The 57,193-nt window shown below is 60.7% G+C and carries 55 protein-coding genes (2 of these 55 only partly in view); 28 read left to right on the forward strand and 27 right to left on the reverse strand.

Annotated elements, in window-relative coordinates:
* Window positions 1-224, forward strand: partial view of a hypothetical protein gene (locus tag CAER_RS0104990; RefSeq protein ID WP_027234325.1) — the 3' portion only. It extends 547 nt beyond the left edge of the window; 224 of the gene's 771 nt are visible here — the last part of the coding sequence; its start codon lies beyond the left edge, outside the window; it ends in the stop codon at window positions 222-224.
* Window positions 225-368: 144 nt separating this feature from the next.
* Here the strand turns inward: CAER_RS0104990 and CAER_RS29595 are convergent, their stop codons facing one another.
* Window positions 369-1,085, reverse strand: a complete 717-nt coding sequence (locus tag CAER_RS29595; RefSeq protein WP_209320189.1) for a hypothetical protein — start codon at window positions 1,083-1,085, stop codon at window positions 369-371.
* An 86-nt stretch (window positions 1,086-1,171) separates the two neighbouring features.
* Between CAER_RS29595 and CAER_RS29600 the strand changes: the two genes are divergently transcribed.
* The gene (locus CAER_RS29600; RefSeq protein ID WP_154667675.1) at window positions 1,172-2,149 is read left to right on the forward strand and encodes a DUF1190 domain-containing protein; all 978 of its coding nucleotides are present in this window, start codon (window positions 1,172-1,174) and stop codon (window positions 2,147-2,149) included.
* A 125-nt stretch (window positions 2,150-2,274) separates the two neighbouring features.
* A complete protein-coding gene (locus CAER_RS0105010) occupies window positions 2,275-2,460 on the forward strand; it encodes a hypothetical protein (RefSeq protein ID WP_154667676.1) in 186 nt (61 codons plus the stop codon).
* A 116-nt stretch (window positions 2,461-2,576) separates the two neighbouring features.
* On the opposite strand, the gene CAER_RS0105015 is transcribed toward CAER_RS0105010, so the two are convergent.
* Both CAER_RS0105015 and CAER_RS0105020 read right to left on the reverse strand, forming a co-directional pair.
* Entirely contained in the window at window positions 2,577-3,656 is a 1,080-nt protein-coding gene (locus CAER_RS0105015) for a potassium channel family protein (protein WP_154667677.1), read from the reverse strand.
* A gap of 19 nt (window positions 3,657-3,675) precedes the next feature.
* Entirely contained in the window at window positions 3,676-3,951 is a 276-nt protein-coding gene (locus CAER_RS0105020; RefSeq protein WP_027234330.1) for a transposase, read from the reverse strand.
* A gap of 687 nt (window positions 3,952-4,638) precedes the next feature.
* On the opposite strand from CAER_RS0105020, the gene CAER_RS0105025 reads away from it, so the two are divergent.
* The 3 genes from CAER_RS0105025 to CAER_RS0105035 all read left to right on the forward strand — a co-directional run bounded on the left by CAER_RS0105025 (window position 4,639) and on the right by CAER_RS0105035 (window position 6,518).
* The gene (locus CAER_RS0105025) at window positions 4,639-5,112 is read left to right on the forward strand and encodes a hypothetical protein (RefSeq protein WP_154667678.1); all 474 of its coding nucleotides are present in this window, start codon (window positions 4,639-4,641) and stop codon (window positions 5,110-5,112) included.
* A gap of 58 nt (window positions 5,113-5,170) precedes the next feature.
* Entirely contained in the window at window positions 5,171-5,830 is a 660-nt protein-coding gene (locus CAER_RS0105030) for a hypothetical protein (RefSeq protein WP_154667679.1), read from the forward strand.
* A gap of 301 nt (window positions 5,831-6,131) precedes the next feature.
* On the forward strand, window positions 6,132-6,518 hold the full coding sequence (locus CAER_RS0105035; RefSeq protein WP_154667680.1) for a hypothetical protein: 387 nt from the start codon (window positions 6,132-6,134) through the stop codon (window positions 6,516-6,518).
* Between the two features lie 3 nt (window positions 6,519-6,521).
* Here the strand turns inward: CAER_RS0105035 and CAER_RS0105040 are convergent, their stop codons facing one another.
* The 3 genes from CAER_RS0105040 to CAER_RS0105045 all read right to left on the reverse strand — a co-directional run bounded on the left by CAER_RS0105040 (window position 6,522) and on the right by CAER_RS0105045 (window position 9,223).
* Window positions 6,522-7,604 (reverse strand): hypothetical protein, encoded by a 1,083-nt coding sequence (locus CAER_RS0105040; protein WP_027234334.1) that lies wholly within the window; start codon window positions 7,602-7,604, stop codon window positions 6,522-6,524.
* Window positions 7,597-7,761, reverse strand: coding sequence for a hypothetical protein (locus tag CAER_RS30320; protein WP_209320190.1), 165 nt, complete (start codon window positions 7,759-7,761; stop codon window positions 7,597-7,599). Before CAER_RS30320 ends, CAER_RS0105040 begins: the two co-directional genes overlap by 8 nt.
* A 187-nt stretch (window positions 7,762-7,948) precedes the next feature.
* Window positions 7,949-9,223 (reverse strand): ATP-dependent DNA helicase, encoded by a 1,275-nt coding sequence (locus CAER_RS0105045; RefSeq protein ID WP_027234335.1) that lies wholly within the window; start codon window positions 9,221-9,223, stop codon window positions 7,949-7,951.
* Between the two features lie 126 nt (window positions 9,224-9,349).
* On the opposite strand from CAER_RS0105045, the gene tmk reads away from it, so the two are divergent.
* From tmk to CAER_RS0105070, 5 genes are all read left to right on the forward strand, one after another.
* Window positions 9,350-10,006, forward strand: a complete 657-nt coding sequence (gene tmk, locus CAER_RS27530) for a dTMP kinase (protein WP_051357699.1) — start codon at window positions 9,350-9,352, stop codon at window positions 10,004-10,006.
* 13 nt (window positions 10,007-10,019) lie between these two features.
* Complete coding sequence (locus CAER_RS0105055) at window positions 10,020-10,709, forward strand: hypothetical protein (protein WP_027234336.1); 690 nt, start codon at window positions 10,020-10,022, stop codon at window positions 10,707-10,709.
* Between the two features lie 173 nt (window positions 10,710-10,882).
* Entirely contained in the window at window positions 10,883-11,941 is a 1,059-nt protein-coding gene (locus CAER_RS0105060; RefSeq protein WP_409359722.1) for a hypothetical protein, read from the forward strand.
* A complete protein-coding gene (locus CAER_RS28810; RefSeq protein ID WP_051357700.1) occupies window positions 11,941-13,032 on the forward strand; it encodes a hypothetical protein in 1,092 nt (363 codons plus the stop codon). Before CAER_RS0105060 ends, CAER_RS28810 begins: the two co-directional genes overlap by 1 nt.
* Window positions 13,033-13,075: 43 nt before the next feature.
* Window positions 13,076-15,013 (forward strand): AAA family ATPase, encoded by a 1,938-nt coding sequence (locus CAER_RS0105070; protein ID WP_027234338.1) that lies wholly within the window; start codon window positions 13,076-13,078, stop codon window positions 15,011-15,013.
* 82 nt (window positions 15,014-15,095) lie between these two features.
* On the opposite strand, the gene CAER_RS0105075 is transcribed toward CAER_RS0105070, so the two are convergent.
* Both CAER_RS0105075 and CAER_RS0105080 read right to left on the reverse strand, forming a co-directional pair.
* Entirely contained in the window at window positions 15,096-16,460 is a 1,365-nt protein-coding gene (locus CAER_RS0105075; protein WP_209320191.1) for a hypothetical protein, read from the reverse strand.
* A gap of 256 nt (window positions 16,461-16,716) precedes the next feature.
* Window positions 16,717-17,025, reverse strand: coding sequence for a hypothetical protein (locus tag CAER_RS0105080; protein WP_027234340.1), 309 nt, complete (start codon window positions 17,023-17,025; stop codon window positions 16,717-16,719).
* Window positions 17,026-17,157: 132 nt separating this feature from the next.
* On the opposite strand from CAER_RS0105080, the gene CAER_RS27540 reads away from it, so the two are divergent.
* From CAER_RS27540 to CAER_RS0105100, 4 genes are all read left to right on the forward strand, one after another.
* Window positions 17,158-18,453, forward strand: a complete 1,296-nt coding sequence (locus CAER_RS27540) for a DUF6638 family protein (RefSeq protein ID WP_051357701.1) — start codon at window positions 17,158-17,160, stop codon at window positions 18,451-18,453.
* 47 nt (window positions 18,454-18,500) lie between these two features.
* Window positions 18,501-18,698: a hypothetical protein gene (locus CAER_RS0105090; RefSeq protein ID WP_154667683.1), complete on the forward strand. Its 198-nt coding sequence runs from the start codon at window positions 18,501-18,503 to the stop codon at window positions 18,696-18,698.
* Window positions 18,699-18,766: 68 nt separating this feature from the next.
* Window positions 18,767-19,045, forward strand: a complete 279-nt coding sequence (locus CAER_RS27545) for a hypothetical protein (RefSeq protein WP_154667684.1) — start codon at window positions 18,767-18,769, stop codon at window positions 19,043-19,045.
* A gap of 11 nt (window positions 19,046-19,056) precedes the next feature.
* The gene (locus CAER_RS0105100) at window positions 19,057-19,743 is read left to right on the forward strand and encodes a DUF1523 family protein (RefSeq protein ID WP_036796893.1); all 687 of its coding nucleotides are present in this window, start codon (window positions 19,057-19,059) and stop codon (window positions 19,741-19,743) included.
* A gap of 48 nt (window positions 19,744-19,791) precedes the next feature.
* Here the strand turns inward: CAER_RS0105100 and CAER_RS0105105 are convergent, their stop codons facing one another.
* The 15 genes from CAER_RS0105105 to CAER_RS0105175 form a co-directional block, all read right to left on the reverse strand.
* On the reverse strand, window positions 19,792-20,373 hold the full coding sequence (locus tag CAER_RS0105105) for a hypothetical protein (RefSeq protein ID WP_027234343.1): 582 nt from the start codon (window positions 20,371-20,373) through the stop codon (window positions 19,792-19,794).
* Between the two features lie 144 nt (window positions 20,374-20,517).
* On the reverse strand, window positions 20,518-22,959 hold the full coding sequence (locus CAER_RS0105110; RefSeq protein WP_154667685.1) for an AAA family ATPase: 2,442 nt from the start codon (window positions 22,957-22,959) through the stop codon (window positions 20,518-20,520).
* A gap of 258 nt (window positions 22,960-23,217) precedes the next feature.
* Window positions 23,218-23,691 (reverse strand): hypothetical protein, encoded by a 474-nt coding sequence (locus CAER_RS0105115; protein ID WP_154667686.1) that lies wholly within the window; start codon window positions 23,689-23,691, stop codon window positions 23,218-23,220.
* On the reverse strand, window positions 23,679-24,611 hold the full coding sequence (locus CAER_RS0105120) for a nucleotidyl transferase AbiEii/AbiGii toxin family protein (protein ID WP_027234346.1): 933 nt from the start codon (window positions 24,609-24,611) through the stop codon (window positions 23,679-23,681). The genes CAER_RS0105115 and CAER_RS0105120 overlap by 13 nt, the downstream gene beginning before the upstream one ends.
* Window positions 24,612-24,708: 97 nt before the next feature.
* On the reverse strand, window positions 24,709-25,074 hold the full coding sequence (locus CAER_RS0105125; protein WP_027234347.1) for a hypothetical protein: 366 nt from the start codon (window positions 25,072-25,074) through the stop codon (window positions 24,709-24,711).
* Window positions 25,075-25,076: 2 nt separating this feature from the next.
* On the reverse strand, window positions 25,077-25,700 hold the full coding sequence (locus CAER_RS0105130) for a hypothetical protein (RefSeq protein ID WP_154667687.1): 624 nt from the start codon (window positions 25,698-25,700) through the stop codon (window positions 25,077-25,079).
* 191 nt (window positions 25,701-25,891) lie between these two features.
* On the reverse strand, window positions 25,892-26,653 hold the full coding sequence (locus CAER_RS0105135; RefSeq protein WP_154667688.1) for a hypothetical protein: 762 nt from the start codon (window positions 26,651-26,653) through the stop codon (window positions 25,892-25,894).
* 204 nt (window positions 26,654-26,857) lie between these two features.
* On the reverse strand, window positions 26,858-27,451 hold the full coding sequence (locus CAER_RS0105140; RefSeq protein WP_027234350.1) for a hypothetical protein: 594 nt from the start codon (window positions 27,449-27,451) through the stop codon (window positions 26,858-26,860).
* Between the two features lie 89 nt (window positions 27,452-27,540).
* A complete protein-coding gene (locus CAER_RS0105145) occupies window positions 27,541-29,703 on the reverse strand; it encodes a PcfJ domain-containing protein (RefSeq protein WP_027234351.1) in 2,163 nt (720 codons plus the stop codon).
* 3 nt (window positions 29,704-29,706) lie between these two features.
* Complete coding sequence (locus CAER_RS0105150; protein ID WP_027234352.1) at window positions 29,707-34,845, reverse strand: strawberry notch C-terminal domain-containing protein; 5,139 nt, start codon at window positions 34,843-34,845, stop codon at window positions 29,707-29,709.
* A gap of 226 nt (window positions 34,846-35,071) precedes the next feature.
* Window positions 35,072-36,463, reverse strand: coding sequence for a hypothetical protein (locus tag CAER_RS0105155; RefSeq protein ID WP_027234353.1), 1,392 nt, complete (start codon window positions 36,461-36,463; stop codon window positions 35,072-35,074).
* 169 nt (window positions 36,464-36,632) lie between these two features.
* Entirely contained in the window at window positions 36,633-39,047 is a 2,415-nt protein-coding gene (locus CAER_RS27550; RefSeq protein ID WP_051357702.1) for a DNA topoisomerase, read from the reverse strand.
* Window positions 39,048-39,077: 30 nt separating this feature from the next.
* Entirely contained in the window at window positions 39,078-40,340 is a 1,263-nt protein-coding gene (locus CAER_RS0105165) for a hypothetical protein (protein ID WP_027234354.1), read from the reverse strand.
* Window positions 40,341-40,351: 11 nt separating this feature from the next.
* Entirely contained in the window at window positions 40,352-40,807 is a 456-nt protein-coding gene (locus tag CAER_RS0105170) for a hypothetical protein (RefSeq protein WP_027234355.1), read from the reverse strand.
* Between the two features lie 8 nt (window positions 40,808-40,815).
* Complete coding sequence (locus CAER_RS0105175; protein ID WP_154667689.1) at window positions 40,816-43,146, reverse strand: DEAD/DEAH box helicase; 2,331 nt, start codon at window positions 43,144-43,146, stop codon at window positions 40,816-40,818.
* Between the two features lie 481 nt (window positions 43,147-43,627).
* Between CAER_RS0105175 and CAER_RS0105180 the strand changes: the two genes are divergently transcribed.
* From CAER_RS0105180 to CAER_RS0105195, 4 genes are all read left to right on the forward strand, one after another.
* Complete coding sequence (locus CAER_RS0105180; protein ID WP_027234357.1) at window positions 43,628-45,463, forward strand: hypothetical protein; 1,836 nt, start codon at window positions 43,628-43,630, stop codon at window positions 45,461-45,463.
* Between the two features lie 168 nt (window positions 45,464-45,631).
* Window positions 45,632-46,687, forward strand: coding sequence for a hypothetical protein (locus CAER_RS29610; RefSeq protein WP_036796895.1), 1,056 nt, complete (start codon window positions 45,632-45,634; stop codon window positions 46,685-46,687).
* Window positions 46,688-46,781: 94 nt separating this feature from the next.
* Window positions 46,782-47,714 (forward strand): ATP-grasp domain-containing protein, encoded by a 933-nt coding sequence (locus CAER_RS0105190; RefSeq protein WP_027234358.1) that lies wholly within the window; start codon window positions 46,782-46,784, stop codon window positions 47,712-47,714.
* 278 nt (window positions 47,715-47,992) lie between these two features.
* Window positions 47,993-48,457, forward strand: coding sequence for a hypothetical protein (locus CAER_RS0105195; protein ID WP_154667690.1), 465 nt, complete (start codon window positions 47,993-47,995; stop codon window positions 48,455-48,457).
* Between the two features lie 73 nt (window positions 48,458-48,530).
* Here the strand turns inward: CAER_RS0105195 and CAER_RS0105200 are convergent, their stop codons facing one another.
* Window positions 48,531-49,274, reverse strand: coding sequence for a hypothetical protein (locus CAER_RS0105200; RefSeq protein WP_027234360.1), 744 nt, complete (start codon window positions 49,272-49,274; stop codon window positions 48,531-48,533).
* Window position 49,275: 1 nt separating this feature from the next.
* Window positions 49,276-49,782, reverse strand: a complete 507-nt coding sequence (locus CAER_RS0105205; RefSeq protein WP_027234361.1) for a hypothetical protein — start codon at window positions 49,780-49,782, stop codon at window positions 49,276-49,278.
* Between the two features lie 73 nt (window positions 49,783-49,855).
* On the opposite strand from CAER_RS0105205, the gene CAER_RS0105210 reads away from it, so the two are divergent.
* Both CAER_RS0105210 and CAER_RS0105215 read left to right on the forward strand, forming a co-directional pair.
* Window positions 49,856-50,212: a hypothetical protein gene (locus CAER_RS0105210; RefSeq protein ID WP_027234362.1), complete on the forward strand. Its 357-nt coding sequence runs from the start codon at window positions 49,856-49,858 to the stop codon at window positions 50,210-50,212.
* Between the two features lie 79 nt (window positions 50,213-50,291).
* Entirely contained in the window at window positions 50,292-50,984 is a 693-nt protein-coding gene (locus CAER_RS0105215) for a hypothetical protein (protein WP_027234363.1), read from the forward strand.
* A gap of 21 nt (window positions 50,985-51,005) precedes the next feature.
* Here the strand turns inward: CAER_RS0105215 and CAER_RS0105220 are convergent, their stop codons facing one another.
* On the reverse strand, window positions 51,006-51,851 hold the full coding sequence (locus tag CAER_RS0105220; protein ID WP_027234364.1) for a hypothetical protein: 846 nt from the start codon (window positions 51,849-51,851) through the stop codon (window positions 51,006-51,008).
* Between the two features lie 113 nt (window positions 51,852-51,964).
* On the opposite strand from CAER_RS0105220, the gene CAER_RS0105225 reads away from it, so the two are divergent.
* The 6 genes from CAER_RS0105225 to CAER_RS0105250 all read left to right on the forward strand — a co-directional run bounded on the left by CAER_RS0105225 (window position 51,965) and on the right by CAER_RS0105250 (window position 56,810).
* A complete protein-coding gene (locus tag CAER_RS0105225; RefSeq protein ID WP_027234365.1) occupies window positions 51,965-52,261 on the forward strand; it encodes a hypothetical protein in 297 nt (98 codons plus the stop codon).
* An 11-nt stretch (window positions 52,262-52,272) separates the two neighbouring features.
* On the forward strand, window positions 52,273-53,214 hold the full coding sequence (locus CAER_RS0105230) for a metallophosphoesterase (protein WP_027234366.1): 942 nt from the start codon (window positions 52,273-52,275) through the stop codon (window positions 53,212-53,214).
* Window positions 53,215-53,410: 196 nt separating this feature from the next.
* Window positions 53,411-53,887, forward strand: coding sequence for a hypothetical protein (locus tag CAER_RS0105235; RefSeq protein ID WP_027234367.1), 477 nt, complete (start codon window positions 53,411-53,413; stop codon window positions 53,885-53,887).
* A complete protein-coding gene (locus tag CAER_RS0105240; RefSeq protein WP_027234368.1) occupies window positions 53,884-54,732 on the forward strand; it encodes a hypothetical protein in 849 nt (282 codons plus the stop codon). The genes CAER_RS0105235 and CAER_RS0105240 overlap by 4 nt, the downstream gene beginning before the upstream one ends.
* Before the next feature lie 130 nt (window positions 54,733-54,862).
* Window positions 54,863-55,585: a hypothetical protein gene (locus tag CAER_RS0105245; RefSeq protein WP_027234369.1), complete on the forward strand. Its 723-nt coding sequence runs from the start codon at window positions 54,863-54,865 to the stop codon at window positions 55,583-55,585.
* A 70-nt stretch (window positions 55,586-55,655) separates the two neighbouring features.
* Complete coding sequence (locus tag CAER_RS0105250) at window positions 55,656-56,810, forward strand: hypothetical protein (protein WP_027234370.1); 1,155 nt, start codon at window positions 55,656-55,658, stop codon at window positions 56,808-56,810.
* A gap of 16 nt (window positions 56,811-56,826) precedes the next feature.
* Here CAER_RS0105250 and CAER_RS29615 read toward each other — a convergent pair whose 3' ends face one another.
* The gene (locus tag CAER_RS29615; RefSeq protein ID WP_154667692.1) at window positions 56,827-57,087 is read right to left on the reverse strand and encodes a hypothetical protein; all 261 of its coding nucleotides are present in this window, start codon (window positions 57,085-57,087) and stop codon (window positions 56,827-56,829) included.
* Window positions 57,088-57,090: 3 nt separating this feature from the next.
* Here CAER_RS29615 and CAER_RS0105255 point away from each other — a divergent pair, with 3 nt between their 5' ends.
* On the forward strand, window positions 57,091-57,193 hold the start of the coding sequence (locus tag CAER_RS0105255; RefSeq protein ID WP_154667693.1) for a hypothetical protein. 242 nt of this gene lie beyond the right edge of the window; 103 of the gene's 345 nt are visible here — the first part of the coding sequence; the start codon lies at window positions 57,091-57,093; its stop codon lies off the right edge, out of view.

Here is a 57,193-nt window from a genome sequence, read left to right on the forward strand (position 1 = left end):
ATAGGACAATGATTGCCGCTCATATCTCTGAAGAATTTGCCGGAATGGGCATCGCGGACAAGTTTTACCACGAGTTCAGCCCCGAGGAGACACTTGCGATCAAGGAACTGTGCGCCCTGCAGGATCTTAGCCCGAGCGCTGTCGTGCGTCAGGCCTTGCGCCTGTATCAGTCGCAAGTGAAGGGACCTCTGCCCAGACCTGTCACGGGTTGCATGGACGACTGACACGACCAGCCGGACGCCTCGCCATAGCGGGCGTCCGGCTTTAACTTCCTGACGCATCCGTCTATTCGGCTTCACAAAAGTCCGAATCGAGGGATGACCATGCCAGCCTGCGCGAACTGCGACGCCCCAGAAGCCGCCTCCTTCTCAGATGGCCGGCTCATTGATGGCGGGTACGGGCAATTCGATGAGATCAGTCTGGTCTGGCTCGATCGCAGCGCTGCCGTTGAGGGCGCGCTGTGTGATGCATGCCTCGAAAGCCTTCTGACCCAATCGACCATCGAAATTTACGATGAGCCGGGCATGTTCGAGGCGGGGCGCCGCCCCGGCCTGGCCGCATACCAGGCGCTTTTTGAGGCCGGCGCAGACCGCATTCGGCACAGCTTCCATGATCTCAACGGAACAAGGGTGTATGCCAGCCGCCCCCTCGGCGGCGATGGCTGGAAGGCCATAGTGGAGCTGCGCGCGCAGCTCTGCAATGACGACACCTTCAGCGAGGTTGCCCAGCGTGAACACAAACAGCCCGGCATCCTGGCGCTGCGCACTGGTGAGGCTCACGCGATCTCCGCCATTGCCCTGGGGTATGGGGAAGAGGATCCGGGCTTCAAACAGGCTGCGGCGCAATGGGCTGCAAGACGCGTCGAGATCGATGATCGAATAGAGCGCAACCGGCAGAGCTTGCTTGGCCCCATGATGTAGCAGCGCTTCCGCATCTACACAGAAACGTAACCCTTGGATTCCACAAGTGTAGAGATGCAGTAGTCCAGCATTGGCGCCATACCATTTGTAGATTGCGATAATGTCTAAACCGGCACCGGCTGCCGCGAAGCGCCGCCCCAACCTGCGGATGTTCATTTTTCGCATTTCCCCTTTTGCAGTTTGCGAAAATATATTAGATTTCCTTTGAAATGTCTTAGAGCAACAGAATTCATCAAATAGGATATCCCGGCATGAGCAAGAAACTCGGAACCGTACTGATCGCTGGCGGCATCGTGCTGATTGGGGCCATTGGCGCCGCGGCCCTGCTCTCCCCTTCAACGCCCGTTGACGACAAGCCCTATGCGCGGGTCCAGGCCCCAGAGCCGGTCGCTCCCCGTGCGAAGGACTACACCGCGCAGGTGATCGACCAATGCCTGTCGTCGACCGACCTGTCGTACCAGGAGTGCGCCGAGATCGCACCGGAGGTGACTGAGGACCTGGTAAGCATCCGGCCCCACCCTTCTCAAAACGTTTGCGAAAACGAATACGGAGTCGGTGCATGCCATCAAGACGGCGCCGGAATGTTCCTGCCGATCGCCGCCATGCTGATCGCGACCGAACTCGTCGATGAGGTCGGCGACTACTACGAGAAGAAGACCCGGGCAGGCCGCACGGGCGTGCAGCCCATTCGCACCGGTAAGCCTGCAGCTTCGGATGGATCCGCGAAGAGCTGGTCCGCCGCCTCAGCGCCGAAGCCAGCGGTTCTTTCCAAGCCCGAACCGAAGACGATGCCCGCAACAGGCGGCTCAACCGAGAACTGGGCGGCGACATCGCGCAGCGTGCCCGCAACCGCCCCGGCCACAAAGCCGGTAAGCCTCTCAAAGCCCGCTCCGGCCGCAGCACCGAAACCCGCGCCCTCCCCTGCCGCCGCAGGCGGCTCTACCGAGAACTGGGCGGCCACCTCGCGCAGCGTGCCCGCAACGGCTTCGGCCGCAAAGCCGGTGAGCCTCTCGAAGCCCGCCCCGGCCGCAGCGGCGAAGCCCGCACCCAAGACTGTGCCTGCCGCATCGTCTTCCGCAGCGCCGGTTCAGAAGAGCGCTCCGAAACCGCAGAGGCCTGCGGTCAAAAGCCCACCCGTTCAACGCCAGCGGGCCACTCCGAAACGGCACAGCTCTTCGAAGAGCTCCACAAGAAGGTCTTCCGGCAACAGCCGCCGCAGGCGGCGCTGAATGCGCGCCACAGCCTGAACCAGGAGGCCAGCCACCAGGCTGGCCTTTTATTTTGAGCAGGCGGCCAGGCGGCGCAGATGCACCAAGAGAACATTCAATCAGGCAAGCGGCACCAGGAGGCTATGATGCGTATCGGGAATGTGGAGAAAGAACTGCTGGAAAAGGCCCTGTTGGACGGAAGGCTTACGGGGATGGCCCGCGCAAGGCGGGCCGAGCGCGACGCGCTGGAGCGGCTTCGATCCAAAGGGCTGATGCATGAGGCGGGTGGTATCTGGTTTCCTACCAGCGCCGCGGAAGAGCTGATGTCCTGAACGAGCGCGCAGGGCGCTAGCGGGCCTGGCAGAGTGGCAGACCGCTCTTCAAGCCTTGAAAATAAGAACGGGCGGCCAGATCTCTCCGGCCGCCCGTTTCACCTCTTCGATGCTCCTTAGGCTGCCGCGGGCAGCCTGCCCAGAGACCGCTGGAACGCCTGCAGGCCAATCCGCTCTGTCGCAATGTAGTGCAGCTGCATTCCGGTCAGGTCATGGTCGTCAGGCAAATGGAACACATGGGCCTTCTGTTCCCGGCAGCGTGTGCCCACAAAGACGGCGCCAATCCGGTCGAAGGCGGCCTTGGCCTCCCCGGCCGTGATCTTGAGGCCGCCCGCATCCAGCGCAAAAATCGTGCTATTGACCTGAGCGGATGACAGATCAGTCAGGGCCTCTGCGGAGCCAGGATCCTGAACCTCCCGCACCAGAATGCCCACCGATTGGCTGACTTCACACACCGCCCCGGTATGGGCGCGCAGCAGTTCCGCCTTCTCCTCATCATCAAAATGCGCGACCAGATGCACATCTTCATTCAGGGCCGCAACGGCCATACCCGCGGCCAGGGTCATGTCATCGTTATCCGCATAAACGAGCACGTTTCTGGCACTCTGAACACCGGCCCGGAGTAGATCTTCCTTGCTGGACAGAGATTCAGCGCGCACGAAGGAGATCTGGCTGTGATCGATGTTCACATCCTGCCGCGCAACGAGGATGAGGGGGCCGCAGCGCTTATTGCCCGCCTTGATCTCATCGATCATCTTGCGGGTCCGCACCGGGTGATATCCAATCAGGACGGTCGCGCCCTGAACGTCGCTGAAATCGCCGTTACCGTTCATTCGTTTTCTCCAGATATGCGCAAATGCAATGCCGACTTTCGCAAGCATCAGCGGGGTAATCGTCAAGCTGCCAGGCACCAGCCACAGTGCGACCACCATTTTCCCCCAGCTTGTCAGGGGGGAAAGGTCACCGTAACCAAAGGTCGAGATTGAGACCATATAGTAGTAGATGAACTCCACCGCCGGGGTGAGATGGCCCTCTCCCGCGAGCCAGAGACCGGCCCAAGTGACAGCGGCGTGAATAGAAAACATGGCCAGCAGAACCTGCCAGCGCATCTCTGCGGCCATTACATAGAGCCGCAGCACCAAGTGATTGATCATTCTCTCACCCAATTTGCGAAAATTATTTCCGCAATATTTCAATCAGCGCCAGGCGTGTCAATCATATTGTTTTTCGCATCTTCTTGTTCGCGGCGGGCTTACCGGGAACCCAGCGGAAGTTCCGCAAGGTGCTGAGGGCATAGATGCCCCCGCAGCCAATCAAAACGCTCCACAAAACGGATTCCTGAAGGATGCCGACCGCGGCTGCGAAGAAAAATGGCCCGCTCAGGAGGCCGCGCAGGTCGCGTTTGAGCTTTGCACCGCATTTGGGGCAATCGAGTTGCCCTGGCTTCAGCTCCCCGCCACAAATCCCGCATCCGATCATGCTCGTCTCCATTAAAAGGCTTTCCCGGACGTGGCCGGATTGTTCCGTGCGTCAAATCTACCACCGTCCAGCCTGGAGCAGGAACGCCGGGTCGCGTGGAAATTGTGGATAACTGGATAGTTTTCTTCTTCTTTTCGCAGGCCCGTGCTGAACTGAAGGAGCAACAGCAAGGAGGTACGCCATGCGCAACACCCTGTCCTCCACCCTCAGCACGCGGGGCATGTCTTTTGACCGCCTCCGCTCCGGGCCCAGGGAGGGCTCTGAGCTGAACGGCCTCTGTTGCGGCTGGGAGATCCCCCGCCTTGACCCGGGATAGTCTCCGATCCAGGCCCGCCGGGCCATGACCCCTGCGATGTCTGATCGCATAAAAAAGGCCGCGTCATCTGGCGCGGTCACCGCTATCCGAAACCTTACGCAAGGAATGCGAATAATTTATTTGCATGCCAGTGAAAAATCGTGCAACTGTCCCGCGCATGGGACGGGCAGCATTGTTCGCGATGCCTGGCCAAGCACATTGATTGAATAGAGACTGATATGCCTGACTACTGCCAGCGCACGGATTCCCTGCGCCCTGTCGCTTCTGCTTTTCCAGCCGACTCCATCCCCGCCCCGTCGAATGGCGAACCGCGCAAAAGTGCGAAAAATCCCGGCGCAGGTGATGGCCTGCATCAAACTGCCAGCATCATAAAAAACTACTGCGTGCCGCTGATCGAGCACCTGAACCGCGGCATGACAAAGGGGCAGATCCCCCTGCCAGCCCTGGATGCCGCCTTTCTTGCTTTGGAGGCCCTCAAGGATGCAGACCTGCCTGGCGCCGGTTGGCGTGTGGTCGCAGGACGCATCACCATGATTGAAGGATCCGGTTCGCTGTATCAGAAGGGTTTCTGGCTGCAAGCCGACGATGGCCGCATTCTGGATCTTAACCGTCCGGACCTGGACGCCGGTGTCCGCGTTACCAGGGCGGAAGACAGCCTGATCGCGGAGTACCGCTTTGAGAAGGCGCTTACCGACCGCAAAACCAGCCCGCTCTACCGGATCTGGAAGGGCGAAATCGAAGGCTACACCGACTTTGCCAGCCGGGCCGCCATGCGCAGCGCCTATGAGGGAATGAAACAGAAGGTGGCTCAGGCGCTGGCTGCCTCCCTGTCTGCCGGAAACGCCGGCCGCCATTAGCCCTTCTGGTTTTCACGCTTTGCCGCGATCATCACTTCAATCATTGAGGAGATCCTGCGTGAGCCCCCAGAGAAATCTCATCCCCGGCCCCTGGCCGGTCCCCGCACAAGCTGCTGAGCGCCCGGTGCGCCTGGAGCGTTCCGATGGAACCGTTCTTGATGCATTTGCGGATTTCGAAACAGCAATCCGCTACCGTGAAGAGCAGGAACTGGGCGCCGAATGGGAGATCCGGGATGCCCGCGGAGAACCCACCGACATGGATCGGATGCTCCTCCTCGGGATGGTGCTGCGGGACCATCTGCGGTCGATCTGGCGCCACAAGCAATTCGATCTGCTCCTGCATGGAGAAGTGCGAAAATTGCCGAACGTTTCTTGCGATGGCTTGCAGGACCTCTCCGCTCTGAGCGCCGCAGCGGCCCTGAATGACGCGGGCCATGACAACTGGCGCGCCGTCACCGGCCTTGTTCATTCCGGCAGGCTCAGCACGAAACACGCCTGGCTGGAGCGCGAGGACGGGCTGATCCTTGATTTCATGGCCGACAGGTTCGGCCGCGGCCCTCTGGCGCTCATTGAACCGAACGGCCGGCAAGACGCGTGCTACGAAGCTGAAGGAAGCCCTTCAGGCCATGATGAATGGTCACCCTGGACAGAAAGGCTTCCCTCGAAAATATCCGCCATCCTCCCGGAGCCGGAACGGGATCTCGCACCTGCAATGTGACAATGCGAAAAACCTTCGCCGCCCAGATCTCAGGCCAGCTCACAGGGCGCGTTATACGCAGATTGCCATCAGCCCACACGGGAGGCGTCTGTAATTTTGCCTAACATTTTAGGCACCAGATTTGCGAAATACGGATTGCCAAATTTGGGGGGATTGGATAGGGTCACCGCACACGCTGACAGCTTCCCATCTGCGGGTATCTGCCAGCAGTTTTTTCTTGTACCCGTAGTAAATTTTACCTGCCCCAAAACCGTGGGCCATCCGAGCCTGAATGGCGAAAAACTGAAAAGGACGTTGGAATATGCTTACGACTGCCATGCATTGCGACGGAGACCAGGAGCGTATGGGATACGCAGACTTCCCAATGATCTCCCTGTTCGAAAGCAACGCATCGCGCCTTTCCGATAATCAACGGCGCTACCTGACCCTGCCCATTATCGCGGATGCTATCGACATGAACCTCTCCGACCCCGAGCTTCTCGGCGCGGTCGAGGCCCTGGTCAATGCGGGCAAAATCGAGCGGCGGGCTCATTTTGTCGATGCGCAGGACAACGTTCATGACTTCGATGCGGCAACCTATGAAGAGGCAATCCGCCAGGGGAAGTTCAGCCACCCGGACACCGGCGAGGTGATCGAGGGCGTTGACTTTCTGGCCCCTTACTGGGCAGTTCCGTCAGCCGCCTCCTGATCCTCACAAGTCTCGACCCGGGGGTGCCAGATTGTCCTCATTGCCCTCGGGAGACCCGCTCAAACAGCTCTTCAGCTCAAGCACCTGCTCCTCCAGGTGCCGCACCCTGGCAAGGGCGCGGGAGAGAACGTCAACGCTCTCAGGGTTTCCGGACCCGCGGCGGTAGTTCGCATAGATGTCAAAGAAGGTTTTCTCGAACTCACTGCCCCTGAGCAAGTCGATATAATTGGCATCCCGCAATGCCTGGTCATCCGCTCGCCGGATCGCCAAGCTCCGGGCGTCGGAGAGCGCCTCCTCAAGGATCCTGCAGCGCGCCATGAGAGCGGCATCGCCCGCCCCGGCCCCAATCTTGGCCGCCAGAACCTCCAGCAAACCCTCGTGCAGAATCTGGTCCTGCGCCCCCTCGGAGACTTCGGCCCCATATTGTGAGATGGCAGCCGCGCGCACGTCTTCGAACGCCTCCTGAAGGGACGGAAAGGCACGGATCGGCAGTCCGGCGTCGCCAACAGAGGACACCGGAATTCCACGCGCCATCGCCGCACCTGCCAGCATCAGCTCATGCGGTGTCGGGCTCCTGCGCACGATAAGCCCGCGAAATCTCTTGAGATCCGCCATATCATCAATGGGCTGCACTGTGATGCGGTTGCGGACCTGCAGGTCCCGCGCAAAGCCGCCCTGCCCGCACCATGCATGATCCGGGTGGTCGGGTGCGGGCTGGGTGATGCCATAGGTGTGGGCGGGAAATGGCATGTGCCAAACGCCTTGCAGGATCGACTTCAGGCTTCGGGCTGCGGCCGCAAGCTCAGCTGGGTCCAGCCGCCCCTCCTCTGCAGACGCAATCAGCGGGTCAAAGATGGCCGCGGCCAGATCATCCGGCTCCTCTCGCTCATTGATCACCCCGGACCGGGCCGTTTCCATCTGGCGGATCAGCCCGTAAAAGAACTGCCGCGCCTTCCTGCTGCCGGTCTCAAATTCAGGCTGGCCATCGCCCCCCAGGAGGCGGGAGCAGAGTTCCTCTGCCGCTTGCCGGAAGCCGTCGCCTCGCAGCTGCGCAAGAATATAAGAGAATTCCCGGGCTTCACGCATGTTGTGTTTTCCTAGCCTCTTTCCAGGCCGCCGCCAGATCGAAGGTTTCACCTCCGACTTCAAGAACGGGGCGTGTTTCAAATTCGTGCCGGCACCGCGAGCACCGCAGCAGAAAGTAGCTTGGGCCGCCGCCGCTCGGCGGCTCGATCTCGCTCATGCGCACCCGCGCACCGCATCGTGCGCAGGCGCAGGGCGCAAAGGGCGCGCAATCCCATCGCGAGATCCCCGCGATCTCCGCCGCGGGCGTGCCGCTGCGGCGGCTCTTGCGGGGCTTTGCTCGTTGCGAAGCGCTCATCGCTGCTCTCCTGGCATGCCGCCAGCGGATGGCTGGTGCCCCGTCCGCATCACGTCATCATCGGCACAGCATTGCGCCTCTCCATGAAACTGCGGACACGCTCATCAAACAGAATGTGCCGCTCCTCCACGGGTGCCGCCAGGGTCAGCCCGCTCAGCCGCGTGGCCCGGCTGAGAGCAACATAGGCCTGCCCGGGGGCAAAACTGCCTCGGGTGTCGACATGCAGACTGTCGAGCGACATGCCCTGAGAGCGGTGGATCGTAATCGCCCAGCCCGGCAGCAGCGGAAGCTGCCGGTAGGTCCCGACCACGCGGCGCTCCATAGTTCCGTCGACCGATGCCTCATAGCGGACATTCTCCCACTTGTGCTGGGTAACAGTGACCTCTTCACCGCTGTCGAGCTTAACGACCGCCACGGGGCGGGTCTTGCTGTCCCGCTCGCAGCGCACAAGCGTGCCCGCAGATCCGTTCGTGTAACCGGCCTTCATATCATTTGCGCAGATCACCACCCTGGTGCCTGGCTTCAGCATCATCTTTGGCGGCACGCGCATCATGCGGGGATCGAATGTGTCCTTCACCTCGCCTTCGATGCGGTATCTGCCACCCGGGAGACGGTTCATTGCCTCGATGTTGATGCGCGTCGCCGCATCATTGGTTGCCACGAGGCGGGTTGCCCCTGCTTCCGGCGGCCCTACACGGCTATTGATCAGGGAGAGGTCAGGCACCTGCCCCTTGCGCATCTCATTCAGCCATGCGGCAAACTCGAGATCGTCAGCCTGGCGGTGAATGCTGGTGAGTTCGACCTCCTTGAGCCCGCTCCAGTACCTGGATTGGAACGCAAAATGATTTCCGGCCCCGTAGAGTGCATCCAAAGCCTGCAGTTCATGCCTCGGGATGACCGGCGGCAGCTGGGCAAAATCCCCCACCACGATAAGCTGGTATCCCGCGAAATCCCCGAACCCGCGCGCAGCGCCGAAGAGGCGGTCCCGGATACCCTGAAAGTGGTCAATGCGCGCCATGGAGATCTCATCCAGGATGAAGCATTTTGCCATCCGGATCCGCTTTTTCACGCGGTCATCCACACGCAGATCATGGGGCGTGTGGATCTTGCCGCCCAGCCCGAAAAAGCTGTGCAGCGTCTGCCCGCCGATCATTTGCGCCGCATTGCCTGTGGTTCCCAGATGGACCGTCACACGGTTCGGATTGCGCCGGGCAAACTCCCGGATGACTTCAGACTTGCCGGAACCAGCCCCTCCGGTCAGAAAGACAGATTCCCCATGCCCCATCAAATCGAGAGCCTTTTCCTGATCTGAGGAAAACTTCATTGCAGTATCCAATTTTCGCATATTGGCAACACGCTACAGAGGTGGTAAAAAATATTCAACTTGCTTTTTCGCATTCCGGCAGCAAGCGGAGCCAGATTGCACAGCTTTTCGGACAGGAGACCCCAATTGTTCATCACATTCGAGGGCGGCGACGGGTCAGGTAAAACAACCCAGGTCCGCAAGCTGGCCGAATACCTTGAGATGCAGGGCATTGAAGTCGTGACCACGCGGGAACCTGGCGGCTCAATCGGGGCCGAAGAGATCCGCGCCCTGCTGCTGTCGGGCGACGTGGACCGGTGGTCGGCGGAGAGCGAGCTACTTCTGTTCACGGCCGCGCGGCGTGACCATCTCGAAAAGACCGTATGGCCAGCGCTGAAGCGCGGCGCCGTGGTCATTTCAGACCGGTACGTCGATAGCACGCGGGTCTACCAGGGTCTGAGATCAGCCGAACTGCGCGACAAGGTGGACCGGCTGCACGATCTGATGATCGGATATGATCCGGCCCGGACCTTCATCCTGGATATCGACCCCAAGGCCGCACTCACGCGCGGCATGGCCCGGCTTGCGCAGTCGGGCGTTGATGAGGATCGGTTTGAAAATATGGGCCTCGAGTTTCAGATGCGTCTGCGCACGGGTTTCAAGGAAATTGCCGCGTCCGGTCCGGGCCGGTACCGGCTGATCGACGCTGCGGGCGGCGCCGATGAAGTCTTCTCCCGGATTTGCGAAAATCTTCCGCAAGGCTTGCGGGATCGCTTCACCTCGCCCGGCTGTGAGCCGGCATGACAAAGGACAGATTATGAGCCCCAACAACCCCACCCCTGCGCCGGAAATCATCAATTCCGCACCCGGGCCGGAAATCATCAAACCCGCCCCCGCGCCGGAGATCATTCACCCGATCCCGCAGCGCCGGCAGAAGCTCGCTGACGACTTCGGCCACATCATGTTTGGCCTGCCCGGTCCCGCCATCAAGAAGGCGGAAGATGCAGCGATGCCCCTCGCCCAGGAGCTTTTGCCGGATGTCAGCCCGGAGTTGCAGCGGGCTCTGATCCGGATCGCGGGCCTTTACACGAAGGATGCCCGGGGGGTCACGGACTTCATGGCGACGCGCTATTTCGACCTTCTCGAAACCTATGCCTACGGTATTGAGCGGGACAATGCCCGGGCCGAAGGCGCATCCGCGTACTGGCTGTTCCTCGCCACCAACAATCAGCTGCGGATCCTGGATCAGGTCCACATCCCGGTCCTGTCCGAGCACCTGCTCGCCAACACCCACCAGGTTCTGGCCGCGCGCAGCTTGCTGCGCATTGGCGCCCTGGTAATGGACATCGGCAAAATCGGCAGCTTTGAGAAGATCCATGAGATCATCAAAAGGTCGAAAGCGGTTGGCAAGGTCGGCTACAACCTGCCCGACCCGGAAGCCTTCACACCGCACACCCCACCGGCGGCTGTGACCCAGGCATCGGAACCGCCCAGTCTGCCCGCATAAATCCTCGCCCTATCGAGGCAAACACCTCCCCTTGTTCGGGGAGGTGTTCCAGCGGGCGCTTCGCCTGCACATCAACCCACCACAAACATGATAATGTTTTTCGCATTTCTCTTGCCGGGCCACCCGTGCTCCTGTAAACATGTTTGCGAAAAACTTTAACACCGGAGATGCGAATGTCGTTTGAAACGAAAATCCAAGAAACCGAGGCTATGGTTCGGGAATCCCAGACCCTCGTCACCCGTGTCAGCGGCCAAATCGCTGAGGCCGGCAGCACCGCCGAGCTGGACATTGAAAACGCCACGCTGGAAGACGTGCATGGGCACACCGATGTGATGAACGCGAATATCGCTGATCTGATCATGGGCCTCGATGATGTGACCCAGAAATTCCAGGGCGACTTCGATGCCATGCGCTCCAAGACCATGGGGGAGAAGCTGGTCGGCTTTTTCGCCCGCGGCAAATCCGAGTCCATGCGTGCCGAACGCATCCGGGAAGCCTCGATCGACGACAAGCTGGAAGACCTCATCAGCAAGTCCAACACCATCGTTGGCCTGCTGGACAATCAGCTGAACGTGCTTCAGGACCAGAAAGGCAAGGTGGAAGTCCAGCTGACGTCGACCCTGCAGCAGCGTGAAGCCGCGGTCTCAGAACTGGAAGGCACGCGCCAGCAGATCGCGGCGATGGACCCGGCCATCATCGAGCTGGAGAACAAGATCTCCGTCGAGACCGATGCGGCGGCGCGGACCCAGCTGGAAACCGAGCTGGCAAGCCAGAACAAGGCCTACAATGAGCTGGTCCAGCTGGAACAGGTGAAGCTCGCGGAGAGCCAGACCCTGGAACGCTACATCGAGAAGGGCAAGACCTGGGTCGACTCTCTGCAGAACCAGATCGCGACCCAGATGGTCCTTATCAACAAGCTGAAGACAGACACCCAGCAGCGTGTGGTTCTCTATGATGCGCTGACCAAATCGCTCAAGACCGCCCAGCAGCAGGATGTGGCCCACCGCATCAACGAGATCGGCGTGAAAACCGACCAGGAGGCCCAGGCGGCCATGGCGGGTATCGGCGCGGCCACAAACCGCCATATGGCCGACATGATGGAGGCTCACGAAGACCATATGGTGTTCGCCCGCAAGGTGCTGGAAGATAAGGCCAAGGCCGATGACCGCTTCTCCCGCCGGTTCGCGGATATCGTCGCCAAACACGACGCCAACGCCTACGGCGGCCAGTAATGGCTGAAATCGACCTCACACAAGGTTTTGCAGAGCTCGGCCAGGAGGCCGAGCTCAAGCCCTACCTGCAGCGGCTGGCAGATCTGGCCAACCGTCTGCCAGGGGCGGTCGATGAGCTCGTATCCTATGAGGATCTCAACCCCCATGAAGGCAAGGTGCTGCAAAACTTTGCCATCAGCTGGGCGCGCGGCGCGGAAGCGCTCGTGATGAAATACCTCATGTCCGGCCGTGTGGCCGGAAAGTCCGGCCACCTGACTGTCGACCGGCTCGGGTCCGGCTTGCCGATCTGGCAGGAAATGGTGACGCTTTCGCAGGACAAGGAGGCGGCGGCCGAAATCCTGACCTCGATGCGCAGCCGTGAGGAGCTTAAGGCGTCCATGCTCAAAGCCATGCTGCGCGATCAGCTGTCGCCAGCACCGCAGCAATATGCCATGAGCCAGCGCATCTATCAGGAGACGCTGGCCGAAGGGGATGTCGCCCTCCCCCGCAGCCCTCTCACATTTGACCGCCTTGAGCCTTCGGACTGCGGCCGCCAGCGCTACATGGTCGGCTGGTCCGTCATTGACGTGCAATCCAACTGTCCAGTGGTCTACACGATGCTGCTCGAAGACAGCTCCGGGGGCACTGCAGATGAAAATGATGCACGTCTTCATCGGCTTCGGGCCGCACTGCACGGGCAGTCCAACCTGGAAACCGGCCTGCTCGACATGGCCATTGGGGTTGATCACGCTGTCAGCAGCCTTCACCCCAAGAAGATCCGCCGTTTCACATTCGGCCCCTTCCTGTCGCCAGCATTCTCCGCCGCGTCCGGCCCCATGATGGACCTGTTGCGGGCCGCGGCCCCGGCTTCGGAAGAAGAGTGGGCATTGCGGATCCGGATGGAGACGGTCCGCTCGCATGGGGAATTCCAAAGCGGCGGCATTCTCAGCTCGACCCGGCGCCAGGAGTTCTCCCCCTCGCCGCAGCAACGGGACGGCTACCTGATGACCACGCTGGCCTTTCAGGCGGTTTGCGAAAATCATTCTGATGATTTCCGCGGCGTCCGGAAGTATGTGATCACCGGTAAAAACCAGATCACCGCCCACAGCTGATCCCCGCATCCCCGCAAGACATTCAAAACGAAAGCTGACTGACATGAATCAGAATGAGATGCCCCTGTCCGAGGCAGAAATCCAGTCCCACTACAGCGCCGCAACTGCGGTCCTGACATCCCTCACCCACGCGCCCCGCATTGCCAAGCCGGTTGCTGAAGCCGTGGCGCCGACGGCCGCCCGTTCGCCCGGGATCACCGCACCGCCGCGCCGTTTGCGGTCAACAACTCCCGGCCTGGCCACCCGCGCCCCGCGCGCGGCCACCGGCTCTGTCCGGCTGATCGACCGCATCTCAGGCCTGGGCGACGATGAGTTGCCTGGTCCGGTTCAGGCGGCGACGGTGCGCGCCCTGCGCCGTGCGGTTGCCATTGCCTATTCCGTCGGGGATGCATTTGCGCAGCGCTGCGCGCTGGCCGAGATGAAGCAGGCCAACAAGACCGGAACGCTGGCGGCAGCAAGCCGTGCGGAATTTTCCCAGCTTCTGACCGCGGAATCTTTGATCGTGCTGTCGGTCTTCGGAAATGCTGCATCCTACCTGCTGGCCTCCCATGCGGGAGAAGCGCAGGTCGAAATCGGCCCGGTTGAGGAGATCCTGACCGACAATGCGCCTCAGGCCATTCAGGGCGCCCTGTGGGAATTGGATCAGGACATCGCGGCCTTCGCGGGCGGCGATGAGGCCAAGCTCGTCCCGGTCGTCCTGGCCTACTGCGAGGCGCTCATGTCGCGTGTCCGCGATCGCGCGGCAACAACTCCGCACCTGGAAGCCTTCACCGACGCGGCATGGCGCGTTGAAGCGGATGATCTGCCGATTTCCGGCTTTGACCCGGCGCGCAAGGCAAAGGGCAGCCAGCTGGTCATGGCCTTCAAAAAGCCGGAAGAGGTGATCGGCAACGCCGTTGCCAAATCGCAGGCGCTGCGCCTGTCAAAGATGCTGATGGCCTACGATTTCCAGCGCAAGCTGAACCCCTTCGCCGAGCTGGGCGGGTTCATCTTCACCTTCATGGGGGATGGGAACCCGGGCACCGGTAAGACCACGCTCATTCAGATGATGGGCGGCCTGCTGAACGATTACTGCCAGAATGCCGGCTACCCGTTCCGCTATGAGAACTTCGGCATCGATCAGATCGACAGCTACCAGGGCAAGTCCGGCCAGAACGCCAAAGCCTTCATCAACAATGTGATGGATCCGGCCGTCATCGGCTTTGGCACGGTTGACGACATCGACCAGATCGCAGGCAAGCGCGGCGACAGCCAGTCCTCCGCTGGCCAGCAGGAGGTGACCGCGGTGCTGATGGAGGCATTCGCCGGCGCGAACACCATCGTGCGCGGCAACGCGACGTTTGGCATGTTCTCGAACTATCCCGAGAACGTTGATGATGCGCTGCGCCAGCGCGCTGGGGCCCGCTTCCTGATCGATGGCCCTCAGAGCCGCGAGGACTACATCGACATCCTGACCCTGCTCCTGGGCAAGAACCACGCGATCCCGGTTGGTGATCACGACCTCTTTGCCACCCAGGAGATCTCCCGGGCCGTGAAGGCTTCCTACGATCGCCATTCGCGTCCGCAGGAAGACGCCCTGGCACAGGTGTTCGATGCCGTGACAGGCCGCGTAGGCGAGCTGGACACTCTGGAGAAGATCGGCACCTATCTGAAGGCGATCCAGGAGGCCGACGGCCGCTTTACGGGCCGCGCCATCAAGAACATCACCGACGCCGTGAAAGTCCGCGCGATGGACTTTGAACTGCCGGATGAATGGATGGAGAATCCGGAGCTGTTCCTGTTCAAGGACTATGACGCCAAGAAGGCAATGATCGAGGAGCTGCGTGAACCGATCACCACCGCAATGGTGATCCAGGAGATCAACCGCTACGCCGACAGCGAATTCCGCTACGCGGGCAAGTCCGATGAGGCGGAAATCTCCAAGATGGTTCGCAATATGGGCCTGCAACAGGAAGCCATGCGGCGTTTCGCGCCCGCCTGATGCCTGGCGGCATGTCTCGATGTGCAAAGCGGCCCGCCAGATTGCTGGCGGGCCGCTCCGTTTGCGCAGGCCGTCCGCTGCGTCATCCAGCGATGCTGAACATCTCCGCGGCCTTGCGCCAGTGATTTGGGTTCAGATTCGCAGCCTTCCCGGCAATCAGCTCAAAGCTGCCCTCCGGCATGTCCTCCCTGGGAACGATCTGCGTGCGCTCTGAGTGGCGGAGCCAGGTTAAGAGGTTCTTGCGCAGCACATTGTCCGCATCTTCGCGGCTCAGTCTCCATTCTCGGAACGCCCCATTCCGAAAGGTCAGGATTTTCCAGTCAGCGCTGATATGGCGCTGATAATTTCGCCCGAAGTCCGTGTCGTGGACCACCGCCTGAATGAACAGAGGGTCGGTGCAATCCACCTGTTGAGCTCGTAGGGCCAGATCGAGAGCCTCGCCGAGAATGTACTCGAAGTCCCGCGCGCGGGTGGTTTCCAGGCGCGACATGGCTTCTGCCCACTCATGCCCGGGGCCGGGGCGGGCGTAGATCCCATGGTCCAGGACATCTTCTGGCAGGCCCGGCACTGCCGCTCCGGCCAGCGCCGGCTCCGGCGCCGCGGCATCAAGGTCAATCCGGAAGTCCCCTCCCACGCTCGCCCCCCAATCCAAGGCAAGATCGCCAAGCCCCCGGGAAATCAGGCGAGCCATTGCAGCGGTATCTCTCATTGCGTCCGCGCCGCTATCGGGGTCTGCAATCAAGCGGACCGCATCAGTATCCATCCGCCCCACGCTTTCGTTTGCGTTCATGCGGTCGAACAGGTCCAGCGGGATCAGGCCGATGCAGCGTGCAGGACCAAGCACAAGGAGGCCCTGACTTACCCCTTCCGCGGCAAGAAGAGCGCTCCAGTCAATCCTGCCGGCGCAGGTGATCACTTGCAGCAGTGCTGCGCCAGCTTGTGCTGTCAGAGCCTCCACCTCCAGGTCTTCGGTGAAGATCTCATTGTCTGCAGACAGCAGCACTGAGAAGTCGGTATCAAACTGCGCCCGGGCATGGGTGCCGATGACCCGGATGACCATCCCTGCGACGGCGGCCCTATCCGTCGTTGTACCTTCAACCAGGGCTTCGGAAATCCGGCCCCGAAGAAATGGCGGATCCGCGAGCAGCGGCCCTGCTTGGCTGAACCGGACAAGCCTTGCACCGATCGGGGCAGCGTCCGGCCGGGAAGGCTTCAGCCCATTCATGATCTTCGCGAGCCGGGCCGGGCCAGCTTCATCGGATGGCTTTGCAGATGCAGCGGCCAGCAGTCCGCCCCAATTTTTCCCCGGCATGATTTCCGCCGCAAAATCATTGAGAAGCATCGGCTTGGTGACGGGTTTGCCGCTGCGCCTAAGAAACCTGTCTGCGACGCGGCTCACCTGCTCGGCGGTTGCAACAAAGTTGGCTCGGGATTTGTCCCTGGGCATGCTCACTCCACACTCGAAGCGCCTGATACGGGCAACAGACAGTCATGGACCCTTTGACCGGTCCCGCTGGCGCTTCCTGGCATGAGGATGCGTTCAAGATCGGGTTCAGCTACCCCTCTGGATCCAATGGGTCCGGATCCTTCAGGCCGGGTTTGCTTTCGCTGCCGCGCCAGCCCGTGTGATACGGTGCAACGGCCCCGGGACGGCAGGGCCGTCACCTGCACGTTAGGCTGAAGGGGGAAGATTGGGCAAGCCTTTAAATTGCGTTGCTCCCGCGGCAACTGGCGGCAGCTGAACGGCCCTCCTCTGTCAGTTCGAGGAAGGCGGTGAAGGTGAACATCTCGCCGTCGCCCAGATCGATCGATTCTTCCTCTGGGATCAGAACGAGCCCCTTGCGCACCAGCCCCATCCAGACCCGGCGGCCCGGCACCGGCATGCCCCATAAGTCCAGGCCATTGCGTTCGGGAAGGTCGTCCTCACTGATGGGACGCGCGCGACCGGTGTCGGATAAGCGCAGCGCATTCAGCGCGGCCTGCTCCATCTCGCTCAGCTTCAAATCTTGCATGGCTCGTCCTGCCTCCCCCTCCGGAATACCTTATATTTTTTCGCATTTCAATTGCGGCGCACCACCCCGTCTGGTATCTTTTTCGCATATCGCGCCGCTCGCCGGCCAGAACACCTTTACTCGGAGCAATCGATGATCAGACTGATCGAACGCGGCCTCATGTTCGGCAACCTGGTCCGGGTTGAAAGCCCGGTGCAAGTTGCCCGTTACAACCGCGCCCTCAAACAGCTGACCGGCTTGCAGACCGCGCTCACGGATTTTCATATCGACATTTCAGGCTACAGCCCGGAAATCGGTGACGAACTCAACGACCGCCGGTACCTGAATCACAATGGCTGCAACCGCCAGTTCATCCTGTTGACCGTCGAGCAGAAGTCGGCGCCCTTGCTGAATGCGCATTTCTCGACCAACAGGGAAATCCTGAAGCGCTTCATCGAGGCAAACGAAGCAGCTCTGGCCAGCCTGACCGCCAGGGATGCCTTTGCCGGCGAAATGGAGAACTCGGTCTTCTCGATCGATACAACGGAACACCTCCTGAACCACCGGCAGGTGGTTGTGTGCGGTGATACGACCTCAAACCACATTGCGGCGGCCGATCAGCTCAAAGGAAAAATCGCCCGGTTTGAAACCGAGCGGGATGCCTGGCGCGATGATGTGCTGATCGCTGAGATCGTCGAGCTGGCCCGGCAGACAGGAGACATCACCCGGCATCCGCTATCCTTGAAGGAATGCGAGTTTGAGACGCCGGACTATTGGACATCCCACCTGGGCGGCGCATATGTGTTTGCGAGCCTGGCGGAGCCTGTGATCATCGCTTGCGACCCGGCCCGCCTGAACTGCGACCGCAGCGCGGAGGTGATCCCCTTGGAGCACCGCAACCGGCTGGCGTCTTTCCTGGAGCAGAACGGTCTCGTCGAGAACCTGTTCGCGGCGCCGCGCGAGAAAGCGATCCGGATCCTGCGCCAGAAGATGGATTTCATCCTGATCGGCATGGCGGCCGAGACCGGCCAATTCACCGGCGGCGTCTCCCGTCGCGAGATCAACGCGCTCCCGCGCATCCTGGGGGATGCCCTGCCCTGCTCGTACCGGGCGCTGCAGGACGTCATGCACTGGGCCGAACACGGCGGCAGCTGGCCTTTCATCGAGAGCACCCACCCCGCCTATTTCTACATGCTGCGCGCAGCTCCCGGCCCGAACCGGGATCTCGTCAACATGCTTCTCTCCGAACTCTGCCCGAGGGATGTCCAGAAGATGTACATCTTCCACAAGGAGATGTTCTACGGGGCGTACCGCGGATGGACTGATGCGAAAAAGGAGTTTGTCTCTGACTTTCTGGCGCGGTCCTACGCCATGAACAAGTCCGGGGTCCGAGAAGAGCTCTTCGGCCCCGGGAACCAAGAAGCCATCAGCAGCGAGGCCGCACAATGATTGCCCTGCTTATTGCCCTGGTAGTCGCCTACGGGGTTCGCACGCTCATGCACTATGATCTCGAGGAGCGGATCTATCTTGGCTGGCAGTTCCAGGAAGAACTGGGCTCTCCTGCCAAACTGAGCTTCGAGGAATTTACCGACCATCACACCAGGGCGGCGCGCCCGCAGATCTGGTTCATCTCTGGCCTTGCCGGCCTCTTTACGGCGGGCATCGTTCAATACCTGGCGGAACGGCTGATCTGATCCGCCGCGCTGTTTGAGAGGGAGATCCCTGTGAAATTAATGAAGCCGCCCCGCGCATGGAGGCCAGTATGATCATCAGCCTGATCCGCCTGATCATCTTTGCCACAATCGGGATGTCCATCGCTTATCTGATGGCGCGCTACTACATCAGCTCCGCTCTGCGTGAGGAGCTCGAGAGGGAGTGGCAAGAGCTGCCGATCGCTGTCCGCGGCCCATCCTGCGACCTGTGGGTCGGCATGCGCATGGCTCGCAGCGCGAACTCCATCCGGCTCCGCGCCTTCCTGATCGCTTTCGCGGTTCCGACACTGTCGGGGCTTGCCATCATTCTGACAATCAACTTCCTCTGAAAGGATATTCTGTGAAAAAGATTCTGAAATGGGGTGCGCGCCTTGTCTTTGCAGCCGCCGCCGGCGTCTTCCTCCACTACACGCTCCCGCAGCATGACATCGTTCAGGTTGTGGGGACTGAGAACCGCCGGATCGACTTCGGCGAAAACTCCATGTTCTGGGCTTCGCCGGACTCCGGCACGGAGAAGCGCTCCAACCGGGATGTGTTCTTCATCCAGACCAAGATGGCCAACGGGGCAACCATGGTCTACCGCAACGAAGACACCGGATGGGACTGGCCGCCCTACTTCAAATTCGACAGCCAGAACCTTCAGGCGGAAGCCGCGGGCGCGGTCTCGCCCAACAGCGACCCGCAATACTATGCGATCACCCATTACGGCTGGCGGATCAAATGGTTTTCCATCTTCCCCAACGCTGTAGCCCTGAAGCCCGTTGCCGGTCCGGATGCCTATGTCGTGCCATGGGTGAGCGCCGCGATCCTGACCATGCTGGCCGCCGCCTCCCTGGGCGTGCTGGCCGTCGCGCGCCGCTTCAAGCGCCGCTTTATTCAGCCCAAACTGGATGAGGCGCGCGAGCTTGCCGGGGACGGCATCGAGGGTTTGAGCGCCGCCGGCGATGCAGTGGCCGGACAGGCCCGCAAGAGCCTGTTCTCCTTCTCGCGCTGGCTCGACACCTTCAAAGGCAAGCCGCGCCACTGATCCGAAGGCACAGACCAATCGGAAAGCCGGGCCCTTGCGGCCCGGCTTTTACTTTGCGCAGGCGCGCACGACCGCATCCAGCTCGGCAGTTGCACCGCTGATCAGTTCGGTCGGATCACGGCCGTCCCATGATTGCTGATTTTCGGCGGCCAGCTTTTCAGACAGGGCTGCAAGCCGGCTGCCGGCCTCCTCCTGGCATGGGGCCTCTTCCGCGGACGCCTCTACAGCGTCGACAATCACTTCCACAATCGAGCCCACGGATTCCAATATGGTCTCGCTTACGTCTGAACAGGGAACTTCCCCGACAAAGTTACCGAAGACCACGCGGGCTGAAAAATCCCTGCCCTTCCGCGAGAACCGGATGAAGTCCGCCCCCGACATCAGCGTCAGGTCGCTATTCGCGATCGCCGCTGAGTATTCGGAATGCGGAGGCAGGGCCCAAACCTCACCCTCCTCGCTGAACTGGAAGCCGTAAACAATGATGCGCTCTTCAAACGCGCAGGCCATGTACGACCTCAGTTTCAATGAGTCGATATCCGGTTTCGGCGCCTCGGCGCCAGCAGGCATGCCAGCGAAAGATGCCGCAAGGGCAAGCCAGGACAAGGCTTTCAGGCGTTCATGAAATGGCATGCAGACCTCCTGAGGCGCCGGGAATACTGGGCTCCAGATGACCCGCGCCGCGCTGCCCTGTCAACTTACGGTGGCGCCAGGCCCAAAAAAGAACCGCCCCGCACATTCAGTGCGGGGCGGTTCTTCTGCATCTCGGGTCCATGCTCAGCGGATTGCAAACCCGTCACCGGCGGGATCCAGGCCGATGCGGATCCCATCCCCGGTGCGCTTTTTCCAGATTTCGGAGACGACCAGGTTCCGGATCCGCCCCTGGACCGCTGCACGGATCGCTTTGGCAGCCCCCTGAGCAGCCAGGACGTCCATGGCAGCCTTGTCCATGACCACAGCGAAGCCCATCTCCCGGAAGGTCGCGGCCAGCTGTGCGAACTCAGCGCTTGCCAGCGCGTGACCCAGCCCTTGCGAAGGCTGAGCAAGGCGGATGACGCGGCGCGCAGCTGCAAGCAGTCCGGCATCCAGCAGGCTCCGCAGATCCTCATTCTCCTCGCGTTCACGGGCAAACCCCAGAGCCTGACGGCTGCCGGCCGGATCACAGATACAGGACATGAAGATCCAGGCCCCGCGCAGCGAGACCAGCCGCCCGTCAGCCGCCCGGAACATGCCGGTCTTGAGGACTTCAGAGACCAGCTCCTGGACGGCCTGATCTGAGCGTTCGATATTTTCGAGCATCAGAACCAGATCCCGGTGCCCGTCCCCCGCCTCGACCAGCTGACCGGTGCGGTCAGCGCCGACGGCGCCAGGCAGACCGATCAGCTGATGCATGCTGCTGCGGTCCCGCATCTGACCCATATCGATGCGCACAAAAGGCAGCTCCATCGCGCTGGCGAAGGCCCGTGCGACCCGCGTCGGCGCGGCAGCCGCTGGCCCTGCCAGCAGCATGGAGGAGACCGGGCCGCTGACGTCCAGGTTCAGCACCGCGGCGCGGGCCTCTTCAGAGATCTCTGCGATCGCCGCTTTCTGATCCGAGAGACGATCATGGATCGAGGCTTCAAGGCGGGTGAGCCGGAAGATTTCATCCTCCGACGGCATCTTCGGCCGCCGCAGTCCGAGACGGTCCGCCGCTTCACGCACATGCTCGATGGTCAGCAGCGCTTCCTCGGAGGCATGCCTGCCTGCGGCTTCCTCAACGGCGACCACGCAGGCCGTATCGAGGAGGTCGAACGCTTTGTCAGGGAACCTGCGCTCCGGCTGATAGAGATCGGTGATCCGGCAGATTTCCTCCACAACCCCCTCGGTATCCTCGAGATCGTGGTGGCTCAGATATGACCATGCCGCGCCGCCAAGAATCTCGATGGCCTCTTCCCGGGTCGGCTCTTTGATCTGCATGGTGTCGAACCTGCGCATCAGCGCGGCGTCCTGGCGCAGTTCACGCATTTCGGCCGGTGTCGTGGCTCCGATCACGGTGATTTCGCCGCGGCCAAGCGCGGTCTTCAGCATGTTGGCGCCATCCATGCCGCGCCCATAGGTCGAGCCCGATCCGACCACCATGTGGAACTCATCCACGAACAGGATGGCCTTCTCATCGCGCAGGCGGGCGATCAGGATTTTCATGCGCTCCTCGAAATCGCCCCGGAACTTGGTGCCCGCAACAAGGTCCTGCAGCGCAAGCTCGTAAAAGGGGCGCCCTGCAAGCTTCTTGTCGGTAGCCGCCGAACGCAGCCGCAGCGCCAGTCCTTCCGCGATCGCGGTCTTGCCCACCCCGGCTTCGCCGGACAGGATGATGCTCGACTTCCGGCGGCGGCGCAGAACGGAGATGATCCGGTCGATCTCCTCGTCCCGGCCGACAACCGGATCGATGTCGCCGCGGGCCGCCTTTGCGCCCAGGTCCAGCAGACATGCATCGACATCCTTGCCGACGTCCGCCTCGCTCCGGCCGGCGCGGCGGCCGGCGGAGTTGTTGCTCTGAGGCTTTTCTGCCGCTTTCTCCGCCCGATGCTTGTTCACGAGATCCGCCAGCGGCGGATTGGCATCCTTCTCCTCGCCGAACAGCATGGCGTCGTCAAAGTCTTCGAGGCTCTTATCAAGGAGCGCCGTATCGCGCTGCTGCGCACTCTCAGCCGCCTCCGCATTCCGGGAAGCAATGTAGTCATAATCGGACTGATAAAAGTCCACATCCTCTGCATCCAGCAGCAGCGAACCGGCGCCGCAGTCCTGAAGGGCAGATTCAGCGATCATGGAGCCGAGTGCCGCACGCACCACCTTGAGGTAGAAGTCGGCCAGGGCCGTTTCCGGCTCATCCGCATCGGGGCCTTTGAAATCCTCTCCCATCAGAGCAACGAGCTTGTTCATTTCAGCCGACAGCTCGAGGCTGGGCGAAGCGGAGCTGAACTGATGGTGCTCCCGGAAAGAGCGGGCCAGAGACCCGCGGCACGCGTCGACGTCGCCGCCTGCGCTCTGGATCAAAGCCCCGAAGCCGGGCTCATCAAGAAGCTCATGCATCAGATGCTCAACGCCAAACAGCCTGAACTGAAACCGCCGCGCCAGGTCAGCCGCTGCCGAGAATATGCCCGCTTGCAAGGGGAAGCGGCGCAGATCAGGAAACCGGGGATCCGTTCCGTCAAAAGCAACGGCGCTGGAAACATCTTGCATGACAACCTCTTCCTTCAAAAACTTTTGCAATCTGGGTGCCGCCACGGAAGCAATGACGGTGTTCGCGGATATTTACCTGAGAGGCATGCGAGAATCTATAGCATAACCACCACTGGAAGAAAATTTATTTCGATTATTCGCACTTGTCAAATGTGTGAATTTGTACATCCGATCCACAAAAGCCATGCCGGCAGCCGAATCCGCACTCCGGCTTGGCAGAACGGCCATCCGGAGGGCTGCGCGCCTCACCGCAAAGGTTTAACGCATGCCATAGGCGCTTCGCCCGGAGAGAACATCAAGGTAAGGATCCAGAGCTTCTCCGATGCTCTGGGGATCGGCGTCAATATCGCGCAGCGCCCTCAAGAGCGCCTCACCCGCGCCGTCGCCCATCTCATCCGGGTCGAGGTCATCTGCATCAAAGATATGTGTTGCTCCGCCGCGGGAGCGATCAGCCAATGCGTCAGCAATAGCCATTTCCGGCAGCAGAACCGGCCAGCCGGTTTCAGAGTGCCCCATGGGGCAGCACCAGTTCAGCAGCATGTCGAAATGCTCCGGCCCCCGGCAGCGGATGCGCGCCCCTGTCAGCACCGCCGTTGTCCGCCCACGGACCAGGATCTCCGGCATTCGCTGGATTTGGGTCGTCCATCCGGCATCCGCAACAGCAGATGAGCCGCCGACGATGAAATCGCACCCAAGGTGATTGCGCATGGAGTGTCTGCTCAGAAGCTGCATCCCACGGACTCTCCTGCATCTCCTGGCGCTGCCTCAAGCGCCATTTCTGAAACCATGCCCTGACCGATCGCAAACTCAGCTTCGAAATCGCCGAACAATTGCCGCAGTCGGCCGGTCTTTTCCAGCTCAGCCATCTCGGCTTCACTGAACCACCGCGCCATATTCTCGCGGTACCCCTCGAAGTCAACACGCCCCTCCGTCACCAGGTCCCGCGCAAGCCCCTGGTGGATCTCTTGAGCCGTGCGGCCGTAGATCCCCATCGTCGCGCTGAGCGCATCTTCGCGGTCATCGTCCGGGCTGACCAGCGGATGGAGGAAGCCCAGATCGTGAATATCGCGATGCTTCAATGCCGGCCGCTGCGCCATTGCAACGATTTTGTCTGCCCAGATCGATCGCGGAGTTGCGGCAAGCAGCTCGCTGCGGGAAACGGTGCCGCCCATCTCCGGCCGCGTGACTTCTGCAGAATATGCAGCAATGCGTTCTGGCGGGCAGATGTAAAATTCGACTTTCACTTTCACTGCACCAAGGTAGCCCGGATGCTCCCAGCGGATCTGCAGACGATCGACATCCCCCATTTTCGGCTGCGGGTTCGTCATCTTGCTGGTCAGCGAGACGCTTGAGCCAGGCATGATCAGAGAAGAACGCAGCTGCAGGGCAGCCTCGATATTCGCAGACCTTGACATGAGTTTTCGCACAGTTTCCGGCGCCCCCATGAAGTCCAGGTCTTCCGACCACCTGGGAGATCCATGGATGATCGAAAGAGATGTTCCCCCATGGAAAACGAGATTGGCGCCCAGCTCGTCAGTCTTCATGTAGTGGCCGATTTCCTCCAGCGCCCGCAACTGCAACTCCTTGGAGATGCGGATTTTCATATCGCTGGTCAGAGGCTTCCGGTTCAGCCTGATCATCTTGTCGACCACTTTGCTCGTCCTTTTTCTGTTTTTCTTCGCCTCTCCGGGCGATACCTGCCTGCCGGCCAACCGGCGGCATCATAGAATGGCGCTGCGCCGCGCCGCATCACATGCCGGGGCCTTCAGCGCCCTCCTCAAGGTCAGCCATCCGGTCACTCAAAACGAAGATGTGGTCCGTCAGCGCGGCAAAATCCACGTCCTCCTCCTGAAGGTCCAGCATCGCAAGAACGCGCTCGCGCGTATTGATGACCGGATCATCCGTCCGGTCTTCATAGTTGCGCCCCGGCCGCAGATTGTCTCCGGTCACGCCCGCATCCCGCATGATCTCGGCGATTGCATCGTTGAGGTCCTCTGCGATCTCCAGCTCACCCGCCTGGCGAAGCTGTTCAGCTGAGGTTCCGAAGGCGGGAAGGATCTTGTGAACGATATCATCAACCCGCTCATCAAATTGTCTCTCCGCATGACTGCTCATTTTCAGGGCTCCATTTCCGAATTGCTGTTCAAACCTGCGGAGGGATGCACAAAGGCGATCGCCTCCTCCACCGCATCGCGGCTGTCTTCCTCCACCCAGTAGATCTCCCCGGGCTCACCGTCATTTACAGCCGAGAAGGCGTAATCCGTGTCCTCATCGTAGCCCCAGCTCTGGATCTGCAGATCCGGAAACCGCTTAGCCAGCGCTTCGATGAATGCATGCGGAGAGGCGTTGACCGTGTCGAAGCGGACGGTAAAGCCGCCCTCTTCGGTGATCAGAAAAAGGGCGTCGTCAGCGTGCGCCCGGGTCCCCCAATGCTTCTCATGCCAGGCGGCCGGGTTGGAGTATCCGGTGGCATCAACGCTTCTGGCGAGAGCCTCGCCCGCCTCAAGAATGCCCGGGTGGTCCTGTTCCGCTTTGCGGCGGGCCTCATCATATGGCAGTCCGCCATAACCGTGGCGCTCCAGCACGCTGATCCTTGTCCGGGAGAACTCCGGCGGCATCAGATGCTCGAACGGATCCTCATGAGAGGTCAGGGCAATGTAGTCGACATCGCTTGAAGAGAGCGCCAGGGCAAGATCGCTCCGCCCCAGGAGCCGCTGAGGGACAGCTGCCGTGATATCCAAAAGCGGGACAACCCCCGCAAAAGTCAAAGGGCACCAGGCTCCGTATCCCGGCTCCCCAGCCCGAACCATCTTCAGCGCCTCATCAGCGGAGCGCCCAGTCAGGATGCTGGCGAGCCGCCCGAGATCCTCTTCAGAAATGGCCCCGCTGGATGCCGAAAGAGAAATGCGATTTGTAACCAGATTCCCCATTTTCAGAACTCGGCCCCGGCAGGCCCGTAATCTTTCTGCCGAACCGTTGCAGGGAATTCCTCCCGAAGGCGGCGGGCCAGGCTGTCAATCTGGTCTGAGCAATCCAGAGAGCGCGCATGGCGCAGAATGGTCCGATGCAGATCTCCGGCGTCCTGCCCCTCATCGATCTCGATGTCTTCCGCAAGATCAGCCAGCTCCAGCCGAGGCAGGCCAACGGATGCGCCCGGAATGCTCTCCAGTTCGTGCTGCAGGGCACGTACCACATTGGGATTTCCCGCATCGCAAATCTTGCGGGCCAGGACGGATGCAAGATCGATCCGGTCAGCAGGAGGCAGCGCCAGAATGGCTTCAGCTTCGCCCAGCTCCATTTCCCAAGAGCCGCGAAGGGGAAGCTGGTATCCGGTCCGGGTCCGCTCATCCTGGATGTCAAAGGCTGAAAACGCCTCCAGGGGCGCCCCGGCCGACACCATCATCAAGAGCCCCTCACCATTGAGGGTGCGCCCGCTTTCCACCCGAAAGCCCTCCAACCCGCGGCTGGCCAGCGCAGCCTCTGCAGCACGCGCCTCACCGGGAAGGTCGAAGATCATGAAACTGGGCCGTCCAGCACCTTCGAGCTCACCGCGCAAATCAGCGATATTGCCCCCATGCACCAGCAGCTGCTCAGCGCCAGGTTCCAGCGAATACCCTGCCGGCAGGCCCTGGGCCTCGTTGCCCGGTTTGAGCCAAAGGGGGATCATGTCTGCGGTTCGGGTCAATGCGGTCACCTGCGCTCTCCTGCTTTCTGATAGCCTAATGTTTTTTCGCGAAAATTCACGACAATCATTGCAAGCCGCATGCGGCCTTAGAAGCAGGAACGGCTGCCAATTCCGCCCCAGTATCTCCGGATAGGATTTTCAGCGCAATACTTTTTCGCATAACGAAAAACGCCGCCCGAAAGGGCGGCGTCTGTTTGTCAGGTCCCGGAGGAATTACATGCCGCCCGGAGCCATGTCGGCTTCCGGCGCCTCGAAGGAAGCGAACTGCACCTTGGCACCCTTTTCGATGCCGGCGACGTCCGGGAAGCGCTCCTGCAGCGCAGCCGCGGCTTCGTCGGTTTCCAGTTCCCAGGCGCGGCCCAGCTTGGTGACGGTGACGTCGGCACCGCCGGCGGTCACGGTGCCGCCTTCGGCAACGGAGCCTTCGATGACCGGGACGCGGGTCTTGTCGCGCTCGATCGCAGCCGCGCGGGCTTCTTCGGCCTTCGCAGCTTTTTCTTCTTCGGTCAGCTCTTTTTTCGGAGCGCTGGCGCCCTTGGCCGCCTTCAGCTCATCTTCGCGGGCCTTGCGGCCTTCTTTGCCGAGCGCGATGTCGCGGCGCGCCGCTTCGCGGATCTTGGGCTCGACTTCTGCCATCTTGGAGGTCTCGATCTCCCACTGGGAGCCCTTCCAGATGCCGCCGGCTTCCTTGATCGCGGCCTGCGCATCACGGTAGTTGAACGGCGTGAAGATGTAGGTTTTCGAGGGGTCCTTGGAGCCCGCAGTGAAGCCGATGTTGTCTTCCAGTTTCTTTTTCTCGTCAGCCATAATGTCCTCCGTGGGTGGGCTGTTCAGGTTGATCGTCTGCCTACAAGGGTAGGAATCAGGCGTGAAAATTGAAATACCTTTTTCGCATTTCAGGGCCCGGCCGGTGCAGTTTCCTCCGCCTCAACAGCTTCCGGCGCGGGCTGCGGGCGCTTAGAGCGTTCGATAAGGATCGCTGCCGCTTTTGGGTTCATCGCAGCAACCAGGTCGCGGGCGCCTTTTTCCCGGAAAATAACCTCTGGAGAGGGAGATTTCCCGAATTGGCCGCCCATGATGTAGCGCCACTCTTCCCAGGCGGCTTGCCGCCTCTCAGGAGACTGCCACTCCATGCCGATGACACCTTTCCAGGTGACATTGAGCGCCGCGTCTGAGTTGAAACCGGATCCGCCGGCCAGCTTCCATTCCTGGATTTCATTGAAATTGATCCAGAGGTCACCGTCTTTGAGCTTTTTGAACCACTCGGCTTCCGCATCCTTGCACTCTTGCGGCGGGACGGCATTCGACATGGCCCGGTGCTGAGTGATGGAGAAGTTCCGGCAGGCCTGCCCCACGGTTTCTCCTTTGACCGGGCTGAGCTCGATCGTGGAATAGCTCTTGGAGGCATCCGCATTCTGAACAGAGAAGATGAAACAGCCCGCTTTCTGCGCCTTGCCGAGATACGCCCGGCCCACGCAGTGCTTGAGGCGGGAAGATTCCCTGCGCATCATCTCAAAGCTCGTCAGATTGCGGATGACCAGCCCATTGCTGGCCTGGAATGCATCCATCAGGCGGGGGAAGCTGTCTGCCCCATAGTGAGCAAATTGCCCCTCTGGCAGAATGTCGTCCTCCGTTTCATAGCCGGTTGCCTCGATGAGAGTTGGGATCCTGGAGGCATACCGGCGCGCCATCTCCAGCAGTGAGCCAGCGGTGTTCTTCGTCTGGCCGGTGCAGATGGCAGTTGCAACCTTGGTGGCCCAGGAGAAGAACTCGTTTGAGACCTCCGGCACCGCCTCGCCTGTTCCATCGATGGAATTCAGCGCGGTTGGCAGCACAGCCGTTCGGGAAAAATCCTCGATCGCCTCGATCGCATCAATGGTCGACAGAGCAATGGCCCGGCGGTCAAAATCGGCCGGATCGAAGTCTGCGGCCTTGGCCAGGGTTGCGTGGAAAGCTTTCCAATCCCCCTTACAGGCTGCGAGTGTCTTGGACACAGGAATGCCGAGGGCATTTTCCAGCGGGATTGCACATCCCGCGAGCACATCATGATAAATCAGCCAGGACGCATCATCCTGCGGCATCCGGTCAGGCGGCAGTTCAGAAAGATGCTTGAGGGCGACATCCAGGCTGACAGTGCCGGATACCGTGAAGCGCCGCAGCCGGTTCACGCCGAGCGCATCCTCGCCCCTGGTTTCCTCACCTGCCTCAAAGAGCCGCCCTACAGGCAGCCCTTTCGAGAGCTTGCCCAAACGCTTCAGTGCCGCTTTGCTGAGGTGTGTCCGCTTGATAAGCAATGGCTGCAGGGACTCGCGGTTGTCGACGGCCCGGGCGAGGAGAGGATTGTCCGCGATCATCCCGGCAAGCACCGGAAAGGAGGCCGCGGCCTGGGCCCGGTCACGCGCAGTTTCACCTGTTGCGGAAGCGTACCAGTGAACCGCACGCGAGCTCGGGCGCTCCACCGCTGAAAGCGCTTTGCGGGCGGCCTCGATATCACCAGCGCTGCCGGACGGAATGTGACCAAAGACCTGAGCGATCGCCTTGCGCACCGCGAGAACCTGAAAGCCGGAAATCGGGGCGCCGACCTGATGGGAGGAGGTCCGGATGGGCGTATAGATGCCGCCGGTATTCTTCATGAAGCGGTTGCTCACCAGCCAGTCGGCCTGCTCCGAAGTCAGGTCGACGCTTTCATCTTCGGACACCTCAGGCGCGGCTTCGCTTTCGGACTTGCCGGGTCCAGCCAGGAAACTCTCCCACTCGCTGAGCTGCTCCCGCATGGACATGGCCTGTTTCTGGCCAATCACGGTTCCGCGCAGGTTGGATGAGGCGATGAAAGTCCATAGCGCCATGCTGCCAACCGTTTCCGGCGTGATGGCAGCATGCTCCAGCGCCACCGGCCTTACTGTCGGCAAGCCGCCATGCGCCGGGCTCGCGGCGTATCCGGAGAGCCTTCCGGTTTCGCTCTGCCAGCGCAAAATCATCCACGATGGATCCTTGCCGGATCCAGCCATGTAGATGTCGGCCCCGTCATCACGGGGCCGGAATTCAGTTTGGAGCTGCATTTCTTATCTCCACTCGACAGTTTCAAAGCTCAATTCTTCAGCCTCTTCTTCAGGCTCGACGGCCGCCTCATCATGCCCTTGCGGGCATTCCTGATGAGCCGCCGCTTCTTCGCCGGCCTCAGGCGCGGCATCGAAGCTGTGTTCCGTTGCGCCAGGCTGATCGACTTCGTTGATCGCGCTGTTGATCAGGTTGCGGAACTTTCCGTCCGTCAGCAGCGGCACATCGAGCGCCTCAAGGATGGCCAGTGCGCGCTGGCGCTCCTCATCGCTTTCAAAGCGGATGTGAACGATGTGGTCCCCTTTGGTGCCCGGGCGGCGGTACGCCTTGGCTGGCGCTTCAGAACGTGCCGGAAGAGGCTTATTGTACATCAGCTCGTAGAGCCCCGGACGCTCGGCGTAGAAGTCATAGGTCGTCCGGCGCAGCGGCAGCATGTCCAATTTGAACGATCTTGCGGTGACCGTGAGGATCAGCTCCGCATCATTGCGGTCGCCCATGCCGCGGTTGCCGCTTACGGCGCCCCAAGCCTTTGCAAGCCCCTCTTTCTCCACCAGGCCATCTTCCGTGAGGAAGCGATGCACGAATTTCGAAGCGACGCGCCCGTTGGGAATGGTCACCGGCAGATTTTCCATGTTGACCTTGGATTTGTTCACGACAATCCCGCGATGCACATGGTCGTCCGTATCCCGGTAGAGGGAGACGGTTCCGAGATCGTGGCGGGCGGCCTCGTTGATGGCCTGCAGGATGTTGCCGGACAGGACCTGCACCGGCAGACGGCGGGTCATGAGGCTGTCACGGTCGAATTCCTCGAGGTAGCTTTCCTGGAAGCTTTCCGAGAGGCCCGGCCGGAAGAAGATGCGCTCCATGTCGATGCTGAGGATCCGCGACAGCGAAGTCGTTTCCGGCTTGGCCATGCCCGGCGAGATGGTCTTGATCTTATACGCCGACGGAATGTCGTAGAACATGGGATCGTTCGGCGGCACCAGGCCGACGATGGTCCGGTTGGTGGACGCTTCAACATCGAATTCGGTCGGGAACCGCAGTGAAACGCCCGGCTTCATGTTCTCCAGCAGCCATGCGAGATCCGTGAACCGGGAATGGCGGACGCGGAATTTCTGGCCGACCGCGCCCGGGTTCTCCAGCGCATCTTCCATCGCCACCCCTTCCGGCAGGAACGGCCGCATCAGGATGGGGAGGTTCTGGTAAATGCGGTCTGCCCATGGCTGGAAGCCGTCGGCACCATAAAGGCGGCGGCAGGCTTCTACCTCGGTCACGAGCTTGTCACCGCTCCAGGCCTCTTCATTGAAGTGGTGGATCCCGGTGTGGATGTAGAGCGGCGAGAGGAAGGCGGAGGTGTCCAGATCCCCCTCTTCGGTTTCCATGCCGGAATAGATTGTCGTGGCACGGACTTCGACCTGCCCATCGAGCTGTTTGGGGCGCAACGGGTTTGCATTGCGGCTCTCGAGCTCTTCGATCAGCGCATCGAACTCCATCCGGATCCGCTGGACCAGGTCATCCTGCTCCCGTGCGGTCAGCATGATGGAACGGGCGAGAACCTTGTTTGACAGAGAGTCGATGTCGGTCTTGGCAGTGCCGGACCCGGTATCGACCGCCTCGTTGCCGCGGTTCTGGTTCTGCGGGTCTTCGGCGAATTCCGGGAAGCCAAGGCGGCGGGACAGAGCCGGCATGGACATCAGAACGTTGCGGGTGGCCTCATCGCCAACCTTGTTCAGAAGATCCGGCACGTCATCCAGCAGAAGCGGATGCGAGCGGTTGCCATCAACCGATGCGCCGAGCGACCGCAGTTTGCGGTTACGCTGCTGCAGGATGCGCATTTCCGGTGTCAGGCCGGTCATAACGGATTTGACACGCGGGTTGTGAACCTGGCCATAGCGGTTGCCGCGGCCCTGGCTCTGCACGTATTTGATGACGTCAACAGGCGCTTCCAGCTCCAGCATCGTCCGCGGCCGCTGGTCGGCAAACTTCGGAGATGCGTGGTAGCTGCCACCGGTCGCGCCGGCAGAATTGTAGATCAGGACGTCCAGGCCGCCAGCGTTGAAGTTGTCGACAGTCTCACGGCGGTTGCGCCCCTGACGGCGCTGGATGCGGTTGTCCCGGTAGCACAGCGTGCGGCCGGAGATCTCCCCGACGGTGACACCATTCTGCTCCAGTTTTTCAACCAGCGCATCAATCGGCGAAACCGGAAGGCTGTCCGGAATTTGCTCGATCTGCGCATCGATCATCTCAAAGGTGCGCGCGATATCCGGGTAGACCTCACGCGCATCGCGGAACTCCCCTTCGATTTTCACGCGATACATGCTCGCATGAATACGGCGGATCTGGTCCTTCAGGGTCAGATCAGTCGCCGCGTTCATCGCTTCGACCGAAGTGCGGCCATCCGGCCCTTTCGACAACTCCTGCAGCAAGCTGGTGTTCGTCGAATGGAAGGTGATCAGCGGCTTGCGGCCTTCAGCGATTTCCTGCAGCGCGTCATCGACCACCTGATCGATCTTGATCGCATTCATGGTGATACGGGCCAAGTTCGCCAGAGGGGAGCCCAGTGCAATGGAATACTGGTTCATCTCATTAGTCATGGCCCGCGCCGCTTCACGGGACATCCCCTGCCGCAGCATACCCATGTAGGCAGCCGACTGACGCCGTCCGAGATGCTCCCCGATCTGGCCCGAGCACTCGATCATCAGCTCAACGACCGGCGAGAAGGTGTTCATGATTTCCTGGTAGCGCAGCATCTGCTCGTCGTCGGGCAGAGACACCTGGAAATCGATGTTCGAGAGATCATGGTCGCGCCGCAGAAGAACACCGTCTTCAGCCAGCATGGTGGCAAAAGCCTCCTGGGCGACTTCACCGCCCGACACCATGTTGTCCAGAAGCTCATCGAGGCCAGCATCCGAAGTCTGCGGCAGCAGAGGCTTGTAGAGGTTCATGCCCGAAGGGTCGCGCGACGGCGTTGCGGTGCCGTAGACCACGTTGGCCGGCCCGACCTGGTCCAGCATGTTGCGGACATTGCGCCCCTGCCGGGATTTCGGGTTCAGCGCATTATGCGCCTCATCCAGAATGATCAGGGTGCGCTCATCCACGGCGTTAGCAGCCCAGATCGAAGACGGGTCATCCTCCGCGCCACGGAAGGAAGAGTAGGTGCTGATGATCAGGTTGTTTTCCTCAGGCCATGCCTCAGAGGAAAAGATCTCCTTGCGGCGCGCGGCCGGCGGAGACGTCAGCTCCTGAACAATCTCCTCCCCGGTTTCGGGGTCGATAGTGACATCCCGCATCCGTGTGTTTGCGGTCATGAACAGCGTGCGGCATTCAGGCCAGGCGCCTACATCCTTCAGATCGCGGCCGACATCGGGCGCATTGATTTCGGCACTCTCAGTCAGGTAGAGAACCTTGTTGCGCGGATCTGCGCGCAGATGCTCACGGGCGATTGCGGCCAGAGAGCGCCCTTTGCCCACGCCGGTCTGGTCGGCAAGCAGGAAGCCGCGGCCGCGTTCGCGGGCGTTCATGCGCATGGCAACCGCATCCACCTGCTCCGCAGTCAGGATGTCGCCAAGGCTATCGATCGACTGGCCGAGTGCGGCGGCAACAACCCCGTCCACGCCCCCGCGGTCTTCAAAGTCGCGGCGAACCCGGTCAAGCGCCTTGGAGGTGGCTCCCTCCAGGGCAACCGGGATCATCGTGAAGGGTTCCTTCACGGAAGACAGCGGCTGATAGGGCTTCTGACGCAGGTTTTCTTCACGATCATCCTCAACATCCTTCGCGGAGGCTTCCACCCCGTTGTGGAAATCGCGGATCCTGGCCTGCGAGCGGGAGATCTCGCGCTCCAGGTTCATCAGATCGTCTGTGGTCAGCACGGAGAAGGTGCGCAGCGCAGCCTGCGGCAGAGCATCCAGTGGCTCCGGCCGGCGCTCACCGATCAGCATGATGGTTGATGGATCGCCGTCCTGCATCCCATCCGCAACGGCGGAATTGATTTCGGCCACCACCTCGAGCGCATAATTCCGGCCGACTTCGGCGCGCAACTTCTGCATGGCGTCACTCGAGGCGCTCAGAGGAACGCGGAAAATGGTCCGGCCCGCTGCCGGGCGGCGCGCGAGGACGTTGGAAGCGTAAGCACTGAGGCCGTCGGCAGGCATGCCGCCCAGGTCATGAACCTGGAGCGGCGCATCATCACGGCTGATGCGCGGCATGGCGATGCGCAGGTCATCCGAACCGCGGAAGTCGACCGCGGTTTGACCGCGCACAGCCCGGCGCATGAACGCGATCATCGCTGGCGAAGGCGACAGAACGGAGTCTGGTTCGGACTTCGCCGAAAGAACAAAGCCGGTTGCTGTTGCGATCCGCAGCGCAGCGATGAATTTGTCCCTGGAGGCGTCGTTCTCGATGGCAATGGCAGAGATTTCGCGCAGCATGTGGTAGCGCACCGCCGCATAGACCTCGTCCATTTCCATATCGAGCTGCCCGTGCGGACCCGGCTCGCAGGCGGCTTCAACGACACGGCGGTAATCTGCAGAGTGAAGGGTGCCCCGCGAGCCCATGACGACCAGGCTTGAGGCGATCACCTCAAGGTCTTCCTTCCGCCCCGCACGCAGGAACAGGGTTGCGTTCTCGCCCTCCCCCTCGTGAACAAAGCTGCTCCGGCCGTCTGCCTGGTTCACCCTGCGGAAAAAGCGGCCGGTGCCATCCCGCACAACTTCCTCGCCGCGGATGTTGAGGCCGATCGTTTCGATGTTCTTCGGATCCGGCTGATGGATTTTGGTTTTCGCAATTTGCGCAACAGCTGGCGCCCGTTCGGACAGGTTGATGGTCCATTTGTCGGACAACAGGACATCACGGTCAACCGCAAAGGTCTCACCGCCCAGGGCCGCCGCAAGGGCGTTTGCGCCGAAGGGGATTTTCCCATCCGGGAACAGCATCCGCAGGGTGCCCCGCGTTTTCAGCTCGGTGAAGCCGAAACTCAATGCTTTTTCGCGGATCGTTTCAGCAAGATCCCCTTCGGTGGTGCGCAGCAAGAGACCTTTGGCGCCACCCGGCACCAGCACGCGGCGCAAGATTGCGGCGTTATCGGCAAAACCCACCCAGGCTACAAGGTTCGCACGGTTATTCTCTGGCTGGTTCTGAGTTGCCATATCGATAATCCCTCAAGGTGCTTTGATCAGCGTCGTTTCAGATTTTCGCGTTTCGGGGTGAAAACAGCAAGCCGCTCGGAAGGGGAATAAATCAGGAAAATAGCAATGTTTGTGAAATTCTTTTTGGGGCAAGCGGCAGGCTGCTACAGATGCAGGGCGGCCTTGCGGACAGACATAAAAAAAACCGCCCGAAGGCGGTTTTTCTTTTTCGCATAAAGACCCTGTATCAGGACATTGGCTCGTTGCCGATTTCGTTCAGCATGTCGTCGATGCTTGCGGCTTCCTCGGCCTGGGCTTCCGCCTGTTCCGCCGTCTGCTCAGCCTCGTTTGCAGCAGGCTTCTCAGCTTCAGCCGACTTGGCGGCGGGCGCCTCCTCTTTGGCTTCAGCAGTTGCGACCGGCGCTTTGACCACGGCCAGAACCGCGTCGTGCAGTTCGGTGGCATAGGCCGCACGCAGCTCATCGCAGCACTTCAGCGCCGGATAGGGCGAGCCGTAGCGGTTGGCTTCGTGAGTCTTGGCCGCGAAGAAGTCGCTGCCGCCGTCGAACTTCTGCAGGTGGATGGACGCGTTGTTCCAGGTCATCGAGGGGTGCTTCACCAGCGACACGCCATTGGCCTCGAAGAAGTCCTTCAGGTCGGTGTCGGAAACACCGCGCCAGCCGTCTGCGTGGAACGACGCTTTGGCATCTTCCTTGGCGGAGGACAGGAACGCATCTTTCAGGCGCTCGGCGTATTCAGCCGCGATTTCCAGGTTGCCATCACGGTCCTTGCGGGCCAGCGCGCCGGACAGGCGGATACCCAGGGACGGAGCTTCATAGGCATAGGGGTTGACGGTCATGATCCGGGCTTTTTCGCCAGCAGCTTCGGCTTTCTCGATCGAGGCCTTGGTTTCCTCGGCCGACTTCGGGCCGACGGTGATGTTGCGGACGGGCACGATGGTCAGGCCCTGGGTCGACAGGATATTGCTGAAGATTTCCTTCGCTTCCGGGTCCAGATCCTCGATCAGGCTCGCGGCGAATTCGATCGGGTCCTTGTGGACATAGGTGTCGCCTTCACGCTTGCCCGGCAGATAGTAGGACATGGTCGCGAAACCTTCGGAGGTATCGACAACCATCGCCGAACGGCTCGAAGCGAAGGCGTCGGCCAGCGCGTCGCGCATTTCGTCCAGGCTGGTGACCTTCTGCTCGTTGTCGCGCTTCAGCACGCGCAGAGAGATGATCGGCTGATCGTTCGAGTTCGTGCGGCCGGTGTCGTAATAGGACACCTGCTGGTCTGCCAGCAGCTCGTGCTCATCGCCGGGGTTCTTGATCCAGGCGTTGGTCCATTTCGACTTGTAGGTGCCGTCGTTCTGCGCCGAAACGGAGTCAAAGCGCAGGATGCCGCCGACGGGGGTGTAGGAGGAGGTCTGTGCCTTCGATTCCTTCTCGAAGTCCTTGACCTTCTTGTTGCCGGGATCGATGTCGATCTCCTGGCCGGCGATCGGGCCGCTCAGGACCTCAACCTTGATGGTCTTCTCGCCGTACTCGAGTACCTTGCCCACCATATTGGCGCTGCCGCGCAGCGTGCGCGGGGTGTTCTTACGCATGGACTTGTTCAGGGCTTTCAGCAGGGTCGACATTTAGGTTTTCCTTTTTTCGCATCAGTAGTCGTCCTAACGCGGCACAAGGCCGTCGTTGACAAGGCGAGAATTAATCAGGTTCAAGAAAAGCGCAATGCGAAAAATATTCGTTGAGATGTTTTTTTCGCAAATTCGCCCCGGCCGCGCGGGCCGGGGCGATCACCGCAGATCACGCGGTCTGTTTGCGGCGGCTGCCGCTGGACTTCTTTGCGCCGCCCATCATCTTGTCGATGAATGCGGAACAGTCCTTCATGTTCTTCTTGACCGCTGCCGGCAGGTCCACATTGTTTTCTTCGGCAAGCTTGGTGGCAAAGGCGAGCTGTTTTTCGGATGGCGGCCGGGGCGGCGCCTTCTTCATCGCGGCATCAATCCAGGCCGACAGCGCCTTTGAGGATTCCTTGGCATCGTCCGGAACCTGCGTGCCCGCCTCGCCTGCAAGCTTGGCGGCCAGGGCAAGCTGCTTCTCCGAGGGCGGATAGGTTCCGCCTTGCCCCGCGGGGGCGTTCGGGTCACGCTTGGGAAGATGCTCTTCAAGGAATGCCCGGCACACGGAAGCATCCGTTGTGCATTTCGCAGGAAGCTTGATCTTCTTGCGCTCAGAGACTGCCTTTGCCGCAGCAACCATCTTGGGGCTTGGCTTCACCGTCTTGCCGATCGTGATGCTCACCGATCCGGACGCGTTGGTGATATTCTGGATCTCCTTCTTTGTCTCCTGGAAGATTTTCTCCAGGGCATCCTCTGCGGCCAGCCTCCCCTGCTCCACGAGATCGAAGATCGTCTCCCAGATCGCTGTGCGTGCCGGATCGACGACATTCGGGCAGGCTTGCATGAGCGCTTTGTAAAGCCGCATGCCGCCCTCTGTCGGGATGAAGCTCTTACCCTTCATCTTGACCTGCCCCTGCTCGATGAGCCCCTTCACAACATCACCGCGTGTCGCGGGTGTTCCGATGCCCTTGGCCGCCTTAAGCCGCTCGCGGTTCGGGCCGGGCGGCACCAGGCGCCAGGCCTCCTGCATCAGCTTGATCAGGCTGCCTTCGGTATACCGCGCAGGAGGCTTGGTCGTCACAGTGCGCAGCTTTGCGCTTTCGACGTTTCCTTTTTCGCCAGCATTGATGGCCGGAAGCTCCTGCTCGCCATCTTTCGCAGATGAGCCCGCGCCGCCAAGGATCTCTTTCCAGCCTGGAACCAGCGGGACCCGCCCGGATGTCCGGAAGTCCCAGTCATGCCCTTTCCAGGGGAACCGCATCTCGATGGTGGTTTGGCGGTACTCAAAATCAGGTGCCAGCGCCGCAAGGTACTGGCGGACGATGACATCAAACAGTTTCGCTTCATCCTGCGTCAGGCTTGGCACGGTCGCAGCGAAGCTTTCGGCCGTATTGACGTTGGGAATGATCGCATAGTGAGACAGCCCCTCGAGGGCCTTGTTGGAAAAATGCCCGCTTTTCCCTTTCCGCACTTGCGGAGACTGCAGGAGCGGCTGATGACGGCCGAATTCCGGCAGGCGCAGGAGTGCCGGCACCAGCTTGGGAATGTCCGCAATGTTGTTTTCGGGAAGGTATTTTGCTTCACCGCGCGGATAGGTGATCAAGGTTCGTTCTGAATAGAGCTTCTGAGCGATTTCCAGCGTCTTCTCACCGGTCCAGCCGAACTTGGAGGAAGCGGTCGACTGCAGGGCGGTGAGATCGAACAGCTTCGGAGGCCCTTGCCGCTTCTTCTCCGACTTAGAGCGCAGGTCGCCCTGAAAGCCCACAACCGCGGCACGCAGACCCTCCGCGATATCGCGCTTCATGATGCGGCCGGACGTGTTTTCCTGCTCCTGCAGAGCTGCCTGGTCTTCAGTCAGCTCCTCTTCATCCTCATCCTCCGCATCTTCGATCTGCTCTTTGAGAAGCGATTTCGGAAGCTTGGAGCAGGTCAGAGTGAAGGCGCCAGCGGCCACCGAGGTCTGAGCGTCGACTTCGAACATGTCCTGCGGCTGGAAGTTTTCAATCTCCAGCTCGCGTTTGCAAATAATCCCGAGAACCGGGCTCTTCACCCGTCCGATGCCAATAGCGCCGCGCGAGCCCGGATCCTTGAGACAGGCGGTCGCGGTACGGGTCAGGGAGAGGTTCGTGGTCTGGTCGGCCTGTTCCCGGGCCTGACCGGACATGTAAAGGCCCCTGAATTCTGAGTTCGGCCGAAGGTTTGCAAATGCCTGCTGCAGAGACTTCGGATCCTCGGCGTTGAAGATGCAGCGCAGCACCTCTCCGCGAAACCCGAGATACTCGACGATCTCATCCCCGATCAGCTGACCTTCCCGGTCGCAGTCAGTTGCGATGATGATGCGGCTGGCGGAACGTGCCGCGCTGCGGATTGCGTCGAGCTTGGCCTTCGTCTGAGGCACCGGCTTCTTCTCATAAAAGCGCCCAGGCCACAGAAGCCCAGGGCGCCATTTCCCCGCCCATTCCTCACGAACCTCATCAGGCTCTTTCAGAGTGAGGATGTGCCCTTGCGCGGGCAGCACCTGGCCGAATTTGGAACCGACAGCCCGCTTGATCGCCTGGGCTTGTGTCCCTTTTTCGCAAATTACAATCGAAGAACTCAATCGAACACTCCTTTTCGCCCGCGCGTCAGGTCAGAGGGCGGGCTCCATTTCATTATTCGCAAACCTATACGCAGAAAGGGGCCTTGTGCAATCATCCTCGAACAGGGGATCAAATGTTGTAACGATATGCATGGTCTGCTCATCGTCATGATCATGCCCGCGCAGCGCCATCGAGCAGCGCAGCTCGCGCGCTGCTTCCAGCAGGCTATCCGACATATGATCGCCCGACAGAAGATGCAGGAAGGCAGCCCGGCGGAACAGAAGGCCAGGCTCCATCGCGTGATCCGGGTGCGGACATCCCAGGATGATCTGCTCCTTGCCTTCCAGGGCGCCGCCGAACTCACCCAGCCAAAACTCCTCCAGGCTCCAGGCCTGGCGAAGCATTTGCATCAGCTCCCGCCCTGTCCGCAACGTGGCCCCGACGCTTGCAAGCCCTTCAGCCTGCTCCGGCCACACTTCACGCAGGGTGCGCGCAACGCTGTCGCGGAACGCGCGCAGGATCTCAAGATCAGAACTTGTTGTGTCACCGGCTTGAAGCGCCATGCCCGCCAGCCGGTCCTGAGAGGTTTTGCCGCCTTCAGGCGCCGAAGGCCGCTTGAGGGTTTCTGTCTTTCCATACCGGTCAAGCATGATCTTGGGGGAAGACAGGAATTCCGCCTCCATATCCGCGAGCCGTTCATGCCCGCGCTCGTCAAGCTCCATGCCAAAGGCAAATACCGACGGATCAGCCGGGATGCCGCTGAACCAGTCCCCGAGGGGCTTTTCCCCAGATGAGAGCGGCGGCGGCGGACCCAGCAGGCTCAGGTAATCCAAGGGGATCTCAGGGCTGGCAGCCCGCTCCTGCGGGAAAAGGGTCAGGTCGGGCGGTCCGCCTGCAAACCTGGCCGGACCGGATTGCTCCGCAGCAAGCTCGCGCCGGATATCGAGGGTCATGGTTTCCTGATCCGGTGCCTTGGATTCCGCCGCCGCCTGCTGTTCCGGCGCGGCCGTCACACCCTCACAGGACATGATCGCCTCGGTCAGAAGCCCCACAAGAAAGTTCCGCAGCTCGGCGCGGTCATCACGGCTGGCCCGGGCGTCCTCCATCAAGCGGCAGGAGACCAGCGTGGTTACGGTTCCTTTTTCAGAGTAGTCCTGACGATCTGGAACTTCATATTTCGCAGACAGGTGTCTGCAAATCTTCTGCCGGAGTCCCGGGTCAGGAATCCGCTTTACGATTTTCTCGCAATGCATTGCGTTGAACATCCGGTTGACGTCCTCGGCAATGCTTTCCCGTGTTTGCTCTTCTGACATTTGCAGCCCTCCTAGAGGCCATGATCCACACCGATACCGGCGCCGATGCGGGAGCGCCAGAACGTCACCGAAACCCCGCTCGGCATGTCCGGATCGCTTTCTATGATGGTCCGGCACAACACCTTGATATCGCGATCAACCAGGTGGGAGCCCTCAATGATAATCTGGGGACAGTGCTCCAGCAACGGCCTGGCAAAGTATTCAAGATCCGTTTCGGATGCCTCGAGCCCTTCGCTGTCGACCAGATATCCCATGACGCCCGGCCCTTCTGCACGCATCTCAAATCCCTCAAGGGTCGACCGCGCAGTGAACAGCGCGCCTTCCTCCCGGGGGATATGGAGATCGCAAGCAAGCATGCGGGTCATGACCTCACGGCCTTTCGCACCCTTGATGGGGCCCAGCTTGATGCTGCCATCCATCATGGGCACAAAAGACACAGGTTTTTCTGCTTCAGAGTCGAAGTTCATGCCTGACCTTATAACGGGAGCTCGGGCTGGGTTTCATCCACATTTGCGTTCTTCCCGGACCGGGTCCGGGTTTTGTTCACCCGTACTCCAGATGCGCCGGCGTCGCCAGTCACAATTTCCGATGAAGCGCGCCTCGTGGTCTTCATCCCCCGATAACTCATTGTATTCACTGCGCGCTCATCGGTTTCCATTTTTGCATGAAGTGCAAGTCCCATTTTCACATCCAGTGAATTCGGCACAAACAGATATCCGATGTCGCAAGCCTGCTCTTGCCCAATCCTCCAGATGCGGTCCTCGATCTGCGTCATGTTCGAGGGGGACCAGTCCGGCTCCACCACACGCATCCGGTGTGCCGCGGTCAGAGTGATCCCGGTTGCTCCCGAGAGCGACATGATGAACAAACGGGAATTCGGATTTTCCTGGAAGGCATCCACTTTGGCCTGCGCCTGCTGCGCATTGCCCTTGGAGCTGCCATCATAGACAAGCACCCCGCCTGGAAACTCGGCTTCCGCCATTTCGGCAATCTTGCGGATAACCTCTTTGTGGTGCGCAAAGACCACCGTCTTCCGGCGAAGATCGGCCGGAAGATCCTTATCGTCATGCAGCTCGTCAATGATGAAGCGGGCCGCATGGGGCGCCTTGAGAACGCCGAGGTTTTTTCGCACACGCGCGATTTCCGAGAAATGGGGGCTTCCCGGGTTCATGCCGCCGATTACGTCAATGACTTCACGGGCCTGCCGTGTCTGTCCGGCGGTCAGCTTCTTTCCGCGGATGCGATCGTGGATTTCATCCAGGTCCGCCTCAGCCTGCTTGAGAACCTCCAGATCCTCCTTGGAGAGGCGGAATGGCATCTCGATCGGGGTGCGCATCTTGGGCGGCAGATCCGTATCCCGCTTCAGGCGCCGGATGAAGGAACCCGACCCGCGCATGCGCATCTGCAGTTCCAGCTCGCGGATCGGCTTGCCGGGCATTGGAACGATAATCTTGCGCGGCTTGCCCCCTTTGAACTTTGACTGCACCTCCCGCTGGATCAGGATGGGAGGCTCATACCGGTTGAGAAAAGCCTGCCGCGCCTCAGGGCCCCTGCCCCAGATATCCGGCCGGCTTGAGGTGAGCAGCGGCCACAGCTCGGCGACCCGGTTCGGCTTGGGTGTACCGGTCAAATGGACCAGCTGCCCGTTCTTGTTCATCGGAATAGGTCCAAGGCCCTCAAAGCTGTCGAGATCGCCCAGAATGGCCTGGGTCCGCTGGGCCTCAGGGTTCTTCAGGTTATGGGCCTCGTCAGTGATCACCAGGTCCCAGTTGATCGTGCGGATCTTGTCGATGTTCTTTTGGGCGATATCGTAGTTGATCACTACGATATCCGTATCAGGGAAGGTTGAGCCTTCAGCGTAGCCCACGGTCAGATCACGGTTGATTTTCCACTTCTCAATTTCGCGAACCCATTTCAGCTTCATGTTCGCCTGGCAGAAAAAAATGGCCCGTTTCGCATCCGGGCGGCCATTGAGTACGCCGATACCCTGAATGGTTTTCCCGAGCCCCATGTCGTCAGCAATGATGGCCCCCTTGCCGCTGTCCACCACCATTTGGATGCCGCCCTTCTGGAAATCGAAGTAATCGATCCCCTCCGGGGCCGGCACAGCGAAATCATCGGGAGCCTTCTGGGTCTTGCTCAGCGCGATATTGCGGCTGGCTGCGCCAAGCGCCTTTTGCATTTTCTGCTTCACGGCCGCTGGCATGTACATTTCCAGGTTGCCTGCCAGGAATGGATCGCGAGTCCGGTAGGGCCTGGTGCCGAACCGCTCTGCAATGGCAGGCGTAGGCTGTTCGATCGGTGTCCAGCCCGCGCCCTCAAGGAAGTTGCGCCGCTCCCAATGATCCTCTGAGCAGTTCGCGATAAAGTCGACCGACCCGGCAGCAACAACGAGATCCACCCCTCCGCCGGTGCGCTTGTTCGGGCGGCCGATAAAATGATCAAGGTTGTCCCCATCGCCCCTGCCTTTTACGGCCTGTTCTATCAGGCGGGCGGTATCCGGCTTGAGCTTGCACCCGTACTTTTTTCGCAGAATATCTGCCAGATAGACGGGAGGCGCGCCAATGGAGGGCATCGATGACCAGATCGAATAATCGCCCTCTTCATTGATGCCGTTCATGCCATGCAGGAACATGAAGCGTTCCATGCCCGTATTGAACAGTTCAACCGGCCCGCTCGCAACTAGGTTCCACCGCGGCCGATCCCCATCGAATTTCGGGGCTTTCTTTTTGAGTTCCACATTAATGGGCATTGCGCGCTCCAGTCTGATTTTAACAGATCGTATTGAGACCTCCCGAAAGAACAAAGAACGGCCGGCGCGACACAACGGTTTTCATGTGGATATCTGCGAGAAAAGTTGTGATCAGGCATCGCAATTGACGGCTCAACTGTCCCGCGAGCGCTTCAAGGCAGCCACATCTTCAAAGAATAGCGCCGCAAAACCAGGGCGGCAATTTTTTGCGCAAGCCCCTTCATGCTATGGAGTTTTCTTGACAACTGGCAAAATCGCTGATGCGAAATACCAAAAAATCAAGTGGCCTCCCGCCAAATCTGGTGGGGAACTGGTTAAAATGCGGATTTCTCACCTCAGAGCGCGAAAAATATGTGGACAAAGCGCGAAAATCATGTTGAGAGTTGATCATTGAGCGGCGCATCGAATGCTTCTGACGCAACGGAAAACAGCGCCTTCGCAGCAAGGGAATGCACGCCCCGGATGGGGCCGTGAGGATCTGACAAATGATTTCCAGACGCTCCGCACAAGCGGGAATAACCGAAAGGAAAACCGGATGACAGCAGCAGACGACATCGTTGAATCTGAGGTTCAGAAAATACCCGAACCATCTGCTGAAGCAGCGAAACTGAGTTTCAAGGTTGAGGAAATTACGCCGGAACGCGCTTCCGAGATGCTGGAGACGGCTGTAAACCCTCATGAAGACCGCAAGGCTATCGCGACCTATTCGCAGGCCATGGCCAATGGCGCCTGGATCCTCAACGGCCAGCCGATCATCTTCGACGAAGACGGTCGCCTCATCGATGGCGTCCAGCGGCTGAATGCCTGTGTGTCCGCAGGTGTCCCCTTCAAGACCATCGTGGCCCGCAATGTTCGCGCCGATACACTCCATACGATCGACCAGCACCGGCGGCGTTCGTACCAGGGGGTTCTGGAAAGCCGCGGCGTCCGTCATGCGGGCAAAGTCGTCCGCACCATGTCAAAGCTGATCCGCATTGAAAACGGCAGCCTCGGACGTGAAAATCTGCCGATCAGCTGGTCCCGTTACGACCGGGTTCTGGCTGCAAACCCTGAGCTGCTCGAGGCCTGCGACATCGCCGAGGCAACCAAGGGCAGCATGCTGCACTCCACCGCGCGCCCGGTTCTCGCCTTCATGGCGCTGCGCGCTGGCCTGAAAGAGGAGCTCATGAGCTTCCTGCGCGAACTCGGCCCGCATCGCACGGCCGGCCTGGACACCCCGCCGGGTATTTTCTGCATGCATCTCAGCATTCTTGAGCAGAAAGATACGTCTGTCCATGTGGACCACGCTCTGGCGCTTGCGACCCTGGCCTTCAACGATCACGTGCAGGGCAAGAAGGTCAACAAGCACTATGTTTGGGAGGAAGACTACGGGTCCACGCCCATGGACGACGATGGCAAGCCTATCTCCCGCGCGGCTCTGCGGGAGCATGCTCCGGCCAACCTCGGCCTGCCCCTGGTAGACGGCTATCCGGGCCTGCGCGATGGGCGGTATGATACCAGCTCCACCACTGATGAGTTCGGCGGCCAGATCGACGAAGAAATCCAGCACGGAACGCAGACCGATGAGGGTAAGGAGCGCGTCAAGATGATGACGGTGACACCCGCCATGGCTCGCAACTGGCTGACCTTCAACTCCGGGAACCGCAAGATCCAGAAGAACCACATCGAGGTCATCAAGCGCGACATTCTGAACGGCCACTGGATGCTCAATGCCCAGCCGATCTGTTTCACGATGGATCCGGAAGCGCCGGTCAAAGGCAATGCGGCGCCGAAGCCGCGCTTGCTCAATGGTCAGCACCGTCTGCATGCGATCATTGAGGCTGATGTGCCGATCGAAGTGCCAATCGCAGTCGGCATCCCGGATGAGGCTTTCGCCACATTCGACACCCACGCGAAGCGCACCGTCCGCCGGGCGGGCAACCGGGTCGATGATCGTGTTCTGGCGGCCGCCGGCAAACTGCAGTGGAAAGAGGATAACAATCTTCCGCTGACCGGCACGGGCAATACGCCTTCCACAACCGAGATCATCAACACCTTGAACGATCACCCGGACATGGCAAAAGCCTTCCCGCGCGCCCGCCGCAAGGGCATGACCGATATCGGATCGGCCGGTGTGATGACCTATTTCATTTACCGCGTTACGCGGGAGCATGCGGAGTGGGGCGAGGATTTCCTGGACGGCATCGAGTACGGCGCCGATCTGGGCAAGGACAACCCGATCCTCAGCCTGCGCAATATGGCTAAGGGCCGCCGCGGCGGGCTGAGCCGGGCCGAAACGCTGACCATGCTCATCGAGCACTGGGAGACCTACAAGGCCTGGCGGAAGAAGAAAGACAAGAAAAGCAGCGACAGCCAGCTTAAACTGGTTTGATGCCTCAACACCGGGATGGCATCGAGGGCGGGTTCATCCCGCCCTTTTTTATTGCCGGGTAGCGCTCAAGCCAGCACAGGGCGACCAAATGTTTGCGAATTTCTTATTCTGAAGTCTTGCGGAATTTGCGAAAAAGTATCATGCTTAACGCAAAGATTGGAGATTGGAATGCAACATGATCGATCGTTTCTACGAGCCGTCACACACAAGGATTACAGGACCACGCTCATCAAGCTGCTCGATGAGGGCTGGTCTGCAGAGCGTACCGGGAAGAACCATTTCAAGCTGACACACCCTCTTGCGGGAAAATCCGTCATTGCATCAGGCACCCCCAGTGACCGGCGCGCCTCGGTGAACCTGGTAGCGGAGTGCAAGCGGGCATTGCGCCTCGGCGCTCAAGTCACCCCTGCCCCGCAACCGGCCCAGACCCTTCTGGAAGAGCTGCGCTCACCGGATGAGAGCTCGGGCAAGAAACGCAAGAAGAAGGATCGCTGGACCAAGTCGGATCGTGAAATGCGGGATCTACGCAACCGGCGTGCTCTTTCGGCTCCGCAGATGGATGTAACACCGCCTGTCTTGCCGCCAGTAGTTTGCGAAAAACCATCGCTCAATATCACCCCCGACAGATTGAAAGAGTCCCTCATGCAGCAAGCCGCCCAGAAAAAGCTCCAGCCCTCCGAAACCGCCCCGGCAACGACCCATACCACGCCGGCTCCCGCGGAACCGGTCGTGATGCCTTTCCCGCAGGACGCGGTGGCGGCTCCCTCTCCCTCCGCTGGACTGCAGCCGCTGCCAAAGGATCTTCTCGCAATTGCCATGAAGATTGTCCGCGGCGAACTGAACACGATCGAAGTCACTCCGGAAATGGTGGGCAAGACGATTGTCCTGGACGGTTCGGGCTGGATGATCGACGGCGCGCTCCCTGCCGGGCAGATCGCGGGTGCCGGGCAGAAACCCGCGCGCGAAATGCCTCCGCATGATAACCGCGCCGCAGCGGATGATCTGATGACGCGCATCAGGAGCGTCTTTGAGGAATTCTCCGCCGAATGGATCTCCGTGGCGCAGATTGCTGACCTGGTGGACAATCTGAGCGGCTGCAGCAGCCGCGCACATAGCGAAGCCATCCGCCACCGGCTGAAAATCCTCAAGCGTGAGGGGGTCGTGCGGCAGAAAGATATCGGCGCAGGCGGCCGCAAGTCGTTCCGCTACCGTTTGAAAACCTAAACCCTGCCACGAGGCAGACCGAAGGCGGCCAATGGCCGCCTTTTCAAATGCAGAGCCCGACCCTCTCGGGAGCAATTCGCAACGAGACTTCAGAATGACCACACTTTACTATCGCCTGTCAGGCACCACCGATCCCGAAGAACGTCTGGAGGATGCCTGCCTCTCCAAAGCCATGCATGACACCTACGGTTCCAGGATCACTATCCTGCCGCCGGAAGCCAGTCCCCCCGCAGACGCGACCGTCTTTGGCCGCGGCCGGCAGCTGGGGTTCGGCACATCTGGATCCGGCCAGGCCAAGCTGGACTATGCCCGTGACCCCGGGTTCCTTTGGGGGATTTCCAGATCTTTCAAGGTTTGCGGGCTTCAGGAAGCGGAGTTGGAAGTTGCTCGGCTGCATGCTGCCGGCAAGGATGCCTTTGTAAAGGCAATGCAGGAAAAGCTCATGACGGAACGGGTTCCGCGCGGGATGAGCCTGCACGAGGCCATCGGAGATATGGTGTATTCCTTCATCGAGCGGCCCGACTGCCTTATGGTCCAGGAGCACGTTGCAATGCGCAATGAGCGCCGCCTGGTATTCGTGGACGGCACGCTGGTCACGCATTCGCCGGTCGCATTTCATCTCACCCCACTGGATCGCTCCAGACTGGCGGCAGAGACAGGCCGCCCGGCCGAAGAATTGCATTACACAGACCCCGAGAGCCGCACCCCGGTTTGGAATGCTGAGCTTTCCCGGCGGATGGTCCGCTTTGCTAACGAGGTCGCCGCCCGCTCGCGGTTGCGCACGATGACGATTGATGTGGCGGAGCTGGCAGATGGCAGACTGGAAGTCATCGAATTCAATTCGGGATGGCCTGGCAGCTTTGGCCTCTTTGCCTGCGATCCATACGCAATTGCCAAGGCCAGCAGCGCACTCCTGCCCGCGGATCCGGCTGGGGAGGTCCGGTGCCGGAAAGTGGAGCACCTCACCGCGCCCGCGCCCCGGGAAGCGGCCGCGGATACCGATGCCGATTGGTGCGACGAACCGTAGCCGTTTTGCATTTTCGCCCATCCGCAAGAAGCTTCAATCCGATTTTGCGAGGATCCGGAATGTTTAAGAACATCGATGAAGTATGGCATGTTGGCTCTCTTGACCCCGCCAGCCGCACCAGGCGGCCCTCTCTCGAGGGCCCTTGCCTTTCTGTATCTGTGGACCCGCAGGACTGGGGGCATATTGCGCGGATTGCGGGCCCTGTGTGGACGCTGAATAGGCCAGGCGCCAAGTGGCTTGACGCCTGCATCCTGACGGATGCAGATCGGGCGGGCATCATGTCCTGGGCTGAAGCGGAAGGGCTTGCTGAACCTTGTGAGCTCTGGCGCGCCTGGATTTACGATTCCGAGGCGGACAGCTGGTCCTACATGACCTGCGCTGATTACGAGTCCGCTCTCGAAGAGATCGACGGCGACACGCTTTGCGACGGCGTCCCGTCTGAAACGGGGGGGCTGGTGGACAGCGTTTCGGGCTGGTCCCTGACGGATCGCGGCATGGAAACCCTTGAGCGGTGGGCGGATCGTCTGGACGGCGAAGCTGGAGCGATCATTCTCTATGCCATGCTGAAATTGGCGCCCGAAATGCCAGAGCTGGCAGGGATCTGGTGGAACGAGCTTCATGATCCTCTGGCCCTGTCGTGCCCGCGGGGCGGCATTCTGCCGGAGCGTCTTGGCGATTTTGAGATCGCCGATGAACTTGGAGATCTACCGCCATTCAGGCAGGATGAGGGCATAGAGCCTTGATGTGCCGTCTTGCCGGTCCCGGATCCGTGCCCCCTGCAATGCCAAAGATCTCTTCCTGAAACCGATGCAGCACTCATGATCCCGGCCGGGCCGGCCCTGATGCCTTCTTCTTGATCGAGAACCGGATCGTCTCCGGATCATAACCGCGCCGTACCAGCTCTTCGATCAGCGACGGCTCCCATGTCTGGCTCAAAGGGCCCGTCCACTGCACCGCGCTGAAGGCGCAATGCAGCAGCGCGCGATCAGCACGCGCCGTGCCTGCGCCGCCCGCATAGACCAGGTCAGCACTCTCCCCGTCCAACTTTCCCCATTGGGCTTTCAGCTCGCCGGGAGCCGGGCGCGGCGCCGAGAAATTCCGCCGCCCTGGTGCGGCCCGTTGCCAGGGCCGGGGCGCGCGCAGAGCCTTGTCCGATGAAATATCATACTCCATGGGCTCATCGAGATCGATCGGCGGCGGGAGACGCCCGCAGAGCAGCGTGTCGACCGCATCGATGATCTGCCGTGCGGTGACAGGCCCAGCCATGCGCCGATCAGGGGCAGAGCGGACCGCACAGGACCGCAAATAGCAAAGCCGCAGATCCGGGCTGAGATGGTCGATGAAATCGTCGCCGATAGTCCTGACCGATTGCGGAACGGAAATGCGCAGCCTCTCATTGGGCTGGCCCGTTTCATCATAGAGCTCCAGGCTATCGATCGCCTGGACAAGCGCATACGGGCTCAGACTCCTGAAGACGCGGGCGTCGGGGTCCATAAGCGCCGCGACGCCGCGCAGGACAAACAGCGTTGCGGCGCAAGCCTCGATATTCCGGCCCGCCATATCAGGCAGCCGCCTTTGCTGTGCTGGCCCATTTGGCAAGCTTGGGCTCCGCCATTGCCGTGATCGCAGCATCATCCGCATCCCGGACCTCATAGCTGACAATGCGGATCGCTGCGCCCAGAGCCGCAAGGATAAGCCCTGAGGATTGCCCGTGCCGCTCCAGGTCATTGGTGATGCCTCCAAGGCAGGCAGTGATGCGGCGCAGTTCCGCACGCGGTTTCCGCGCGGATTCAGAGGCCAGCGCCTCCCGGACGACATCGGAAGCGATGGCGCAGATATCACCGCTGTGGGTCAGCCGCAGCAGGTCAATCAGACAGAGCGCCAGATCGATCGCCTCGCCCGCGACACCGTCCTTCCCGGGCGCTTTGTAGGAGGCGCCGCGGGCAATGATGATCTCTTCTGCCAGCTCGCCCAGCTCAGTCAGCGAATAGTCCAGAACATCCAAGGCCGTTCGGCCATTGTCGATTTCTGCGGCCTTGGCGACGATCGTGTGAATAAATTTCAGCATGATATCTCTTTTTCGCATTACACGCAGGTGAGGCTATGATATTGTTTTTCGCATATCAACGTGAGAATTTGCAATGCCGAATGAAATTCAGATGCCCGACGTGATTGAGACCCTCTTCTGGTATGACGGGCCAGTCCTCTTCACGGCAGAATTCCTCGGAAAGGTGCGGCTTGTGACCTTGCTGGATCTGGAGGACAGCCCGGAGGGGGTAACTGCCATCTACATGGTGTCCTCTCCAGATCCTGACATGATGACGGCGATGCGGGAAAACCGCCTGCCCCTGCGCGATGCCTCGGATACAGGCCCCCTGTTCCGGCTTGCGTCGCAGTGGTTCCCTGACGGCAAGACCACCTATGAGGAGGTGGAATCCTGGCCCGAGGACACGCTGCCGGATCCCGGTGTGCTCTTGTCGCTTGAGACGGCCGGGTAGGTCTGCCGATCCAACCGCGCCTCTGCGAAAACAAAAAACCATACAGGCCTCCAGAATGACAAGACCTGCCGCTTTCCGCATGACCGTCGACGCGCCGAGCGGGAACCGGGGCGTGTTCTACCTGGTGCCTTTTGCCGGTGACCGGGAAGGCAAGCATCACTTCGTGGATCACAATCACGCGCGGAATTTCGTGCGCTACCTGTTCTCACAGAGCAAGGCGCATCCTGCGAATGCCCATACGGTCCGAAACCTCTATCGCGAGTTCGGCGATGACGCCCGGCTTCTCAAGGAAGGATACGTGGATAGGCCCAAAGCGCTTCTGGACGACTTCCTGCGCAGAAGGTTCCCGGCCCGCAACGCCCATGAGCAGCTGATGGATGACGGGTGCTATCCGTTCTTTATCCTGCAGGCGGCCGGAGGCCCGCTCATCAGCAATTTCGTGCATCGCAAACCGGGCGGAGTCAGCTTCAGCCATCCTGCGCTCAACGCCCTGAAGTCCGACCTGCGGTACCGGGGCGACAGCTGGGGCAGCCTCGCACAGGATGCCGTGCGTTTTGCGGGCAAGGACCCCGTGCAGCCCTTCTCGAAGGTTCAGGACGCAGAAGCGCTGCGCCTGTCGGAGATCTTCCTGCATGCGGTTGTTCGCAAGCTCATGGGGAACGGCCCGCAGGTGCTCCTGACGGTCGCGCACCGCGATCAGGCAGGCCACAACCCGCTCTATCATATTCACCGGTTGGTGCGCAAAGGACAGCCAGGGCCGGGCACTGCCTGAGCGGCGCCCGGCCCTGTCCGATCAGAACCCCGGGCTTTCTTCCGAAACTGCCTCAGGCCGCGGCAGTTTTGACCAGATCCAGTCGTGTTTCGGCGCAGGATTTGGCGACGGGCGGGTCTGCTCCGGAAGCGTGCGCCCTTCGATGAGCGGCAATGCCTCCGCCTCAACGAGATTGCGGCCCGCAGCGGCCTGAAGCTCCCGCCACGCCATCCGGGTGAGCCATGCAAACTCCCTTGCCGCATCGGCAACACTGTCCTGATCGAGCGCCTTCATAGGCCGGTTCCCCATGCCCGCCGGGACCTGCCCGATCGCCAGCAGCACAAAAGCCGGATCATCCGTATCCACCGCGGCAAGAACTTTGTCGCCCTCGATGAGATCCACAAGCGGGGTTTCATCGGACACCGGCTCAGCTGCTCCCGATCTGGCAAGAAAGCTTGCGGGGATCGGTCGGCCATCAAAGAAGATCTGGGCATACTCCATGTCCCTGCGGTTGATGGTCCGCATCTCGATCCCTGCGCTCCCCTCCGTGACAGGGGTCTCGCCCAATGCCACAACAACCTTGTCACGCTCCGCCGTGTCATACGTCTCCAGAACGACACTGCGGTCCTCCGCGGCTTTGGCCAATTCCGCCTTGGCCTCCCGGTTGAGGACGGCAACCTGGCGCCGGTAGGCTGAAATGGGAGCCTCGCCAAGATCCAGCATGCATCCATGCACATCCGGCAGCGCGCCGCGGTAGCCGCGCATATTGAAGTACAGCTCACCCTTGCGAATGCCATTTACAAGGACATCGTAACGCGGCTTCGTTTCCAGCATGTGTGGAGACTTTCGCGCCTGCAGCGTGAGCTTGAATTCGGGCATCTTATTCATGTGCTGTCCTTCGCATGCGAGTTTCCCCATCATCCCAGTCTATGATGAAAGAATACACGGTTTGTTTTTTCGCATCTCCTCGGTAATGTTCGGGAAGTCCAAGGGGGATTCCGATGAAGCAGTTTCTGGTCAATTGTGACGCCAGCCAGAGCGACAGCTCATATGTTGTGAACGCTGAGAGCAGCGAAGAGGCCGCCAGGATCTATATCGAGGCCAGCTTCAACGGGCTGCTGGCCGAACACGTCGAGGATATGGAGCCGCACGGCACATTGCTCACCAAGACGCTCCCGCCCCTTCACACCGAGGGTTTGAAATCCTGGGAGGGGCTGCGGGAGGCCCGCTTTGATCTCGACGCACTTATCGAGGACTACCACGCCGCGGCGGAGCCGGAACCCGCGCCAACCCTGTAAGGAGCCTTCTGATGGCAAAGTTTTTGCAATGGTCCGATCTTCATCGCGAGTTTGGCTCAGCGGAAGCCCCGGTCCCGTTCCCGTTGCCGACTGAGGCCTGCCCGGCGGGCTCTGTCTATGCCATCCTGATTGCGGGCGACCTTGACCGGGCCAGCAGCCATGTTGCTTCCCTGGTGGAGATCCATCAGGCGTGGCAGGTGCCCGTCGTGTCGATTTTCGGCAACCATGAGCCATACGGCTCAAGCCAGGAGGAAACGGTTGCGTGCGTTTCGCAAGATCTCGCGGCCGCGCGCGCCGCCGGCCATGACATCCACGTCCTGGACCGGGATGAGCTGATCATCGGTGACACACGCATTCTCGGCGCAACGCTCTGGACGGATTTCGACATCCTCGGAAGTCGGGAAGCCCAGATGTTTGGGGCCGAACATCTCATCAACGACTACCGAAAGGTCCGCAGAGCGCCTGGCAGTGATGAAAAGCAGCGCGCCGAAGACACACTGGCCTTTCACCGCCGCGATCGTGCTTGGCTCCTGGACGCGCTGGCCCGGCCTTTTGACGGGAAGACCCTGGTCATGACGCACCATCTTCCGGTTCCCGAGGTGCTCGCGCATAAAGCCGGCAAAGGCGCATACGCCCCGGCCTATGTATCCGATATGCGTGCTGACATTCTCGGCCTGCAGATCGACATGTGGGTCAGCGGGCATACGCACTGGGCGCGACGCGGCCTGATTGAGGGGCTGCACGGGCCAATTGCCTTCTCGGCAAACATGGGCGGCTATGTTCGCTCCGGCCAGCGGCAGCCCACGAATTTCGAGCCTTACCGCCTGATTGACATGGATGCGCCCGAGCTGGGCCTGGATGAAATAGGCATTGAGGACCCAATTCTTGCCGGCCTGCCCGGCGCCGCCGAGATCCTCGCATCGCTGCGCGAACGGGACCTTCAGCCGGACTGACACCGGGCCGCGGGCAAGGATGTCAGCGGCCTCGAACATTGCAAAATTCATTGCCGTTGCAAAATCTAAGTGATAGTTTTTCGCAAACACTTTGCGAGGAGCCGAAGACGGTGCATTTTCTATCCCATCAGCTGCCCGGCGCATCAGCGCTGCGCGAGGCCCCATGCCTGCGTCCTGAGTTGCCAGGAGCACGATGATGAGCACTTGTTCCAAATGCGGCTGCAGGCTGCCGGACGCTGACGGGCGGGGCAGCGTCAACAACGAGCGCGAGATCCTTATCCGGGTACCCGAGCGGGACTTTCCGCTGATGCGGAAGACGTTTCGGGAAATGGAAACCAAACTTGGCATGTACGGCTATGGCGAGTTGGCAAACAAGCTCAAACCCTATGGCGACCTGTTCAGAGAGGACTGGGAGCGGTGGCGCTACTTCGATGATGGGGCGATGGCCATGGCGATGTTCGGCATCGTGAATGGGTTCCGCGCACGCGTGAAGACCTCCCCCGGCCGCCCGGACCGCGTGATCGTTAAGGTTGAATTCGAGGTGCGGGACGGCAATACATCTGAAATCAAACTCGCCGACAATGCGACCGAGGAAGCGGCGAGCTGGTTCCAGGACTACTTCGCCGATATTTCAGCCCGCCTTGCCCCGAATGAAGAGGACATGAAGACATGAAGGCCGAACCGCTCCTGCTGCAGAAATCCGAGAGTCAGCCGAACTCATTCAGCTGGCACGAGCCGGGCTATCCCGCCACGGAGGGCACGCTCTCAGTGGCCCTTTATCAAAACGGCACATCCTGGAACCTGTCTCTGGCGACCAGCCGGGATGGCACCCCCGACGACCTCCTGGTCTTCAAGGTGGACAGTCCGGACACCGGCACTGCCGGGTATGCCAGCGAGGTTCTCGATATGCTGGCGGTTACGATCGGCAATGAGACCTGTGAGGACACGGTTCGCGATGCAATCGTAAGCCACCCGCTCTCCCGGGGCTTTGCCCTTGAGAGCGCCCCGCAAGATATTCTGTCACAGCCGCTGACGGCGGCAGATGTTGAAAGCCTGGCTGAGGAATGCGTGAAAGCCTCGCGCCGCCAGAACTGGCTGTGCGGACTGGAAGTGCTGTCACGCGACCCGGACAATGGGCGCGTCTTCCTGCGTGCAGATCCTGAGGGCGCTCGTGAGCATCTTTGGGAGCAGTTGCCGGCGGCACCGGAAGATGCGGATCTCATCGTGGCGGCCGAAAGTCACGGGATGGTGCCGCTGTTCGGCTTCTTCCTTGGTGAGAATCCGGTCTTCGATGTGGAGACCGATGCACTGGAAGGCGTCAGCGAAGCCCGCGCCTTCAATGGCGATCTGGTCCATCACGGCGACATCTGGGTGTCCAAGCTCATCATGACGCGCCTGGGCGTCCCGGGCGGCGCCCCGGAGGATCTCCGCTTCAGGATCGAGTGTGCGCTGGATCGGATTTGGGAAGAGGCCAATAGCAAGTCGGCCCCCGCCCCAAGCAGTCTTGCCGCCCCCTGAAGGGAGGTGTATCCCGCCTTCCTGCCCGAAACCGCGCGGGGGCAAGCAGCCCCCGCCATCAGGCATCCCATGGCTCCCGATCCCCTATGTGCCAGGTTTTTGATGAGCCAGGAATGCACCAAGAAAGACCATGAACAACAAAGACCTTCTAATTGAACCCGAGCTTTGCCTGAAACGTGGCGAAGTCGTCCGCCTCATTCCCGATGTGAAGCCCAATATCGCCATCCGCGCGTTTGATGATGCTCTGCTTGCCTCGCTGACCGGGGATCTGATTGGCGGCCTCGAGATTTCTCGGGGAGAGGCCGAGGGGGCGTCTATGGGCGGCGATTATACGCCCCACGTCATCACCCCGCACGGCGCCCGACTTCTGCGCAAGCTGTTCGAGGCCGGCGTCGTCGAACAGAAAACGAAACGAGCCTCCAAGGACCTTTCCGCGCTGGACGCATACATCGGCAGTGAAGCGGAGCTGATCGAGAAATCCATTGAACTGCGGGAAAAGCGGCGCGCTGACCAGGCAGCAAAGGACGCGGCCTGGCAGGCGCGCGAGGAGCTGGCAAAAGCCATCGCCGCGGATCCGTCAATTGCCACCCTGGAGGACATTTCCGCCAGTATGATCGATCGCATCTTCATCCACGCCCGCGGGTATGGGCAGGGCGGCGTGCTGAAGCTGGCGGGCTGCGAATGCCACAAGGATGTCTACCGGTACGTTTCAAATAGCGGAAATCGTCAGCCCCCCAAACCCTACTGCTGGTGGTTCGATCCAGACGGAAACCGCCACGGGGAAACTATGCCATCGACGCCGCCAAACCGCCGCAGCGATCCGGCAAGAAACTGGGGAGCGGGGCGCGATTAGCGCCCTGCCCGGAAGGGCTTCGTATTTTCCGGCGATGGTGCGAAAATTCTTTTGACAAAGGAGAATTCCAATGCCTGCCAAAGACTATCCCAGCATCCTGCGCCACCTGAGCGAACGGCGTGCAGCGCAGTTCCGTGATATCGTCGAAACCCTTGAGGCCGCTCAGGCCGCCGGCGCCATCGCCAATGCCCGGTACAACGACGCGAAACTCCCCTTTTCCCGGGCGATCGAGGACGCTTGGGACAAGGCGGTTCAGCGCCCCTATCTGTGGAACCGGGATTACCCGGCAGGAGATGCCGAGCGGGACGCGATGGGCGCCTTCTCCGGCAGCCCGGCACCGCATCTGATGGGCTCTTTCACCAAGAAGGCGATCGCTTTGGGCGATACCCCGGCAGGGGTGGCGGTCCGGGATTTCCTTGAAGAAATCTCTCCGCTGATGGAGCTGATGGCGCATTGCAAGACGATCACCGTCAAACGCCAGCCAAAGGCGGAAGAACCGCGGCCGTCGGAGGTTTACAGCGCTCCTACGGCATCTGGAACCGCCATGGGTCAAGTGAATGATGCACTGAATGCGGTCACAAAGGAGGCCCGCGACCATCTGGCCTCGCTGATCTGTGCAAGGGAGGAGAGGGTCCTCAACCGGTACCTCAAGGCAGTCAGCGACAACATGCAGCCGGAAGAAGGCAAGCGCCAGCTGCGCGATTTCAGCCCCTACGCGTTTGCGCGTCAAATTGGCCACGGCCAGGCGTCCGCGGACTTGCGCAAGCCTCTGGAAGCGCTGACCCAGCACCGCTTCGACGGCGATAAGAAGATCGTGGTCTACGAAGCCCGGGACGATTTCCGCGACATCCTTCAGGAGCGGTCAGTCAAACAGGCGGATGAGCTCTGTGCCGCCTTCATTGACCGCAACCTGGCAAAGCTTGCCAGCATCGTGGGCGCCAAAGGCAACTTCTCCGGCATCGAGGTCATCGGCCATGCGCCGAACCCGGCAGGCATGGACGCGAGGCTGCGCGTCAATTTCGACGACGGCTCCCATTTTGAGGCGCGGACTTCCGTCGTCTGGTCGGCCTCCCCGCTCGGCACGCCATTCACCCGCTTCCCGGTGACATTCCATTATGTGGTGACACCTGACGGGGAGATGACCCGGAAGATGTCGCAAAAGCAGATGAACGAGGACTTCATCGCGGCCTCCCGCCCTGATCAGGAAGCTTCTCCGTCCCCCTGAGGCGATTTTGCGAAAATCAATACCTTGACTTGCAGCAAGCCATCGGGGACATTTGCGGAAACAATTCATGAAATGTTTTTTCGCATAGAGGGGTGCGCCAGCCATGAGGATCGAAGGTGAACATATCGCGGTCCGGATCGTTGCCGACGGTCCGGATCTTTTCCGGAAACTGGCTGAGCAGCCATTCACCGATCACTTGACCCTTGACGAAACCGAAGCGGTTGACGTGGTTCAGCCGGGCTCTTGCCTCATTGAATCCTCCGATGGCACCCGGCACTTTGTGAGCATCCAGTCCGGGCGCATCAGCGGTCCGGCAAAGGTCATGCAGGTGCTTGCCGAGCCGCCCGAAGAACTTCTGAACGCGGAAATCCGGCGTCAGGCCT

The sequence above is a fragment of the Leisingera caerulea DSM 24564 genome (genome assembly GCF_000473325.1).
GTDB classification, from domain to species: Bacteria; Pseudomonadota; Alphaproteobacteria; order Rhodobacterales; family Rhodobacteraceae; genus Leisingera; species Leisingera caerulea.

What these genes read in the sequence shown, in the direction of transcription:
- CAER_RS29595 (WP_209320189.1), bottom strand. Translation starts at nt 1,085, where the DNA reads ATGCGAAAAATGAACATCCGCAGGTTGGGGCGGCGCTTCGCGGCAGCC.
- CAER_RS29600 (WP_154667675.1), top strand. Translation starts at nt 1,172, where the DNA reads ATGAGCAAGAAACTCGGAACCGTACTGATCGCTGGCGGCATCGTGCTG.
- CAER_RS0105010 (WP_154667676.1), top strand. Translation starts at nt 2,275, where the DNA reads ATGCGTATCGGGAATGTGGAGAAAGAACTGCTGGAAAAGGCCCTGTTG.
- CAER_RS0105020 (WP_027234330.1), bottom strand. Translation starts at nt 3,951, where the DNA reads ATGGAGACGAGCATGATCGGATGCGGGATTTGTGGCGGGGAGCTGAAG.
- CAER_RS0105035 (WP_154667680.1), top strand. Translation starts at nt 6,132, where the DNA reads ATGCTTACGACTGCCATGCATTGCGACGGAGACCAGGAGCGTATGGGA.
- CAER_RS0105040 (WP_027234334.1), bottom strand. Translation starts at nt 7,604, where the DNA reads ATGCGTGAAGCCCGGGAATTCTCTTATATTCTTGCGCAGCTGCGAGGC.
- CAER_RS30320 (WP_209320190.1), bottom strand. Translation starts at nt 7,761, where the DNA reads ATGAGCGAGATCGAGCCGCCGAGCGGCGGCGGCCCAAGCTACTTTCTG.
- CAER_RS0105045 (WP_027234335.1), bottom strand. Translation starts at nt 9,223, where the DNA reads ATGAAGTTTTCCTCAGATCAGGAAAAGGCTCTCGATTTGATGGGGCAT.
- CAER_RS0105055 (WP_027234336.1), top strand. Translation starts at nt 10,020, where the DNA reads ATGAGCCCCAACAACCCCACCCCTGCGCCGGAAATCATCAATTCCGCA.
- CAER_RS0105060 (WP_409359722.1), top strand. Translation starts at nt 10,883, where the DNA reads ATGTCGTTTGAAACGAAAATCCAAGAAACCGAGGCTATGGTTCGGGAA.
- CAER_RS28810 (WP_051357700.1), top strand. Translation starts at nt 11,941, where the DNA reads ATGGCTGAAATCGACCTCACACAAGGTTTTGCAGAGCTCGGCCAGGAG.
- CAER_RS0105070 (WP_027234338.1), top strand. Translation starts at nt 13,076, where the DNA reads ATGAATCAGAATGAGATGCCCCTGTCCGAGGCAGAAATCCAGTCCCAC.
- CAER_RS0105075 (WP_209320191.1), bottom strand. Translation starts at nt 16,460, where the DNA reads ATGCCCAGGGACAAATCCCGAGCCAACTTTGTTGCAACCGCCGAGCAG.
- CAER_RS0105080 (WP_027234340.1), bottom strand. Translation starts at nt 17,025, where the DNA reads ATGCAAGATTTGAAGCTGAGCGAGATGGAGCAGGCCGCGCTGAATGCG.
- CAER_RS27540 (WP_051357701.1), top strand. Translation starts at nt 17,158, where the DNA reads ATGATCAGACTGATCGAACGCGGCCTCATGTTCGGCAACCTGGTCCGG.
- CAER_RS0105090 (WP_154667683.1), top strand. Translation starts at nt 18,501, where the DNA reads ATGCACTATGATCTCGAGGAGCGGATCTATCTTGGCTGGCAGTTCCAG.
- CAER_RS27545 (WP_154667684.1), top strand. Translation starts at nt 18,767, where the DNA reads ATGATCATCAGCCTGATCCGCCTGATCATCTTTGCCACAATCGGGATG.
- CAER_RS0105105 (WP_027234343.1), bottom strand. Translation starts at nt 20,373, where the DNA reads ATGCCATTTCATGAACGCCTGAAAGCCTTGTCCTGGCTTGCCCTTGCG.
- CAER_RS0105110 (WP_154667685.1), bottom strand. Translation starts at nt 22,959, where the DNA reads ATGCAAGATGTTTCCAGCGCCGTTGCTTTTGACGGAACGGATCCCCGG.
- CAER_RS0105115 (WP_154667686.1), bottom strand. Translation starts at nt 23,691, where the DNA reads ATGCAGCTTCTGAGCAGACACTCCATGCGCAATCACCTTGGGTGCGAT.
- CAER_RS0105125 (WP_027234347.1), bottom strand. Translation starts at nt 25,074, where the DNA reads ATGAGCAGTCATGCGGAGAGACAATTTGATGAGCGGGTTGATGATATC.
- CAER_RS0105140 (WP_027234350.1), bottom strand. Translation starts at nt 27,451, where the DNA reads ATGGCTGACGAGAAAAAGAAACTGGAAGACAACATCGGCTTCACTGCG.
- CAER_RS0105145 (WP_027234351.1), bottom strand. Translation starts at nt 29,703, where the DNA reads ATGCAGCTCCAAACTGAATTCCGGCCCCGTGATGACGGGGCCGACATC.
- CAER_RS0105150 (WP_027234352.1), bottom strand. Translation starts at nt 34,845, where the DNA reads ATGGCAACTCAGAACCAGCCAGAGAATAACCGTGCGAACCTTGTAGCC.
- CAER_RS0105155 (WP_027234353.1), bottom strand. Translation starts at nt 36,463, where the DNA reads ATGTCGACCCTGCTGAAAGCCCTGAACAAGTCCATGCGTAAGAACACC.
- CAER_RS0105165 (WP_027234354.1), bottom strand. Translation starts at nt 40,340, where the DNA reads ATGTCAGAAGAGCAAACACGGGAAAGCATTGCCGAGGACGTCAACCGG.
- CAER_RS0105170 (WP_027234355.1), bottom strand. Translation starts at nt 40,807, where the DNA reads ATGAACTTCGACTCTGAAGCAGAAAAACCTGTGTCTTTTGTGCCCATG.
- CAER_RS0105180 (WP_027234357.1), top strand. Translation starts at nt 43,628, where the DNA reads ATGACAGCAGCAGACGACATCGTTGAATCTGAGGTTCAGAAAATACCC.
- CAER_RS29610 (WP_036796895.1), top strand. Translation starts at nt 45,632, where the DNA reads ATGCAACATGATCGATCGTTTCTACGAGCCGTCACACACAAGGATTAC.
- CAER_RS0105190 (WP_027234358.1), top strand. Translation starts at nt 46,782, where the DNA reads ATGACCACACTTTACTATCGCCTGTCAGGCACCACCGATCCCGAAGAA.
- CAER_RS0105195 (WP_154667690.1), top strand. Translation starts at nt 47,993, where the DNA reads ATGTCCTGGGCTGAAGCGGAAGGGCTTGCTGAACCTTGTGAGCTCTGG.
- CAER_RS0105200 (WP_027234360.1), bottom strand. Translation starts at nt 49,274, where the DNA reads ATGGCGGGCCGGAATATCGAGGCTTGCGCCGCAACGCTGTTTGTCCTG.
- CAER_RS0105205 (WP_027234361.1), bottom strand. Translation starts at nt 49,782, where the DNA reads ATGCTGAAATTTATTCACACGATCGTCGCCAAGGCCGCAGAAATCGAC.
- CAER_RS0105210 (WP_027234362.1), top strand. Translation starts at nt 49,856, where the DNA reads ATGCCGAATGAAATTCAGATGCCCGACGTGATTGAGACCCTCTTCTGG.
- CAER_RS0105215 (WP_027234363.1), top strand. Translation starts at nt 50,292, where the DNA reads ATGACCGTCGACGCGCCGAGCGGGAACCGGGGCGTGTTCTACCTGGTG.
- CAER_RS0105220 (WP_027234364.1), bottom strand. Translation starts at nt 51,851, where the DNA reads ATGAATAAGATGCCCGAATTCAAGCTCACGCTGCAGGCGCGAAAGTCT.
- CAER_RS0105225 (WP_027234365.1), top strand. Translation starts at nt 51,965, where the DNA reads ATGAAGCAGTTTCTGGTCAATTGTGACGCCAGCCAGAGCGACAGCTCA.
- CAER_RS0105230 (WP_027234366.1), top strand. Translation starts at nt 52,273, where the DNA reads ATGGCAAAGTTTTTGCAATGGTCCGATCTTCATCGCGAGTTTGGCTCA.
- CAER_RS0105235 (WP_027234367.1), top strand. Translation starts at nt 53,411, where the DNA reads ATGAGCACTTGTTCCAAATGCGGCTGCAGGCTGCCGGACGCTGACGGG.
- CAER_RS0105240 (WP_027234368.1), top strand. Translation starts at nt 53,884, where the DNA reads ATGAAGGCCGAACCGCTCCTGCTGCAGAAATCCGAGAGTCAGCCGAAC.
- CAER_RS0105245 (WP_027234369.1), top strand. Translation starts at nt 54,863, where the DNA reads ATGAACAACAAAGACCTTCTAATTGAACCCGAGCTTTGCCTGAAACGT.
- CAER_RS0105250 (WP_027234370.1), top strand. Translation starts at nt 55,656, where the DNA reads ATGCCTGCCAAAGACTATCCCAGCATCCTGCGCCACCTGAGCGAACGG.